This window comes from Paenarthrobacter sp. 2TAF44 (genome assembly GCF_052114885.1).
In the GTDB taxonomy this organism is placed as follows: domain Bacteria; phylum Actinomycetota; class Actinomycetes; order Actinomycetales; family Micrococcaceae; genus Arthrobacter.
This window is the reverse complement of record NZ_JBFRFP010000025.1, coordinates 1-57,671: the sequence shown is the minus strand read 5'-3', so window position 1 is coordinate 57,671 and position 57,671 is coordinate 1. Positions and strand designations below refer to the sequence as shown.

At 62.0% G+C, this 57,671-nt stretch carries 50 protein-coding genes, 1 tRNA gene and 1 pseudogene (1 of these 52 running past the window's edge); 24 read left to right on the top strand and 28 right to left on the bottom strand.

Translation table 11 applies throughout. The features are described 5' to 3' along the window. From topA to AB4Z15_RS20410, 3 genes are all read right to left on the bottom strand, one after another. Positions 1–1,021 carry the 5' end (the start) of a type I DNA topoisomerase gene (topA, locus tag AB4Z15_RS20420; RefSeq protein ID WP_442018717.1) on the bottom strand. Its footprint begins 1,703 nt before the window's first position, so the window shows 1,021 of its 2,724 coding nt (coding positions 1–1,021); the start codon lies at positions 1,019–1,021; its stop codon lies off the left edge, out of view. A 113-nt stretch (positions 1,022–1,134) separates the two neighbouring features. Next, on the bottom strand, positions 1,135–1,845 hold the full coding sequence (locus AB4Z15_RS20415; protein ID WP_442003448.1) for an ArsR/SmtB family transcription factor: 711 nt from the start codon (positions 1,843–1,845) through the stop codon (positions 1,135–1,137). Next, positions 1,842–3,491, bottom strand: coding sequence for a DUF7059 domain-containing protein (locus AB4Z15_RS20410; RefSeq protein WP_442018716.1), 1,650 nt, complete (start codon positions 3,489–3,491; stop codon positions 1,842–1,844). Before AB4Z15_RS20410 ends, AB4Z15_RS20415 begins: the two co-directional genes overlap by 4 nt. 92 nt (positions 3,492–3,583) lie before the next feature. Between AB4Z15_RS20410 and AB4Z15_RS20405 the strand changes: the two genes are divergently transcribed. Beyond that, the gene (locus AB4Z15_RS20405) at positions 3,584–4,027 is read left to right on the top strand and encodes a hypothetical protein (protein WP_442003446.1); all 444 of its coding nucleotides are present in this window, start codon (positions 3,584–3,586) and stop codon (positions 4,025–4,027) included. A 78-nt stretch (positions 4,028–4,105) separates the two neighbouring features. Further along, complete coding sequence (locus tag AB4Z15_RS20400) at positions 4,106–4,612, top strand: DUF6023 family protein (protein ID WP_442018715.1); 507 nt, start codon at positions 4,106–4,108, stop codon at positions 4,610–4,612. 12 nt (positions 4,613–4,624) lie between these two features. Here AB4Z15_RS20400 and trhO read toward each other — a convergent pair whose 3' ends face one another. Beyond that, on the bottom strand, positions 4,625–5,521 hold the full coding sequence (trhO, locus tag AB4Z15_RS20395; RefSeq protein ID WP_442003444.1) for an oxygen-dependent tRNA uridine(34) hydroxylase TrhO: 897 nt from the start codon (positions 5,519–5,521) through the stop codon (positions 4,625–4,627). A 171-nt stretch (positions 5,522–5,692) separates the two neighbouring features. Between trhO and AB4Z15_RS20390 the strand changes: the two genes are divergently transcribed. Then, a complete protein-coding gene (locus AB4Z15_RS20390; protein WP_442003443.1) occupies positions 5,693–6,388 on the top strand; it encodes a GNAT family N-acetyltransferase in 696 nt (231 codons plus the stop codon). A gap of 93 nt (positions 6,389–6,481) precedes the next feature. Next, positions 6,482–8,824: a DEAD/DEAH box helicase gene (locus AB4Z15_RS20385; RefSeq protein WP_442018714.1), complete on the top strand. Its 2,343-nt coding sequence runs from the start codon at positions 6,482–6,484 to the stop codon at positions 8,822–8,824. A gap of 44 nt (positions 8,825–8,868) precedes the next feature. Here AB4Z15_RS20385 and AB4Z15_RS20380 read toward each other — a convergent pair whose 3' ends face one another. The 7 genes and pseudogenes from AB4Z15_RS20380 to ssd all read right to left on the bottom strand — a co-directional run bounded on the left by AB4Z15_RS20380 (position 8,869) and on the right by ssd (position 14,544). Further along, a complete protein-coding gene (locus AB4Z15_RS20380) occupies positions 8,869–9,273 on the bottom strand; it encodes an Rv3654c family TadE-like protein (RefSeq protein ID WP_442003441.1) in 405 nt (134 codons plus the stop codon). Continuing rightward, positions 9,258–9,743: a TadE family type IV pilus minor pilin gene (locus AB4Z15_RS20375; RefSeq protein ID WP_442018713.1), complete on the bottom strand. Its 486-nt coding sequence runs from the start codon at positions 9,741–9,743 to the stop codon at positions 9,258–9,260. The genes AB4Z15_RS20380 and AB4Z15_RS20375 overlap by 16 nt, the downstream gene beginning before the upstream one ends. A gap of 89 nt (positions 9,744–9,832) precedes the next feature. Further along, positions 9,833–9,997 (bottom strand): annotated as a pseudogene (locus AB4Z15_RS20370) (DUF4244 domain-containing protein); the annotation flags it as partial. 701 nt (positions 9,998–10,698) lie between these two features. Further along, complete coding sequence (locus AB4Z15_RS20365; RefSeq protein WP_442018726.1) at positions 10,699–11,316, bottom strand: type II secretion system F family protein; 618 nt, start codon at positions 11,314–11,316, stop codon at positions 10,699–10,701. Continuing rightward, positions 11,316–12,131, bottom strand: coding sequence for a type II secretion system F family protein (locus AB4Z15_RS20360; protein ID WP_442018712.1), 816 nt, complete (start codon positions 12,129–12,131; stop codon positions 11,316–11,318). Before AB4Z15_RS20360 ends, AB4Z15_RS20365 begins: the two co-directional genes overlap by 1 nt. Then, positions 12,128–13,429 carry a TadA family conjugal transfer-associated ATPase gene (locus tag AB4Z15_RS20355; protein ID WP_442018711.1) on the bottom strand — a complete coding sequence of 434 codons (1,302 nt, stop codon included), beginning with the start codon at positions 13,427–13,429 and terminating at the stop codon, positions 12,128–12,130. The genes AB4Z15_RS20360 and AB4Z15_RS20355 overlap by 4 nt, the downstream gene beginning before the upstream one ends. Then, positions 13,426–14,544, bottom strand: a complete 1,119-nt coding sequence (gene ssd, locus AB4Z15_RS20350; RefSeq protein WP_442003437.1) for a septum site-determining protein Ssd — start codon at positions 14,542–14,544, stop codon at positions 13,426–13,428. The genes AB4Z15_RS20355 and ssd overlap by 4 nt, the downstream gene beginning before the upstream one ends. A 123-nt stretch (positions 14,545–14,667) precedes the next feature. Here ssd and AB4Z15_RS20345 point away from each other — a divergent pair, with 123 nt between their 5' ends. The 3 genes from AB4Z15_RS20345 (at position 14,668) to AB4Z15_RS20335 (ending at position 17,753) form a co-directional block, all read left to right on the top strand. Beyond that, positions 14,668–16,359, top strand: a complete 1,692-nt coding sequence (locus tag AB4Z15_RS20345) for a bifunctional 3'-5' exonuclease/DNA polymerase (protein WP_442018710.1) — start codon at positions 14,668–14,670, stop codon at positions 16,357–16,359. A gap of 43 nt (positions 16,360–16,402) precedes the next feature. Beyond that, a complete protein-coding gene (locus AB4Z15_RS20340; RefSeq protein WP_442018709.1) occupies positions 16,403–17,302 on the top strand; it encodes a CHAD domain-containing protein in 900 nt (299 codons plus the stop codon). A 250-nt stretch (positions 17,303–17,552) separates the two neighbouring features. Beyond that, entirely contained in the window at positions 17,553–17,753 is a 201-nt protein-coding gene (locus tag AB4Z15_RS20335; protein ID WP_442003434.1) for a YegP family protein, read from the top strand. Positions 17,754–17,774: 21 nt separating this feature from the next. On the opposite strand, the gene AB4Z15_RS20330 is transcribed toward AB4Z15_RS20335, so the two are convergent. From AB4Z15_RS20330 to AB4Z15_RS20320, 3 genes are read right to left on the bottom strand one after another with little or no spacing between them, the layout of a single operon-like run. Beyond that, the gene (locus tag AB4Z15_RS20330; RefSeq protein WP_442018708.1) at positions 17,775–18,452 is read right to left on the bottom strand and encodes an NUDIX hydrolase; all 678 of its coding nucleotides are present in this window, start codon (positions 18,450–18,452) and stop codon (positions 17,775–17,777) included. Further along, positions 18,449–19,243: an endonuclease III gene (gene nth / locus AB4Z15_RS20325; RefSeq protein WP_442018707.1), complete on the bottom strand. Its 795-nt coding sequence runs from the start codon at positions 19,241–19,243 to the stop codon at positions 18,449–18,451. Before nth ends, AB4Z15_RS20330 begins: the two co-directional genes overlap by 4 nt. A gap of 10 nt (positions 19,244–19,253) precedes the next feature. Next, positions 19,254–20,687, bottom strand: coding sequence for a hypothetical protein (locus AB4Z15_RS20320; RefSeq protein ID WP_442018706.1), 1,434 nt, complete (start codon positions 20,685–20,687; stop codon positions 19,254–19,256). Positions 20,688–21,124: 437 nt separating this feature from the next. Between AB4Z15_RS20320 and acs the strand changes: the two genes are divergently transcribed. The 4 genes from acs (at position 21,125) to AB4Z15_RS20300 (ending at position 26,414) form a co-directional block, all read left to right on the top strand. Then, positions 21,125–23,170, top strand: coding sequence for an acetate--CoA ligase (gene acs / locus AB4Z15_RS20315; protein WP_442018725.1), 2,046 nt, complete (start codon positions 21,125–21,127; stop codon positions 23,168–23,170). Positions 23,171–23,335: 165 nt separating this feature from the next. Further along, complete coding sequence (locus AB4Z15_RS20310) at positions 23,336–24,133, top strand: DeoR/GlpR family DNA-binding transcription regulator (protein WP_216927051.1); 798 nt, start codon at positions 23,336–23,338, stop codon at positions 24,131–24,133. Between the two features lie 87 nt (positions 24,134–24,220). After that, positions 24,221–25,042 (top strand): ABC transporter ATP-binding protein, encoded by an 822-nt coding sequence (locus tag AB4Z15_RS20305; protein ID WP_442018705.1) that lies wholly within the window; start codon positions 24,221–24,223, stop codon positions 25,040–25,042. Beyond that, entirely contained in the window at positions 25,035–26,414 is a 1,380-nt protein-coding gene (locus AB4Z15_RS20300; protein WP_442018704.1) for an FtsX-like permease family protein, read from the top strand. Before AB4Z15_RS20305 ends, AB4Z15_RS20300 begins: the two co-directional genes overlap by 8 nt. A 148-nt stretch (positions 26,415–26,562) precedes the next feature. Here the strand turns inward: AB4Z15_RS20300 and AB4Z15_RS20295 are convergent, their stop codons facing one another. Next, positions 26,563–27,582 (bottom strand): LacI family DNA-binding transcriptional regulator, encoded by a 1,020-nt coding sequence (locus AB4Z15_RS20295; RefSeq protein ID WP_442018703.1) that lies wholly within the window; start codon positions 27,580–27,582, stop codon positions 26,563–26,565. Between the two features lie 14 nt (positions 27,583–27,596). After that, positions 27,597–28,796 (bottom strand): Gfo/Idh/MocA family protein, encoded by a 1,200-nt coding sequence (locus AB4Z15_RS20290; protein WP_442018702.1) that lies wholly within the window; start codon positions 28,794–28,796, stop codon positions 27,597–27,599. Positions 28,797–28,998: 202 nt separating this feature from the next. Here AB4Z15_RS20290 and AB4Z15_RS20285 point away from each other — a divergent pair, with 202 nt between their 5' ends. The 4 genes from AB4Z15_RS20285 to AB4Z15_RS20270 all read left to right on the top strand — a co-directional run bounded on the left by AB4Z15_RS20285 (position 28,999) and on the right by AB4Z15_RS20270 (position 34,609). Then, positions 28,999–29,973 (top strand): carbohydrate ABC transporter permease, encoded by a 975-nt coding sequence (locus tag AB4Z15_RS20285; protein ID WP_442003426.1) that lies wholly within the window; start codon positions 28,999–29,001, stop codon positions 29,971–29,973. 27 nt (positions 29,974–30,000) lie between these two features. Then, a complete protein-coding gene (locus AB4Z15_RS20280) occupies positions 30,001–30,948 on the top strand; it encodes a carbohydrate ABC transporter permease (protein WP_442003425.1) in 948 nt (315 codons plus the stop codon). Between the two features lie 27 nt (positions 30,949–30,975). Then, positions 30,976–32,316: an ABC transporter substrate-binding protein gene (locus AB4Z15_RS20275; RefSeq protein WP_442018701.1), complete on the top strand. Its 1,341-nt coding sequence runs from the start codon at positions 30,976–30,978 to the stop codon at positions 32,314–32,316. 94 nt (positions 32,317–32,410) lie between these two features. Continuing rightward, positions 32,411–34,609, top strand: coding sequence for an alpha-galactosidase (locus AB4Z15_RS20270; RefSeq protein ID WP_442018700.1), 2,199 nt, complete (start codon positions 32,411–32,413; stop codon positions 34,607–34,609). A gap of 267 nt (positions 34,610–34,876) precedes the next feature. Here AB4Z15_RS20270 and aroQ read toward each other — a convergent pair whose 3' ends face one another. Further along, a complete protein-coding gene (aroQ, locus tag AB4Z15_RS20265) occupies positions 34,877–35,341 on the bottom strand; it encodes a type II 3-dehydroquinate dehydratase (protein WP_442018699.1) in 465 nt (154 codons plus the stop codon). A gap of 51 nt (positions 35,342–35,392) precedes the next feature. Further along, on the bottom strand, positions 35,393–36,577 hold the full coding sequence (locus AB4Z15_RS20260) for a MarP family serine protease (RefSeq protein WP_442018698.1): 1,185 nt from the start codon (positions 36,575–36,577) through the stop codon (positions 35,393–35,395). A gap of 235 nt (positions 36,578–36,812) precedes the next feature. Here AB4Z15_RS20260 and AB4Z15_RS20255 point away from each other — a divergent pair, with 235 nt between their 5' ends. After that, the gene (locus AB4Z15_RS20255; RefSeq protein ID WP_011775987.1) at positions 36,813–37,490 is read left to right on the top strand and encodes a Crp/Fnr family transcriptional regulator; all 678 of its coding nucleotides are present in this window, start codon (positions 36,813–36,815) and stop codon (positions 37,488–37,490) included. Between the two features lie 140 nt (positions 37,491–37,630). Here the strand turns inward: AB4Z15_RS20255 and AB4Z15_RS20250 are convergent, their stop codons facing one another. From AB4Z15_RS20250 to AB4Z15_RS20240, 3 genes are read right to left on the bottom strand one after another with little or no spacing between them, the layout of a single operon-like run. After that, a complete protein-coding gene (locus AB4Z15_RS20250; protein ID WP_442018697.1) occupies positions 37,631–38,542 on the bottom strand; it encodes an NUDIX hydrolase in 912 nt (303 codons plus the stop codon). A 17-nt stretch (positions 38,543–38,559) separates the two neighbouring features. Beyond that, positions 38,560–39,096 carry a RidA family protein gene (locus AB4Z15_RS20245; protein ID WP_442018696.1) on the bottom strand — a complete coding sequence of 179 codons (537 nt, stop codon included), beginning with the start codon at positions 39,094–39,096 and terminating at the stop codon, positions 38,560–38,562. A gap of 2 nt (positions 39,097–39,098) precedes the next feature. Next, positions 39,099–39,254, bottom strand: a complete 156-nt coding sequence (locus AB4Z15_RS20240) for a DUF4177 domain-containing protein (RefSeq protein ID WP_011775990.1) — start codon at positions 39,252–39,254, stop codon at positions 39,099–39,101. Here AB4Z15_RS20240 and AB4Z15_RS20235 point away from each other — a divergent pair. The 5 genes from AB4Z15_RS20235 to AB4Z15_RS20215 all read left to right on the top strand — a co-directional run bounded on the left by AB4Z15_RS20235 (position 39,253) and on the right by AB4Z15_RS20215 (position 46,504). Further along, on the top strand, positions 39,253–41,586 hold the full coding sequence (locus tag AB4Z15_RS20235; protein WP_442018695.1) for a transglycosylase domain-containing protein: 2,334 nt from the start codon (positions 39,253–39,255) through the stop codon (positions 41,584–41,586). The genes AB4Z15_RS20240 and AB4Z15_RS20235 overlap by 2 nt on opposite strands. Positions 41,587–41,589: 3 nt before the next feature. Next, complete coding sequence (locus tag AB4Z15_RS20230) at positions 41,590–42,537, top strand: metallophosphoesterase (protein WP_442018694.1); 948 nt, start codon at positions 41,590–41,592, stop codon at positions 42,535–42,537. A 186-nt stretch (positions 42,538–42,723) separates the two neighbouring features. Then, on the top strand, positions 42,724–44,523 hold the full coding sequence (locus tag AB4Z15_RS20225) for an ABC transporter ATP-binding protein (protein ID WP_442018693.1): 1,800 nt from the start codon (positions 42,724–42,726) through the stop codon (positions 44,521–44,523). Continuing rightward, entirely contained in the window at positions 44,520–46,352 is a 1,833-nt protein-coding gene (locus AB4Z15_RS20220) for an ABC transporter ATP-binding protein (protein WP_442018692.1), read from the top strand. Before AB4Z15_RS20225 ends, AB4Z15_RS20220 begins: the two co-directional genes overlap by 4 nt. Positions 46,353–46,427: 75 nt before the next feature. Further along, a tRNA-Pro gene (locus AB4Z15_RS20215) sits at positions 46,428–46,504 on the top strand. A 145-nt stretch (positions 46,505–46,649) separates the two neighbouring features. Here the strand turns inward: AB4Z15_RS20215 and AB4Z15_RS20210 are convergent. Beyond that, on the bottom strand, positions 46,650–46,871 hold the full coding sequence (locus AB4Z15_RS20210) for a hypothetical protein (RefSeq protein WP_224165320.1): 222 nt from the start codon (positions 46,869–46,871) through the stop codon (positions 46,650–46,652). 124 nt (positions 46,872–46,995) lie between these two features. On the opposite strand from AB4Z15_RS20210, the gene AB4Z15_RS20205 reads away from it, so the two are divergent. Then, a complete protein-coding gene (locus tag AB4Z15_RS20205) occupies positions 46,996–48,324 on the top strand; it encodes a helix-turn-helix domain-containing protein (RefSeq protein ID WP_442018691.1) in 1,329 nt (442 codons plus the stop codon). Positions 48,325–48,397: 73 nt separating this feature from the next. Here AB4Z15_RS20205 and AB4Z15_RS20200 read toward each other — a convergent pair whose 3' ends face one another. Together AB4Z15_RS20200 and purD are read right to left on the bottom strand one after the other, a co-directional pair. Then, positions 48,398–49,336 carry a phosphoribosylaminoimidazolesuccinocarboxamide synthase gene (locus AB4Z15_RS20200; protein ID WP_442018690.1) on the bottom strand — a complete coding sequence of 313 codons (939 nt, stop codon included), beginning with the start codon at positions 49,334–49,336 and terminating at the stop codon, positions 48,398–48,400. Positions 49,337–49,338: 2 nt separating this feature from the next. Further along, positions 49,339–50,649: a phosphoribosylamine--glycine ligase gene (gene purD, locus AB4Z15_RS20195; protein ID WP_442018724.1), complete on the bottom strand. Its 1,311-nt coding sequence runs from the start codon at positions 50,647–50,649 to the stop codon at positions 49,339–49,341. Between the two features lie 125 nt (positions 50,650–50,774). On the opposite strand from purD, the gene AB4Z15_RS20190 reads away from it, so the two are divergent. Together AB4Z15_RS20190 and AB4Z15_RS20185 are read left to right on the top strand one after the other, a co-directional pair. After that, complete coding sequence (locus AB4Z15_RS20190) at positions 50,775–51,791, top strand: asparaginase (protein WP_224088869.1); 1,017 nt, start codon at positions 50,775–50,777, stop codon at positions 51,789–51,791. Between the two features lie 44 nt (positions 51,792–51,835). Continuing rightward, positions 51,836–52,237, top strand: a complete 402-nt coding sequence (locus tag AB4Z15_RS20185; RefSeq protein ID WP_442018689.1) for a sterol carrier family protein — start codon at positions 51,836–51,838, stop codon at positions 52,235–52,237. Positions 52,238–52,297: 60 nt separating this feature from the next. Here AB4Z15_RS20185 and AB4Z15_RS20180 read toward each other — a convergent pair whose 3' ends face one another. The 4 genes from AB4Z15_RS20180 to AB4Z15_RS20165 form a co-directional block, all read right to left on the bottom strand. Then, positions 52,298–53,785 carry a cation:dicarboxylate symporter family transporter gene (locus AB4Z15_RS20180; RefSeq protein WP_442003412.1) on the bottom strand — a complete coding sequence of 496 codons (1,488 nt, stop codon included), beginning with the start codon at positions 53,783–53,785 and terminating at the stop codon, positions 52,298–52,300. Between the two features lie 266 nt (positions 53,786–54,051). Beyond that, positions 54,052–54,819: an SDR family oxidoreductase gene (locus AB4Z15_RS20175; protein WP_442003411.1), complete on the bottom strand. Its 768-nt coding sequence runs from the start codon at positions 54,817–54,819 to the stop codon at positions 54,052–54,054. 46 nt (positions 54,820–54,865) lie between these two features. After that, on the bottom strand, positions 54,866–55,642 hold the full coding sequence (locus AB4Z15_RS20170) for an aspartate/glutamate racemase family protein (RefSeq protein WP_442018688.1): 777 nt from the start codon (positions 55,640–55,642) through the stop codon (positions 54,866–54,868). A gap of 32 nt (positions 55,643–55,674) precedes the next feature. After that, entirely contained in the window at positions 55,675–57,240 is a 1,566-nt protein-coding gene (locus AB4Z15_RS20165; RefSeq protein WP_442018687.1) for an NCS1 family nucleobase:cation symporter-1, read from the bottom strand. Positions 57,241–57,671 lie beyond the last annotated feature (431 nt).

Below are 57,671 nucleotides of genomic sequence, written 5' to 3'. Positions count from 1 at the left end.
GGGCTGCTGTGACAGCTTCATCGCTCAAGGCAGAGGAGTCCGTTCGCATATAAGTGATGTAGCCGTTTTCGTACAGGCGCTGGGCGACCTGCATGGTGCTCTTCGAGGAGAAGCGGAGCTTTCGGCCGGCTTCCTGCTGCAGCGTGGAGGTGGTGAACGGTGCGGCAGGGCGCCGGGTGTACGGCTTGGTGTCTACCGAACGAACGCGGAAATCGGCGTTCTGCAGACCTGCGGCCAATGACGTTGCGAGTTCCTCGTTGAGGTGAACCACGTTGGAGGATGTGAGCTGGCCGTTGTCGTTAAAGTCACGACCACTGGCCACCTTGGAACCGTCCACTGCGGCAAGCTTCGCCTTGAACGATCCCGAGTCGGCTCCGAACTGGCCCGTCAGGTCCCAGTAGGAGGCGGCCCGGAAGGCCATACGTTCGCGTTCACGGTCAACCACCATGCGGGTAACCACGGACTGCACGCGTCCCGCGGAGAGTCCCCTGGCAACCTTGCGCCACAGAACCGGTGAGATTTCGTAGCCGTAGAGCCGGTCAAGGATACGCCGGGTTTCCTGGGCATCAACCAGTGCGGTGTCGACGTCGCGCAGGTTATCCATGGCACGGTGAATCGCTTCCTTGGTGATTTCACCAAAGGTCATGCGATACACGGGAACTTTGGGTTTAAGGACCTCAAGGAGGTGCCACGCGATGGCTTCGCCCTCGCGGTCCCCATCGGTTGCGAGATAGAGCGCGTCAGCGTCTTTCAGCTGGGCCTTGAGTTCGGCGACCTTCTTCTTCTTATCCGGGGATACGACGTAGTACGGCTTGAAGTCGTTTTCGATGTCGACGGCGAACTTGCCCAGCGAGGTCTTCTTCAGTTCTGCAGGGAGGTCCGATGGCTGCGGGAGATCCCGGATATGGCCGATGGAAGCCTCGACGATGAAGCCCTCGCCAAGATACTTGGCGATGGTCTTGCTCTTGGCCGGAGACTCCACGATCACGAGTTTCTTGCCGGTTTTTGCCTTGCTGGGCACGGTGCTCCTACAGAAAAAATGTGTAATTGGGCTGGTGCCCATATTGGCCTAGTTCACCATAGATTGCAGAATCCTGCGTTTTGGCGTGGAAATCCGGGGGGCTGGCCTGACCCCTAGTGCCCAGGTGCCATGCGGTCATCCGGGATCATTGACCACAGAGTAGCAACACGCTCGGCACCTTGCGGAATCCGGGTTGGGTCTTCGAGTTCGTACTCCCGCAGGACCTCCCGGATCCGCTCAGAAAGCTCCTTGCGCTGTTGGTTGGTTAAGTACAGCAAATTGCTCGCCAGCACCACGGACGCCGGTTCTTCCGCCGCTTCGCCACGCTGCCGGCGCTCCCCGCGGGCCTTGGCAAAAGCTGATGCCCTGCGTCGGAAGGCGTCCAGCTCAAGATCGACCACTGCGATCTCCGGGCTGGCCGCGCTGCCACCTGAAATCCGGAAATCAGTTCCAGCAGCCTTCCACCGGCGTTCCCTTGCATCGCCGGCATTTTCGGCCGGGGCTACGATCCCCCATTTTTGCAGTGCGCGAAGGTGGTAGCTCATGGCACTTGGGGTCAGGCCGGTACGGGCCGCGAGCTCAGTAGCCGTGTGGCTTACCTGCGTGGCGTAGAGCTCGGAGATGACTTCGAGACGGGCAGCGTGCGCCAAGGCGCGGATGGCCTTGGGATCGGTTATCTCAACCGTTTTCTCGGCCCTCTTGCGCCGGGGGGTATCGCCTGACGCCTGGGATGTCTCGTTGTTCGCAATCACTTCCTCAGTGTAATCACGGTCACTTGCCGCGGGCTTGGTGCGGAGTGGCCGCGGCGGCCGTGCACTGTTCATGCGGACGCCTCCGGCACGTCGGGAAGGAGGAAGCCATCCAGGACGAGATTCCGCACTTCGGCAAGAAGCCCTTCGCGAAAGGATCCTGAATCGAAGTCGTCTGTGCCTCCCAGAAGTGCTTCCAAGGCGCCGACAATCTGCCGTACGGATAATTCGCCATCACAAGCAGAAACAAAGCCCGCCAGCTCAGTGCTGAGCAGGTTTGTCCGACGAAGGCCAGCCCCCTGCCGAAGGAGGATCACGCCTGGATGCACAGCCCCAGGACGCTGATGGCGCTCTTCGGTGACGTCCTCGGCCACTACAAGGTGTACTTCCGGCAAACTGCTGGCTGCAAGCCAGTCGGCGCGCTCCACGGCCGCGCCGAGGTGGGGTCCGATGGGTTGCTCAATGGGGTAGGTAATTTCCTCAAACCGGCTGAAGCGTACTTCGTCTGAACTTTGTGGGCGGCGTAGCCAAATCATGCCAAAGCCGATTCCTTCGACATCCCTCGATCCGAAGTCCTCGAGGTACGCGGCGTACGACTCCTGGTAGTGGCTGCGGTCCCGGTTCTCCGAGGCGTCCTGCAGCCAGGTCTCAGCGTACTGCTCCGGGTTCAACTGCTCACGTTGAATGAACCAAACATCCAAACCCGAATCTTGGAGCCATGCGGAAGGCCGGTCATGCCACTGGGTCCCTTCGTGGATCTCCCAGTTGCCAAGCATCTGGGCTGTGCCGCCGGGTTCAAGGACTTCGGCCAACGTTCGCACCAACGATGCGACGATCTCGTCACCGGGCAGGCCGCCGTCCCGGTACGTAAATTGGTCAGCCGAGGACTCTCCTGTGCTACGCGGAGTAATGACAAACGGCGGATTGGAGACGACGAGGCCGAAGCGCTCCCCTGCCACGGGTTCCAGGAGCGAGCCCAGGCGCAGGCTCACGCGCGCTTCCAGGTTGTTCGGATCCAGGTCCAGTTCCGCAGCGTTGAGGAGCAGATTGAAACGGGTGAAGGCGAGCGCCCTCTCGGAAATGTCGGTTGCCGTGACGTGTTCGCAGTGATGCAACAAGTGGAACGTCTGGATGCCGCAGCCTGTCCCGAGGTCCAGCGCACGATGCGTGTGCCGCCTGATGGTTGTTTGGACAAGGGTTGTTGATGCCCGCCCTATCCCCAGCACATGATCGTGCCTCAGGACCCCTGCTTGCTGATGGGCAGCGAGATCGCTGGCCACCCAAAGCTCCGCTCCCCCGCTGCCGTCTGCATTGGCCTCCCAGCCGTAGGGGCGTAGATCCACCTTGGCCGTGGCAACGCCGGCCTCCAGGGTCACGAGTCCGAGCCGGGCGAGGCCTTGGGCGCCGATGGTGGGGAGCGCAAAGTCAACATCGGGCTGGGTCTGTGGGACAGCAAGCAACCACAGCCGCACTATGACGGACAGCGCACGTGTGGTTTCCACGCCGCTCTTGGACAAGCGTTCGCTCACCAACAACGCTGGAATGATCTGGTCCCTGTTCAGTGCGGCATAGGCGGATTCCCCCAGAAGCTCCGCCACGCCGTCGACCGTGTATGAGATGGCGCGAAGGTCAGAGGCGAGCGACACCAGGAGCTCCGGGTGGTCGCTGCGTGGGGCGTCGTCAGTATTGCCAACGGTAAATATTTCGGGGGTTTGAGTCACATTGCAAGTCTATGGGGGCTGCTTCATGGCAGGCGTTCGTGGTTTGGGCTATGTGGACAAAACCTTGCTGTGGGACCCGGTAGCGTGGAAGCATGCTCAACCTCTCCTCCACAAGGCGCCGCGCAGGCCTTGTTGTCATTGCTGCGGGGACGCTGCTGGCGGCCACAGCCTGCCAGGGTCCGGTCAGCGTCGAACATGCCGATGTACCGGCATGGAAAGACAAGATTCTTCCCACAGCCAGCACCGTGACGTTGGAGGATTCCGGCAAGATCCTGAACCGGGACCCCTTGGTTAAGGACTCACCCAGCGTTCCTGCGGGGAATTACACACTCATGATGGCTTGTGATGGAGGAGGGAAGGTGTTCTTCGCCGTCTCTTCCGGAGGAAAGCAAATTGCCGACGCGGGAGCTGCCTGCAACGGCAGCCTTGAAATGGTGAAGATAAAGGTCCCCGCCACCGCCGCTCTTAGTATCTCCACGAGCAGTGTGGATGCCCCGCTGATCTTTGCGTACCAGCTGGTACCCAGCGCTAATTAAACCCCTTCCGCAGCCCTATGGCGGGCCTCCGGGCAAGCGTAAAGTCACCATATGGGCAGCAAGGTGGCTGGCTCGGTTATGTCTAGACGGCTGGCAAGTGCCGCCGTCGGACTCTTGCTCGTGCTGTGTAGCGCGCTGACGGCGTGCGAGTACACCTATGACGACGGCGGGCGTGCCGATTCCAGCCCCACAGACACTACCGGCAGCAATGTCGTGCTTCCTCCCGACCCAGCCTTGGAGCAAACCGTTACGGGTGAGGCCCTGAAAGAGTGGGCCAAGGCGGCCTTGCCGGAATCGCAGGGGCAATCGTTCTATTCCAGCAGCGGATTCCTGAACTCCGGCGAGTCCAGAACTGAACAGACCGTGCAGTTGCCCGGCGGAACGTATGCCGTGACACTGGCGTGCCGAGGCACTCGACGCGTTTCATTCGCAGTCAGCGTGGGCGAGACGGCTTTGGTTGACCTGACCTTGGGATGCGCCAATGCCCGGGTGAGCGTGGTGCAGTTGGAAAAGGACGCCATCCTGGCCATCACTGTGGGTGCCAGATCCGACGCGAATTTCGCTTACCGGGTCAGCAGGCTCTGATTGAGTTGCGCCTCAGGCGGCTTCACAGCCTCCGGGGCAGCGAAGGGTTTCAGGACTTGAGGCACATTCTGCACAGTAGAGGGTCAGGGTCCGGCAGCTCAGGTTGGAACAATTCTCGAACTTGTTGGTGGGCGCGGCGCAGCGGACGCACTCTCCAATGGTCTTTGCTTCGTCGCTGAACTCTACGTGCATGCGTTTGTCGAAAACATAGAGCGAGCCCTCCCAGAGGCCCTTGTCCTTGAAGGTTTCGCCGTAGCGAACGATCCCGCCGTCGAGCTGGTAAACCTCTTTGAAACCACGGTTGACCATCAGGCTGGAGAGCACCTCGCAGCGGATGCCGCCCGTGCAGTAAGTGACAATGGGCTTGTCCTTGAGGGCGTCATACTTGCCGGATTCCAGTTCCGTGATGAAGTCATGTGTAGTGGCGACGTCCGGAACGATGGCGTCCTTGAACTTGCCGATCTGCGCCTCGAAGGCATTGCGGCCATCGAAGAACACCACCTCTTCCCCGTCCGCTTTCTTTGCGTCCACCAGGGAATGAAGTTCTTCAGGCTGGAGATGCTTGCCTCCGCCCACCACGCCCTTTTCGTCGACCTTCAGTTCCCCGGGAGCCCCGAAGGAAACTATCTCGTCGCGGACCTTAACGCTGAGGCGGGGGAAATCGGCGGCCCCGCCCTCGGACCACTTGAAGTCGATGTCGTGGAAGCCCTTGTATTCGCGGGTGGTTTTCACGTATTGCTTCATGTTGTTGAGCTCGCCGCCAACTGTGGCGTTAATACCGTCCTTGGAGATCAGGATCCGGCCGGTGAGGCCCAATTTCTCGCAGAGGGCACGCTGCCACAGACGCACGGCGTCGGGGTCGGCGATCGGGGTAAAGCCATAGAAAAGTACGATCCGGTTTAAAGCCACTATTAAAGGGTACTGGGTGGAGTAAAATCCTCTGCGCCTCACTGACAGGCCCACTGAAAACCTAGAGAGCATGGGTTCAGTTCCACGCGTCGAAGTCACAATTTCATAAGCACGGATTCTTCCCCTGACCTGACTCTGTTGCTTCCCCGGGCGCTGACATAGTCTCTCTACATGAGTCCAGACGCCTTGGTTGAAGACATCGCGCACCTCTTGGAAGTTTGGGTGGCCGGCTGGTCCGGCTGCCGGGGCTATGAGTCGCGTCAAGAGGGACGCTTCCCCGCCGCGCTGCGGGCCGACAAGACGGGTGACTGGGAGTATTTCGCCCACGATCCCTCCGATGAAGAGTTCGCCGCGCTGGCGGCTAAGACTGCCGAAGCCGAGACACGGATCCTGACCGTGCTGACCAACGACGTCCAACGTTATAAGTACTTGGCCGAGCAGCATGGGCTGAATGTCACTTCTGCCTCACAGACCATGATGATCGTGGACATGGAAACCCAGGATTCCGAGGACCCATGGCTGCCTGACGATGACCTCGAACTCGCTACCTCGGAAACCAACGGCGTCCATCATGCGGTGGTCCACTCGGGCGAGAACGTGGCCGCGAGCGGCCGGGTATACGTGGTCAACGGCACCGCGGTTTTCGACAAGATCGTTACTGAGCCTCAATTCCAGCGCCGCGGCCTTGGAAGTTTCATCATGAAGGCCCTTGCCGCCCAAGCGTTCGAGCACGACGTCCAGAACGGGCTTCTCCTGGCATCCTTGGACGGCCAAAAGCTTTACTCCCACCTTGGGTGGGATGTGGTGTGCCACGTTCTGATGATGTCCGTCAGCAGCAGTGAAGGTTCGGACCTCTCGGTAGCGTGAGGATGCTTGTTTAGCGGACCTTCGACGGCGGCCTCATCGGGTGCCGCGGTGGGCGTCGCCGTCCGCGCCGCAACAGAGTGACAGAATGATTTGGTGGCTGCACCGAATTCGCTGATCTCTTTGCTGGGCCGGAACCCGGACCCGGAGCAGTTGCGCCATGTCCACACCATCCCTGCCCGCAAGGCCGTCAACGAGCCGTGGCCCGAATGGGTGCATCCGGACATCGTCCAGGCCTACGGCTCGCTGGGCATCCACGAGCCGTACCGACACCAGGTCCAAGCCGCCAACCTCGCCCAGGCAGGCCAGCATGTGGTGATCGCCACGGGCACCGCCTCAGGGAAATCGCTCGCCTACCAACTACCCGCACTGGATGCGATCCACCGCTCGGAGCTGAGGGTATTGTCCGAGCCCGGAAAGATCCACGACGACGGTGCCGTGACACTTTACTTGTCTCCCACGAAGGCACTGGCGGCAGACCAGTTGGCTGCAATCCGTTCACTGAAGCTCCCTACCGTTCGAGCAGAAACATACGACGGCGACACCGACGTCGCGTCGCGCCGTTGGATCCGCGACCATGCCAATTTCATCCTGGCAAACCCGGACATGCTGCACTTCGGCATTCTGCCCAACCACACGTGGTGGGCGCGGTTCTTCCGCAGGCTGCGCTATGTGATCGTGGATGAGGCTCACAGTTACCGAGGCGTCTTCGGCTCGCACGTAGCCAACCTCATGAGGCGTCTTCGCCGGATCTGCGCCTACTACGGCGCCGGGACCTCCTTTCCTGAACCCGTATTCATCGCCGCTTCTGCCACGGCGTCGGAGCCCGCTGTCTCCTTCGGACGCCTCATCGGTGCTCCGGTCCGGGAAGTGTCCGAAGACTGTTCTCCGCATGGCTCTACGACCGTGGCGTTCTGGGAGCCTGCTTTGACGGACGTCAAGGGTGAAAACGGAGCCAAACAACGCCGGACTGCCGTGGCAGAAACAGCGGACATCCTGGCGAACCTTGTTTCCTCCCGGGTTCGGACCATTGCCTTTATCAAGTCCCGGCGCGGCGCCGAGTCGATTTCGTCGATCACCAAGCGACTGCTGGATGAGGTGGATCCCAGCTTGCCCAGCCGCGTGGCCGCCTACCGTTCCGGCTACCTTCCCGAAGAGCGGCGTGCCTTGGAAAAAGCGTTGCGGTCCGGACAGCTGCTGGGGGTTTCCAGTACCTCTGCCTTGGAACTCGGCATCGATATCTCCGGGCTTGACGCGGTTTTGGTTGCCGGTTGGCCAGGGACCAGGGCCTCGCTCTTCCAGCAGATTGGACGCGCAGGAAGGGCTGGTCAGGACGCCATAGCGGCGTTCGTGGCAAGCGACGACCCCTTGGATACATACCTTGTGAACCATCCGGAAGCTATCTTCGATGTGTCGGTCGAAGCCACAGTATTTGATCCGGGAAACCCGTACGTCCTGGGACCTCACCTGTGCGCGGCAGCAGCGGAGTTGCCAGTGGGCCCGGCTGAACTCGAACTCTTCGGGCCCACAGCGGAAGGCCTCCTCGACCGGCTGGTCTTGCAGGGATATCTCCGCAAACGCCCTGCGGGGTGGTTCTGGACCCATCCGGAGAGCGCAGCCGGCATGGTGAACCTGCGTGCTGACGGAGGTGGCCCTGTGAGCATCGTTGACGCCGAGACAGGTTCGCTTCTGGGGACGATGGACTCGCCGCAGACCCACTATCAGGCACACACCGGGGCGATCTACGTCCACCAGGGGGACAGCTACCTGGTGGAGGAACTCAACGAGGCGGACCACTGCGTCATGGTGAGGCGCGTGAACCCCGATTTTTACACCACCGCACGGGATGTAACGCAGATCGAAGTCCTGGAAACCTCGCGCTCGGTCCAATGGGGCGAGATCACTGCGCACTTTGGGGACGTAAAGGTCACAACCCAAGTTGTTTCCTTCCAGCGCAAGGCATTGATATCGAACGAGATCCTGGGCGAGGAGCCGCTCGATCTCGGGGCCAGGGATTTGTTTACCAAGGCCGTATGGTTTGTTGTGGACAACAGGTCACTGCATGGTGCTGGCTTGGTGGAAGCGCAGTTCCCCGGCGCTTTGCACGCTGCGGAACACGCGGCGATCGGTCTCCTTCCGCTGGTGGCGTCCAGTGACCGTTGGGACATCGGGGGTGTCTCCACTGCACTGCATGCCGACACTGGGGTACCGACGATCTTCGTCTACGACGGTCACCCTGGCGGCGCCGGATTTGCCGAGCGCGGCTTTGAAAAGGCCAAAATCTGGCTGACAGCCACCCGGGAGGCCATCAAAGCATGCGAATGCGAAGCCGGCTGCCCGTCCTGTGTACAGTCGCCCAAATGCGGCAACAAGAACAACCCACTGGACAAGGCAGCCGCCATCACACTTCTGGATGTCCTCTTGAAAGACGCCATCTAGCTGCAACGGCTCCAAGCAACCCTGCGGCCCAGTCCGTTACTTGGCTAAGGAGGCGGCCCAGCGCGTGCCCTGCCTGTAGCCGTGCCGAAGAGGAACGGTTGTTCCAACTCGGTGGCGAGCTCCACGACGTCGCCCCCGACGACGTCGCAGGCAGTCAGTGTGGCACCCTGCTGTCCTGCAACGCTGGCCGCCACAGCACAGGGCTCACCCGAGGCTATTCCACGCGCTGCATCCGCCGCCGCGAGAGCTGCCAGATCTGCTGCCGACGCAGCCCGCGACGCCATGACCCCCGCTTGCGCAAGAAGCAGCAGCCCGCCAAGCAATGCCAGGACTGCGAACCCCAGTGACAGCGCCAGGACTGTGCCGGATCCTAGCTCAGGGTGTGACGCTACAGGAAGACCCTTCAGCGTTCGCCGCCATAGGCACCGCACCCTCACAAGGGAATCCATGGGTTCGCCGCAACCCGTAATGCGGTATCCCCCGGTGGCATGTTCCACGGTGATGCCGCTTGCGTTGCCCCGCCCACCAAGGTTCCCGGCATGTCACTCACGTCGCTCCAACCAAATGCCCCGGGTGTTTCACCGCGGACCGACGCCGAAGCTGTGAGAGTCCATGGGATCAGTGAACCCAACGAGCCTGCTACCGCCGCGGAGGCTGTCACAGTCACCCAATCGCCGTCGCTTGCCACCCCCGCAGTTGCCCCCTCGCCCGCCATGCGCCTGACGATGCCCTGCACTTCGCCAGTACTCTCGCCCCGAGCAAGACCTCGAGCACCCGCCCTGGCCGCCTCCTCCAAACGAAGCTGAGTTATCCCTGCTGCACCGGCCGCCAGCAAGAAGGCGAACAGCAAAATCACCGCTGGCAGGGCAACTGCGAACTCAGCTGTTACGGCACCACGTTCGTTCTGTCTTGTGGACATTTTGATGGGCAGAGGCACCGCCTCGATTGGGAGAGGTACCGGCTTGATTGGGAGAGGTACCGGCTTGATTAGGAGAGGTACTGGCGAGGTCATGGCAAGGACAACGCGGTGCGAACCAGATTGAGCAGGAATCCTCGAACTTCCTCGCTCCGCAGGATAACCACCAGCAGACCCGCCAGGCCCACGGCCGCGAGCGTTGCTATTGCGTATTCCGCTGTTGCCATGCCGCCTTCGGAGCCCATGAGCGGGGTTCGCCTGAGGCTCGTCTGCCTGAGGGTGGTTTGGCTGAGGGTGGTTTGGATGGGGGTGGTTTGGCTGAAAGTGCCCTGCCTGGGAGGGGTCTGCTTGATGCTGCCCGGCTTCGCGCTGGCCTGCCGGCGAATCCTGCCGGGTGTACGACTGCGCAAGTAGTTGCTCCACTTGCTGGTCCAAGCTGTCCCAACCCGTTGATTGTCCAACTGCTGGATTGCGGCCGGGGCGTGAGGTTCTGCTCGGTTAAACAGCTCGATCTCCAGCTGCTCCATCCCATGCTCTTCAATCCCGAACTGCACACCCGCGCGGTTGCCACTCTTGTGTTGTGGGGCCTCATCGTGGCCGCTGCCATGCTCGACGGATTCAAGACCGGCAGTATTTGCTGCGAGCGCACGCGATGTGTTCCGTCGGTCAGACCGCCGGGCGTGGAGGGTGCTGGAGGGAGTTTCCATAGTATGTTTCCTTTCAGAAAAGTCGGCAGATCTGCCGGTTGAAATCGACTCTTCCGTGACTCCGGCCGACCCTGAAGCCCCTGGTTCATCCAAGTGGATAAAACCCCCGCGGGGACTGATTGTGGAGGAAAAGAGCGGCCTGTGTGGAGGAAAAGAGTGGCATGTGTGGAGGAAGAGAGTGGCCAGCCTGGAAGAATAGACTTGCCGGTTTGGAAGAAGAGTCGGCTGCCGTGCATGTGCTGGTGCCCTACTTATCCAGCCGGAAGCATGGCAATGAGCACCGGCACGATTCCCAGACAAATGAAGGCCGGCAAGGAACAAAGGCCGAGAGGAACCACAAGCTTCACTCCCAAGGCGGCGGCTCGCTTCTCGGCGGCACGGAATTGCTCGCGGCGCTCCCTGGCCGCTTGGGCATAAAGAATCGAAGCCGAGGGCGCACCAGTCAATGCGGCGAAAGCCAGAGCGTCCTTCAAACGCGCTACTTCGGGCTGATGCTGGGTGGGGTTTCGCCAGGCAGCGTCCCAGTCCGCCCCCATGGCCAGCGCAGCGACGACGGGACGGAGATCCTGGCTGATTTTCGGTGTGGCGCTGTGGGAAATCAGTTCCAATGCCCGCCCTATCCCGGCACCTGCATCCAGCATGGAAGCTACGAGTTCGAGCATCATGGCCGTGTCCCGAAGCCCGTCCCCGGCAGTGGCAGTATCTGGCTGAAGGCTGAGATCATCCTTGGAGTTAGGGTCGTCCTTGGAGTTATGGGCCTCGGCCAAACTTGCGTGCAGCCGGTCTCGAAACCCTGCCGGTCTGGCGAATCCGACAAAGGCTGCCAGAGCCAGTACTCCCACCAGAGCCAACAATTGAATTCCCAACATCATGTGGCCCCTACCGCCGAAGCGACGAGCCGGGAGGACCACACACGCCCTGCCACGGTCAGCAGGAGGCCAAGGATCAGGGTGGCCACACCGAGGAAGTTACCCAGCAGGATTCCCAAGGGGTCCACCCCCAGGGCCATCCCCAGTACCAAGCCAAGTACCGGTAGCCAGGACAACAGCCTGACCGTGGCTTTGGGTCCAGCGAGGGCAGTTTGACGTGCCGCTTCAGAATCTTCCTCCGCTTCGAGTTGCGCTGCGAACCGGGTGAGGAGCTCTGCGAGTGGACAGCCGCTGGTTTCGGCTACATCCAGGCATGCAGCCAATTCCATCCAGATGCGGCGTTCTGTGCTTCCTCGGCCGGGATAGACCTTTGCGGAGGTGTTGCGAATTGCTTGTGCTGGTGAATTTCCAACGGCCGAGGCTGCCCGCGCCGAGGCCAGCACCCTGACCGATTCCACTGAGATTTTTGGAGCGGGTTGGTGGCCTCTGCTCCTGGACTTGGCGCCCAGGCCAGGCCTGGAGCTATGGACGAGCCATAACTCTTCCCAAAGCTGCAATTGTCCACGTCCTCCTCGCAAGAGGGCAGCGAGCTGCTGCACCAACACCACGAGGGACAAGGGCTCTATCTTTGCCCGCCACACCCGGCCCCACGGCCCTTTGTCCGCTCCTGATGTTGCATGCTCTTTCCCAACACCGATCCCACTCAGGGATGAGGGTTTGGCGAGTCTTGCCCGCATTCGCCGGCTGCCGGCTTGGGGCGGCTTGAGCTGGAGCCATACCGCCAGCGCCAGGGCTACAACCAGGGTGGGGATCACGAGTCCAAGCCCATCACAGTGAGTACCTCCGAGCCGACGGATAAGCCCTGCAAAGATCCGCCCGCCTCGCCGGATGATCCGGGAGAAAGCCGTAAATTCAGCTCAGCCCAAGCAGGTCCATGCACCAGACCTTCGGGGCTCCATCGCAGTGCGGTCACCACTCGTTGGCCATCCAAGGAGTCAGTCAGCACACCGATTGAGCCTACTTTCCGCCCCAAAGGCGTCCGTTCCACGTGAATCACAACGTCCAATGCACTTGAGACCTGCAACCGCACGGCCTCGGCGTTCAACCCTGCAAGCGCGCCGAGGGCTGTCAGCCGTGCCGGAACTGCTTCCGCCGTGTTGGCGTGGATTGTTCCTCCACCGCCTGTATGACCGGTATTGAGCGCGGTGAGCAGCTCGCGGACCTCGGCACCCCGGCACTCCCCCACAATGAGCCGGTCCGGACGCATGCGCAGGGCTTGACGGACCAACTCGCCAAGATCCAGCGCTCCACCTCCCTCAAGGTTTCCATGGCGCGATTCAAGCGTGACCACATGAGGGTGGATCGGGTTGAGTTCAGCGGCATCTTCGATCAATACCAAGCGTTCGGACGGGCGGCACAGCCCGAGCATGGTGGACAGGAGCGTTGTTTTCCCTGATCCGGTGGCACCACTGACAAGGAAGCTCAGGCGCCGCTCCACAATCGCGCGGAGAAGAGTCTCGATGTGCTGATCGAACATGCCAGCTTCGCGCAATTCAGCCATTGTGAAGGTTTCTTCGCGTCGAATTCGAATCGATAACAGAGTCCCCGCAGTTGATATCGGCGCCAGAACTGCGTGCACGCGATAGCCGCCTTTGAGCCTGACGTCCACGCAGGGAGAGCCGTCGTCCAACCGGCGACCACCCGCCGAAACCAGCCTGGCCGCCAGCGCCCTGACCTGCTGTTCAGAATCGAAATGCACCGGGGATCGTTCCAGGCCCCGTCCCCGGTCGAGCCAGACTGATTCGGGGCCATTGACAAAGATATCTGTGACCGAGGGATCGTGCGCAAGCTGTTGAAGGGGCCCTAGACCATTCAATTCCGCATTGATGGATTCCGCGGCTTCCAGTGCTCCCGAAGTACCCAACAGTTTGCCGCTGGCCTGCACGGCGGCGGCCACAGTCGAGGGTGTTACCGGCCCATTCCCGGCGAGGACGGACTCCCGGACCGTTTCGAGAAGCACGGAGTCCAACCGACGGCTCTGGCTGCGGCGCCCTCCCGTGAATGGTGTCCCTGTCCGTGACCATCCCGCGATACTTTTCTCCGACCGGCTCATTCACCAGCGCCGTTCAAGTCCAGCACGCCCCGGGCGAAGCGATTCACGGACTTGCGACGGCCCAGCTCAAGGAGCCGGCCGAGCTCGGTCCCTGCGGCCGCTCCTCGAATCTCCGGAAGAATCCCCAAGAGTGGCAGTCCCAACGACTCGGCAATGAGTTGAGCATCAACCGCCGAAGGGCCACCACCCCGGACCACCAACCCCGTGTCCAACGGTGGCAGCTCGTTGAGGATACGTGCCGCGGCAACAGCCGGTTTCAGGTGGGCTGTGGTCATCAACAGCATCTTCTCGCAGTCCCACGCAAAGGTTCGAAGGCATTCCTCACTGCGCCCAATGTCCACCACGACGAGTTCGAAACTTCGCCGCGCGGCATCCAGGACAGCGGCCACAGAACCGGCATCCGGCATGGTGAACGCTTCACGTGTACCCGGCCAAGACAGGAACGCGAAGCCACCGGCCACCGGCAGGGAGTCCCTGAATTGGACGGGATCGATGCTCCCCCGCGTTTCGGCGAAGTCCGGCCAGCGCAAGCCGGCCAGCTCTTGAACGGTGATTGCCAGTTCCAGGCCCCCACCCCAGGGATCCCCGTCCACCAGCATGGTGCTGATGCCGTGGCCCGCCGCTGCCTGGGCAAGCCAAATTGCTGTGGTGGAAGCTCCAGCCCCACCGCAGCCTCCAACAATCCCGATAACGAACCCGCCAGGTTCCGGCGAACCGGACACACTCAAGTACTCGGCCAACCAGTTTGCGGCCTCGGGAAGGACGGCTACGCGCTCTGCGCCCAGGGCAGCAGCAAGCCGCCACAAGCCGTCCCCCTCAACAGACCTGCCCAGTAAGACAGTGGGCGCCTGCCTTCGTGGCGGCAGCTCACGGATGTCGCTTCCCACCAGGACGACGTCGGCACCGTCCCAGCCGTGGATTGCCTCTCCGACGTCGGCGGCCAACTGGAGGCTGCCACCTGCCGCAGCAACAATCCTTCGCGCCTCCTCCTGAAGGTAGGCGTCGCCGGTGACGAGGAGGATATCGGCAGCTTCACGCGGCATCCACGAGTTGTCCGTGGTCTGCCCCAAAGGTTCGCTGCTGGACCGTCTGTGCCGAAGCTGTCGCTTGCTCATGAAGCCACTTTCCCGGCGTCGAAGCCTTGGACGTAAGCTCTCAAACGCCCCATGTGGAGAACCCAGCCCAACCAAGGAGTGTGGAGGAACAGTTGCTGTACTGCGACAGGGCAGAATGGACACATGTATTTGCTGCTCGCCGCCCATCCGGACGGCGCAGCCATACAAAGAGTTTCTCCGTCCGGGAAGGCCACCACCGACGCGCGCGTCGTCACACGAGGTGAGTTGCCCGGCGTCGTCCGTGAACTGGAAAGCCAACGGCCCCGCTGGGTGTGGCATCGCGCGCAGGACTTCTACCCGGACCTCCTGGCGAACGGCGTGAAGCTGGAGCGCTGTCATGACCTCGCTCTCTGCGGAGCTATCCTGGCGCACTCCTCTTTCACGGCGCATACAGACTTCGCAAAGAACGCTGAAAAGCTCACGCAGGACGACGATTCAACGCCGCCGCGGGCACTGCAGCCTCTTCCACCACCCGCCGATCAGGGCGCACTCTTCGAGGACTTCACCCCGACGTCCAAGAGTCCGGGTCTCGCTGAACTGCGGGATGAGTTTGCTGCACAGCAGCATGCGATCGCCCAGGTCCCTGCAGATGACCAACGGAAACAACGGCTGCAGTTGCTGCTCGCGGCCGAGTCCGCCTGTGCAATCGTTGCGGTGGAAATGCAACACGCCGGCGTTCCCTGGCGGGAAGAGGTGCACGAGCAGATCCTTGCCGAGGTACTCGGTCCCCGTCCGCTCCTTGGCCACAGGCCCAGGGCACTTGAGATGCTGTGCAACGAGCTCCGGGAGATCCTCAAATCACCAAGCCTGAACCCGGACTCGCCACAGGACCTGATGCGCGCCCTTCATCGGAACGGCATCGAAGTCAAAAGCACCCGGCAATGGGAGCTCCAGGAGTCCAAACACCCCGCGATCCAGCCACTGCTTGCGTACAAGAAGCTCTCCCGCCTGCACACCGCGAATGGTTGGGCCTGGCTGGATGCCTGGGTTCAGGACGGCAGGTTCCATCCTGAGTACGTGGTGGGAGGCGTGGTCTCCGGCAGGTGGGCCTCACGTGGCGGCGGTGCCCTGCAGATTCCCCGGAATATCCGCGCGGCAGTACAAGCGGACCCTGGCCACAAGCTCATCGTCGCCGATGCCTCCCAACTGGAACCTCGCGTCCTGGTAGCACTCGCTCAGGACACAAAAATGGCGGAGGCCGCACGCGACAAAGATCTTTACGCCGGTATAGCAGCACAAGGCTTTGGCGGGGATCGATCCAAAGCGAAGGTTGCGCTGCTCGGGGCCATTTACGGCGCCACCACCGGCGAATCGGGCAGGCTCATGCCGCAGTTGGCCCGCACGTATCCGCGAGCGGTGGGCTTCGTGGAGCAGGCAGCCAGGGAAGGCGAGGCCGGGCGGACCGTCACCACCCGTTTGGGACGAAGCAGCCCACCACCATCCCACGGCTGGTTGCGAAGCCAACAGTCCACCACCGCCGAGGAACAGCGGCGAGCCGACAACCTGGCACGCTCCCGTGGCCGCTTCACGCGAAACTTCGTGGTCCAGGGTTCGGCCGCGGAATGGGCTTCCTGTTGGCTGGCGGAATTACGACGGCGGCTGCGGGCCTTGCATGCCGAAGGCTTACCCTCAGGGGAACTCGTCTTCTTCCTCCACGACGAAGTGATGGTCCATGCCCGGGATGAAGCCGTAGACGCCTGCATCCAGGCGATCGAGGAGTCCGCAAACGCAGCGAAAGAGCTTATGTTCGGCCGGATTCCAGTCGAATTCCCGGTGAGTGTCGCCGTCGTCGATTCTTACGACAAAGCGAAATAGGCACCTGCTTGTCCGCCCCGGCTGTCCGGAGGAAACTGGCCACGTGGGCTCGGACGTGCGTGATTCCGTGGATTCGTACATCGCTTTCCAACTAGCAGAGCTGGAGGGCTGCTTGCCGCTGGTCGGCGCGGCTGACCAGGAGGCCGTCCACGGCGCACGGCTGGCGCTTCGGCGGCTCCGTTCTGTCCTTTCATGCTACGAATCCGTTCTCCCTGACGTCCCGGAGGCCACGGGCCGGGATGTCCGGTGGCTGGCGCGTTCCCTCGGCGAAGCCCGCGACGCCTATGTTCTGTCCCAACGTTTGACGCTATGGCTGGACGCGTCAGAGGCCTGGTTGTCGCCGAACACACTCCATGACGCCGTGAACGAGCTCCTGGCCAGCAGTAACGCAATGGCTATCCGGGTCGGGACCGGACGGAGATGGCAAGGAATCGTCAAGGCAACCCGGCAAGCCCTTCTTCCTGCAACTGCCGCTTTGGCGCCACGGGAAATTGACAACCATCCCAGCCTCCTCGAGGTCGCAGAACTCCTGCAGCCGCGTTGGGAGACGGTGCAGAAGAGTTTGGAAGCGGCGCAACGAAGCCTGGAAACGGACACCACACAGGCTGATGAAGCAGAGCGCAACGACGTGCTCCATGACGCGCGAAAGGACATCAAAGTGTTGCGGTACTCGGTGGAGGCGGTGGCCCAAGTCCTGGGTGCACGCGCCACGGCAATCATCCAACCATCGATGGTCCTGCAGCGCCTCCTGGGGGAACAACACGACAGCGTGACTGGCCAAACATGGATAAAGAGCCTTGCGGAGATGCCCGGTGTGGAGTCCGTGGACGTCGAGGCCCTTCAAAGCATGGAACAGCGTCGGCTCGTCGAGACCGAAGCCGACCTCCGGGCAGCACTGTTCAGCTCCCCTATCCCCGAGCCTCGCCGGATGCTGCTGGGTTGATCATTCACGCCGTTCGTCCCGGACGGGCATTCGCGGACGGGCAGCAGGCCGGAGTAGCCGGCGCCCCAGATTAGCTGCCGCTTTCAGAACAAGCCAGTCACATCCCGCAGTGTGATGGTGCATGACAATTCCATGACCGGTACCCCAAAGTAACTTTCTTTCCCGGCGGCTTCTGGATACGTTCTCTAGGTGGGACCGGCACACCGGCCCACGACTGTTGCAAGGAAGCATCAAGGGGGACAGCACAAAAATGGCTGGCAGATTCGAAATTCTCAAAGACACCGACGGCTCGTACCGGTTTCGCCTTACCGCGGCGGACGGAACAGTTGTAGCGGAGTCACCAACGTTCAAACATCTCAAGGGCGTGGTGGACGGCATAAATGCAGTGCGTGAAAACGCCGCAACGGGGCTGATCGTGGACCGTTCGACGGCGAACCGCAGGGCCGCCTGAAAGGCACCTGCGGCGGAGCTGCTAGAGCTCGATCTCGTACAGCTTGTCCTGGTCCCAAGGGACCGTCCAGCCCAGTTCGTCGAACAACCCGCTGAGAACCATCCCGGTGAAGCCCCAGACCACCAGTCCATTAACGGTGAAACCCGGACTGGAGAAAGTGCGGCCGAAGCGGGAAATAGTGGCGGTTACCCGGTTGACGGGGTCCAGGAGATCGCGAACCGGCACCCGGAACACCTGGGCCGATTCGGCGTAGTCCACTACACGAACGGGCGACGGCGAGTCCCACCAGGCTAGTACGGGTGTCACTCGGAAATTGCTGCGGATCAGCCCCAGCTCCGGGATGACGCCCAGCACCTTGACACCGCTGACATCCAGCCCGGTCTCTTCCACTGCCTCACGCAAGGCGGCAGAAACCACGGAGTCATCCTCCGGATCCACGCTTCCGCCCGGAAATGCTACTTGGCCGGGGTGATCGTCCAGGGTGTGGGCACGTTCAAGCAGGAGAACGTCGAGATTCGCTGGCGCAAAGGGCCGTCCGGATTCGGCCGGGACGTTGTCCAGCACGCCAAAGAGCATGAGCACGGCTGCGGCGCGATTGGTTTCAGGCGTGACGGGCAACTTCGCCCAGTGGGAAGAATGCTGCTGCTCGCCGGCCTCAAAACGGGCTACTAATTTGGCGAGGTCCTCGAACGCGGTCACCCGGGTCTCCTCTGCGATTCCATCCGGATCTCCGCCGCCCTGTGCGTCTCGGCCAGCAACTTCTCCAACAGTGCCTCATTGCCCGGCGCGAGCTCATACTTCAACAACTTCCCCGCCTTAACGGGGTCGGTCTCGCCGTCGCCGTAGCTGGGACATAGGCTGGCAACCGGGCATGCTCCGCAGGCGGGTTTCTTAGCGTGGCATATCCTGCGGCCGTGGAAAACCACGCGGTGCGAAAGCATGGTCCAGTCCCGTGGTTCAAAGAGTTCAGCGACGTCGAATTCGATCTTCACCGGATCATCGGATGCCGTCCATCCGAACCGGCGGGCCAGCCTCCCGAAGTGCGTATCCACGGTAATTCCGGGGATACCAAAAGCGTTCCCAAGGACCACGTTGGCTGTTTTCCGCCCAACGCCAGGCAGCGTTACAAGATCCTCGAGGCGACCTGGAACCTCGCCGTCGTACTCGTCCACCAAGCGGGTGCTAAGAGCCAGGACGTTCCTGGCCTTTGCCCTGAAGAAACCAGTGGGCTGCAGGATCGATTCCAGCTCAGCAGGATCCGCTTCCGCCAGGGCACGGGCGTCCGGGTAGCGTGCAAACAGGATCTTGGTGACCTGGTTGACCAGTACATCGGTGGTCTGGGCTGAGAGGACCGTGGCCACCACAAGCTCAAACGGGTTCCGGAAATCCAGCTCGGCGTGAGCATAGGGGTATTTCTCAGCGAGGATCCTGTTGATCTTGCGTGCCCGGCGTTTCAAGGCCAGCACGGATCCAGCTTCAGCGATGGTCACAGCGTCCTTCTCAGCCGCGTTCGATGTTGCTGAGCTCCCGCAGGACCCCAACCTTGCCGTCGGTGTCCTGAACGAGGAATTCGTCGCCACGATCCTCGAGGGCCAGAACCCAACCGCCAGGCTCAATGGTGAAGGCCGGAGCGCCTGTCCGTTCGTCATAGGCAGTTCGGGGCTGGGCTACGGCAAACCAGAAGGCCTCATAGGCAGGAGAATCTTCCGAACGGCTGGACGGATCCACAGTGGCACCAATGGAGTCGCTCACAGAACGGGTATCGGCGGACACGATGGGCGTGGCCATGGTGGCAGCCCATGCGCGCTCATTAGGTGGCGTCTGGGCGGCGGGCTGGGGCGCTGCGGGCGTCTGGGCGACGGGCTGGGGCGCTGCGGCTTGTGCAGGGGCGGGCTGCTGGGCGTGCTGGGTGGTGGCCGGAGCTTGCGTCGGCGACTGCGGTTCTGCCGGGTTGCCCACTACAACGTCGGGCTCGGCTGGTGACGGCTCTGCTGGCGAAGCCTGAGCTGGCGACCCGGATGCGGTTGGGGCGGAGGCCGGGCCCGCTGCGGTTGGGGCGGAGGCCGGACCGGCGGCCGGAGCGGCAGCTTGGGGTTCCGCAGGAGGCGTGGAATCAGCCGAATGCACGACGGCGGGCCCACCAGTTGGGGCCGGAGCAGTTGGGGTCGGAGCAACGGGTCCGGATGTGGCTGGCGGAACGTAGGGGCTTGCGCCGGCTGGTGGAGCATAGGGATGGGCGCCAGCGGAACCCGCACCCTGCGGCTGATACCCGAAGGTCTGGAATCCCGGAGTCGAGGCGCCGCTGGCTGGCTTCGGTGCTTTGGGTTCCTTGGGAGGCTTCGGGGCAGCGGGTTTACGGGTGGGAATCGCGGCCTGGCGAGCAACGACGTGGGCCGGCGTTTCAGCGCGGCCCTTGAAATCAGCCGACAGGAAGGGCAGATGAGGGGCCAGAACGGTGGCCGCCAGCAAGCCAATGGAACCTACCAGGCCCAGCAGGACACTGCCGTTGAAGGAATCGGCGATCGTCAGGAAGAACAGCGGAACCGCGAAGGCAGCCGTCACGGAAGCGAACTGGTCAATCGACAGCGAGCCGACGCGGACAATGGTGCCGGGCTGCAGTCGGCGGGCAACGAAAAGCGCCACAACCACCACAGGCAGGATGATTCCCAGGAGAAGGAAGAAAAGGCTGCCCACGTTCCAAAGGTTGTAAAGGCCACGGAACATGGGCAGCAGCGACGCGATGAACATCAGGAGTACAGAACCGAAAACCGTGAGGTCCCGAATGGTGAAAGGGCCGGCAACGGCCTCGTACTTGGTGGGAGCGCCTGAGGCGGACTTCGCAGCAGTGTTGGTACCGGCGTCGTTCGCCTTTCCAGCCGCGGTGTCCGGTCCCGTCGGGTGTGAGTCGTGCGGGCCTGGGCTCAGCTGGTTCATCTATTTCTCCTTCGTACGGCGGCGCCTTGGACAGTCCGGACCGGTATTTTCCGCAGGTTTCCGCGGAAAACCGGACACACCTGACGATGCGTCCCAAGACTTATTCAGCCTATGCCACCCCACTGACACTCTTCTAGCTGAAATCGGCTACGGTACCCCGTCCACAGGAAACTCCAAGGTTACTTACAGTCAAGCAGTGGCAGTTGTCGTCATGTAAACGGTTCCTGACAACCAAAGCAGCCATTCGTCGCCGAATCCGTACCGCTCGCTGAGCCATTTGTGACCACGCACACGTAGGACCTCCCAAAGCGATAATGTTGAAGGCGGACAATACTCTGCGGACCCTCCGCGGGACGCACTACGACGGCTCACGCCTGGAGTGCGGACTCAGTCGGCGGCGTCCGCGCAGCAAAGATCGATGAATGATGAGGTTCACCATGTCCCAGGACACCACCGGATCCACGACCACCGCTGCAGCGTCGACGCCGCAGAACGGTCGGGCACCACACGTCGAGGCTCTCGAGAATTTGCTCCACGAGAACCGTAAGTTCCCGCCATCACCTGAGTTTGCCGCGAATGCCGTGGCTACCGCCGATGAATATACAGAGGCCGAAGCGGACCGCCCCGCGTTTTGGGCGAAGCAAGCCCACGAGCTGCTCAGCTGGGACAAAGACTTCACGCAAGCCCTGGATTGGTCGGATCCGCCGTTCGCCAAGTGGTTCGTCGGCGGCGAAGTCAACGCTGCGTACAACGCTCTGGACCGGCACGTGGAGAACGGTTTGGGCGACCGCGTTGCCATCTATTTCGAGGGCGAGCCGGGCGATACCCGCACGTACACGTATGCGGAGCTGACCGAGGAGGTCAAGAAGGCTGCGAACGCGTTCGAAGCCCTTGGCGTGGCAAAGGGAGACCGCGTGGCGGTGTACCTGCCGATGATTCCCGAGGCCGTCATCACGCTCCTCGCCTGCGCCAGAATCGGTGCTGTGCACTCGGTCGTGTTCGGTGGCTTCTCGGCCGACGCGCTCCGTTCCCGCATCGAGGACGCCGAGGCCAAGCTCGTGGTCACCGCCGACGGCACCTACCGCCGGGGCAAGCCCAGCCCCCTCAAGCCGGCCGTGGACGAAGCCCTCGCCAAAGAAGGACACACCGTCGAAAAGGTGGTTGTTGTCAGGCGCAACGGCGAGGACGTCAACTGGGTTGAGGGTCGCGACCTCTGGTGGAGCGAGACGGTAGACAAGGCCTCAACTCAGCACACCGCCGTCGGGCATGACTCCGAGCATCCGCTGTTCATCCTTTACACCTCCGGGACCACGGGCAAGCCCAAGGGCATCCTGCACACCACCGGCGGGTACCTCACCCAGACCGCGTACACGCACAAAGTGGTCTTTGACCTGCACCCGGAAACGGACGTGTACTGGTGCACGGCCGACGTCGGATGGGTCACCGGCCACTCCTACGTCGCCTACGCCCCGCTGATCAACGGCGCCAGCCAGGTCATGTACGAAGGCACCCCGGATTCCCCGCACCAAGGCCGTTGGTGGGAAATCGTGGAGAAGTACAAGGTCTCCATCCTCTACACCGCGCCCACCGCGATCCGCACCTTCATGAAATGGGGACGGGAAATCCCGGCCAAATATGATCTGTCCTCCATCCGCGTCCTGGGCTCCGTGGGTGAACCCATCAACCCCGAAGCGTGGATGTGGTACCGCGACGTCATCGGCGGCAACGCCGGCAAGAACGGCGAACGCAAGGAACACCCCGCACCGATCGTGGACACCTGGTGGCAGACCGAAACCGGGGCGCAGATGATCGCACCCCTGCCCGGCGTCACCGCCACCAAACCAGGCTCGGCGCAGGTACCGCTGCCCGGCATCGCCGTGGATGTCGTGGACGAGAACGGCCAGTCCGTGGCCAACGGTGAAGGCGGCTACCTCGTGGTCCGCGAACCCTGGCCCTCCATGCTGCGCGGTATCTGGGGCGACCCCGAACGGTTCAAGGACACCTACTGGTCCCGGTTCGAGTCCATGTACTTCGCCGGGGACGGTGCCAAAAAAGACGAAGACGGTGATGTCTGGCTCCTGGGCCGCGTGGACGACGTCATGAACATCTCCGGCCACCGCCTCTCCACCACCGAAATCGAATCTGCCCTCGTCTCCCACCCCTCAGTGGCCGAAGCAGCCGTCGTCGGCGCCACCGACGAAACCACCGGACAAGCCATCGTCGCGTTCGTCATCCTCCGCGGTGACGCCGCAAACAACGGTGAAGAAACAATCCTTGAACTGCGGAACCACGTCGGCAAGGAAATCGGCCCCATCGCCAAACCGAAACAACTGCTCATCGTTCCGGAACTACCCAAAACACGCTCCGGCAAAATCGTCCGCCGCCTCCTCAAAGACATCGCAGAAGGCCGCGACACCGGCGACGCCACCACCCTCGCCGACCCCGGCATCATGAAACAAATCGCCGAATCCCTCAGGAAATAGCAATCACGACGGCGCCGCTCCCCTCCCAAGGTGAGCGGCGCCGTCGTGTGTTCAAAAGGATCGTGACGGCGCCGGGACTGCATTTGCCACCCGGCAGCAGCACCGCGTCCTAGACTGGAGCCAGAATCAGCCTCATGTTTGATGAGGCTCTCCAGAAAGGCCTTGATGCTTCAGGCAGCACGCCACTCCGCCATCATCGATGCCGTCCAGCGCGAGCGCGTTGTACGGGTATCGGACCTCGCCCAGTTGCTGGGCGTCTCCCCCATGACCGTCCGGCGGGATATCGAAGCCCTGGAAGAAACCGGCCGGGTAGAGCGTATCCACGGCGGGGCCAAGCTTCCCGGCGATGCCAGCACCCACGAGCCCGGCTTTGAGCTCAAGTCCACGCAGCTGACCGCGGAAAAGCATGCCATTGCGGTCGAGGCTGCCTCGCTCGTCCATGAAGGCATGGCGATCGGGCTCAGTGCAGGAACCACCACGTGGGCGCTGGCGCAGGAGCTCGTCCATGGTCCCCGAATCACCGTTGTCACCAACTCCGTGCGGATTGCCGACCTCTTCCATCACGGGTCTTCGTCGGGGCCGGCCCGGTTCGGCTCCACCGTGATCCTGATTGGTGGCGAGCGCACGCCGTCGGACGCTTTGGTGGGGCCGATTGCGACGTCCTCGCTCAAGCAGCTTCATCTGGACGTCCTGTTCCTGGGTGTTCATGGCATGGACGCACAGGCGGGTTTCACCACCCCCAATCTGCTCGAGGCCGAAACGGACCGGGCGTTCATGGCATCAGCCCGCAGCACTGTGGTGCTGGCCGACTACAGCAAATGGGGTGTGGTGGGCATAGCATCCATTGCCCAGCTGGAGGAAGCCGACGAGCTCATCACGGACTCGAACCTGGGCGAGGATGCTCGCCGCGTACTCGCCGAGAATGTTGCGAAGCTGAGAATCGCGGACGTCCAGGCCAAGTAGGCTCTCATACCGCGGGTGGAGGCCGGTCCGCAGAGTTCAGCCGCCGGACTGACGCCTTGGCATAGGCCCGGCAGCCAAGCTGGATCCATGAACGCCATCCTCCATGCCCAGCAACTCACTAAGCACTACCCCGGCAGCGTCGCGCTGGATCACGTGGACTTCGCCGCAAATCCGGGCGAATCCATTGCCATCATCGGGCCGTCGGGTTCTGGTAAGACCACCCTTCTGCACTGCCTCGCCGGGATTTTGAGGCCCGACGCCGGCACAGTCACCTTGAGCTCGGCGGCAGGTCCGATCCGCTTGGATTCCCTCGGAGATGGGGCGCTTTCCCGTCTCCGCCGGGAGGAATTCGGTTTCGTTTTCCAGCAGGGCATGCTGCTGCCGGAACTGACTGCCGTTGAGAACGTGGCCGTGGCGCTGATGCTGAACGGCACCGATCGGACCACCTCCGAGGCCCGTGCCGCCGAGTGGCTGGCGGCCCTTGGCCTGGCCGGCATGGAACAGCGCAGGCTCGGCGAATTGTCTGGCGGGCAGGTCCAGCGGGTGGCCATCGCCAGGGCCCAGGTCACCGGGGCACGCATCGTCTTTGCGGACGAACCCACAGGCGCTCTTGACTCTGCTACCTCCAATGAAGTCCTTGACGTGTTGCTTCACTCCGTCGCAGCTAATGGTCGAACACTGCTGGTGGTCACGCACGATCCCAACGTGGCAGCACGCTGCCAACGCGTCGTGGAGCTGCGTGACGGCCGAATCGTGGCGGACACCGGCAGTGCTGTTTCCTCTTCAAGCCAGCCATCCTCTTCAAGCCAGCCATCCTCTTCAAGCCAGCCATCCTCTTCAAGCCAGCCTTCCTCTCCCAGCCAGCCGGCTCCGGCCACTACCAATTTCAAGGGTGCGTTCAATGTCTAGCCTTGCCCTGGCCCTACGCCTCACCCCCTACCTCTCCCGAAGCAGCAGCCTTCGTCAAACCGGGCTGCACCCAACCAAACTGCGCGACGCCGGGTTGCCGATTCTCGCGTTCGGCACGGTCACGGCACTCCTGCTGACGGTGGCTGGCGGTTCCCAAGTCTTTTGGTCCTGGTCTGATGACATCGCAGGCACCTACCAGGCGCTGGCCGTCGTCGCGATGGTTTTGCTCGTCATACCGCTGCTGACGCTCGGTGCCTCCGCAGCGCGACTCGCCGCCCGCCGTCGTGATGACCGCCTGGCGTCGCTTCGTCTCCTGGGGGCCAGTAGCACCACGGTCGTGTGGATGACGGTCATAGAGTCAACGGTCCTGGCGACAATCGGCGCGCTGGCCGGTGCCGGGCTGTATGCCTGCACGGCACCGTTTTTAGGGTTGATCCAGTTCCGGGGACAGGCGATCGGCGCTCACGCGTGGCTTTCCGTGCCATCAATTCTCGGATGCATCCTCGCGGTCTGCATACTCGCCGCTGCGAGTGCTGCGCTTGGCCTCCGCAAGGTTGTGCTGACGCCGCTGGGAGTGCGGACCAGGCAAACGGCCGACGGCGCCCACTGGGTTCGCGGCCTCATTGCGGCCGTGGTGGTGGTCTTCGGAGTAATGGCCATGGGCATGCTGAGCAGCTTTGGCGCGTTTATCGTGATTATCGCCGTGATGGGCGGCTGCTTCGGACTGGCGCTGCTGGCACTGAACCTGATGGGGCCGTGGGTCCTGCGGCTTCAGGCGTCATCGCAACTTAAGACGGCAAAGAGGCCCGAGCAACTGCTCGCTGCACGGACAGTCCTGGAAAGTCCCAAGGAATCGTGGCGACAAGTTGGGGGCGTCGCGATGACCAGTTTTGTGGGAGTGTTCGTGGGCGTCGGCATGGCGGTAGCGGACACGATGGGCGGCAGCGCGTCGGATGAAACCACGCTGCTCGTGAGCGATATCAACACCGGCGTAATGATCACCCTGCTGGGCTCGTTCCTGATGGTGGCTTGTTCCGCCGGCGTAAACCAAGCCGCCGCCGTGCTCGACCATGCTTCGACCCTCGTGGCCTTGGACCGGGTAGGGATGCCGCAGAAACTCATGGTGGCTGCGCGGGTCAAGGCGGTGATGTCGCCGTTGCTCCTGGTGGCAGGTATCTCTGCGGCGGCAGCAGCAGCGTTGGTTCTGCCACTGGCGGGTCCAGCCTTGTTGACCCGGCCCGTCGTGTTCCTGACCGTCGGGGGAGTTTTTGCGGCCGGTTTCCTGTTGGTCCGGCTCGCCCTGGCCGCGGGCACGGCCCAGATCAGCCAGGTGCTCGCCCGGCCCGAGCGCTACGCCAGCATGGACTCGTAACCCCGGATGCTCTCTCACATCGGGGCCCTTTTTGACCGACGTTCTCTCACATAAATGGAGGATGTGAGAGAACATCGGCAGGTGAGCAGCAGGATGTGAGAGAGCATCGGCAGTCAAACCGGGAGGATGTGAGAGAACGTTGGAAGGCTCACTTGCAGCCGCACGACTGGCGCACGATCAGCTCGGTGGGCAGGATCCTGTGCTGCAGTGCCTCGCCCCGGCCCTCCCCCACGAGTGCCCGAACAGCCGCTTCAGCCATCTCCTCCACAGGTTGCGCCACGGTGGTCAACGCCGGCCAACTGTATTCGGAATCGAGGGATCCGTCGAAGGACACCACGGCCATGTCGTCGGGAACGTTCAGGCCCGCCTCATGAAGGGCGCGGAGGATTCCGATGGCCTGCATGTCGTTGCTGGCGAAGATTGCCGTGGGGCGGTTTGCCATGGCGAGGAAACGCTTGCCTACCTCGTAACCTCCCGGCCTGCTGAACTCCCCATGAAGCATGGGGCCATCCGGCAGTCCTGCCTCGCGCAAAGTTCTAAGCCAGCCCACTTCACGACCGTCGAGCTGGTTGCCTGTGTTGGTTCCGATGGCCAGGCCAATGTTTGTGTGGCCGTGACCTATGAGGTGCTCGACGGCGGCCCGGGCGCCTGCTTCGAGGTCCACACCTACACTGGTGAACCCTGGGGGCGATCCGGCATTGTTCAGCAACACCGACGGGATTTCCGAGGCTTCAAGGTCGGTCAGATCGGGATCGAACACGCAGCTCGCCAGGAACACTCCGTCCACCTGCCGTGCGGCAAGGTTGCGGATGTTTTGCCGCTCTTTGGCCAGGCTGCCGCCCGAGTTGGTGAGGACCATGCCGTAGCCAAGTTCTGCCGCAGCATCTTCAACGGCGTGGGCGAGCTGCGAGAAAAAGGGGTTGGTATTGTCCGGAACAATCACGCCCACGGTTTCGCTTGAGCCGAGCTTCAGAGCCCGGGCCGCAGCGTTGGGACGGTAGCCGAGGATGCGGATGGCGTCGCGCACTTTGGCTTCCGTCGCCGGGGCCACGTTCTTGGGCCCTCCGTTCACAACGTAACTCACGACGGCGGTACTCACCCCGGCGTACCGGGCCACGTCCTTGCGTGTAACCGGTCCGCGCGGGGTTTGTACTGCCGAAGTTGTCATGACGTAAATGCTAGCTACAAGGAGGGAGCGTCGCCGAAGTCCCGGATGGGAAGGCGTTCGCCGCCACGGAGGGCAGATTCATGGGCTACGATTCCGGGCAAGGTGAAGCGGGCCGCGACCCATGCGTTGACCGGCGGAAGCGTTCGGTTGTTGACCGCCGTGACAAAGTCATCCACGAGGAACTGGTGGCTGCCTTCGTGTCCGTTGGGCGCTCCGAGGAATTCCTCGGGAAGCCGTGATTGATCGTGGACCGGCGCCAGCCCGGAAATGAAGGCATCCCGGAGCTCCGGGGCCACGTCAGCCAACGATGGATCATCGGCTGACATCGTGGGCTTCGTCTCGACTTGTTCCGAGACGTCTTCCACCTTCGTTTTGTCCTGCCACACGGTGGTGGTTGCCAGCTGCTCGAAACTGGCTTCGGTGCCAAAGAAGCGGAAGCGGGATTCGCGGAGATGGGATGGATAGCCCACCCGGCGCATCTCATTGGTGCGCATCGCACCGCCGTCGTTCATTTCGAACAAGGCCGTGGCATTGGAGAAATCGTTGGCGAACATGCTGACGTCTTTATCGAAGACGCCATCTCCGCGATCGTCCTTGACCCCAATGCAGCTGACGCTGACAGCATGCGCCGGTACTGCGCCGAGGACCCCGCCGATAGCGTGCGTGGGATACAGCATGGGCGGATAGCTCGCCGTTTCCTTCCACCGTTCGCCGCCGCTGTACTGGTAGGCCTCGTAGAAACCCAGGTCCATGTCGTGGACGTAATCGCCTTCGGTGTAGAAGATCCGGCCAAACTTCCCGGCCGCGTGCTGTTGCCTGGCGAAGACTGTTGCGGGGTTGTAGTAGCTGGTCTCCCCCATGGCGTAAACAAGCTTAGTTTCACGCACGGCCTGGATGATCCGTTCGATTTCGGCTTCGGAGATCGCCATCGGGACGGCTGAATACACATGCTTGCCCGCGCGCAGCGCCCGCTCAACGAGAGGCCCGTGAGTCCACCGTTGCGTGAAGATGGCGACAGCATCGACGTCGGACTCCAGGAGTTCCTCAAAACTTCCCAACACTCCATCAAGGCCCCAGCGTTCCTGGGCCGCTGCGGCCCGCTCGGGTAGTTCATCCACCACGTAAACGGCATTGACGCCGGGGTGGAGTTTGAAGAGGTGCGCGAACTGGCTGCCGAACTGCCCGACACCTAGAACACCGATCGAAAACGTCATCGTTTGCCTTCCCTGAAGCTGACTTGGCAGCAGTTGTAGTGGCCCCTCACTGGGCTCGTTTGAGTCTTTCACTGCGATCTACACGAGTCAACAAATTGGACATAAACGAACAAATATTCCCAAAAAGCTTGCATCGTTCTGATCTACTCGTGTAGATTCTATCCCAGTTGTTACCCACATCACAGTCAGGAAAGGGTCGACGATGACCACGCTAACCAAGCAACCGGGCAACGCCTCACGGCGGTCAGCCAGGAATCTCCTGGGCCGGCAACCCCGCAAGCTGCAACCTGCCAAACGCAGCATGACAAGCCGCCTCGGTGACCTGAAGATCGCACTCTTCTTCATCTTCCCCGCCGTGATCGGCTTCGTGGCGTTCTTTCTGATCCCCACAATTCGCGGCATCTACCTCAGCTTCACTGAGTACAGCATCCTCGGCGAACCCACCTGGATTGGACTGGGGAACTACACGGCAATCTTCGGCGATGAACTGTTCTGGAACGCCATGGGAGTGACAATCCAGTACGTTGTCCTGAACATCGGCTTCCAGACGGTGATCGCGCTGGGACTCGCACTCCTGATGCACCGGGTGGCCAAATCCACGTTCATCCGGGGCGCACTCCTGCTGCCCTTCCTGGTGGCCAACGTCATCGTCGCCCTGCTGTGGTTCTGGATGCTGGACTACCAGCTGGGCATCGTCAACGAGGTCATGAGCTGGGTGGGCCTCCCCCGCGTCGCCTTCTTCGGCAGTGAGCAATGGGCGATTCCCACCATCGCTTTCGTGAACGTGTGGCGCCACATGGGCTACACGGCCCTGCTGATCTTCGCCGGCCTCCAGTCCATTCCCAACCACCTCTATGAGGTAGCAAACCTCGACGGCGCGTCCCCGGCCCGGACGTTCTGGAGCGTCACCATGCCGCTGCTCCGCCCCGTGTTGGTACTCGTGCTTGTGGTCACCGTGATCGGTTCCTTCCAGGTCTTTGACACTGTTGCGGTCACAACCAACGGTGGACCCGTCAACGCCTCGCGCGTCATCCAGATGTACATCTACCAAAAAGCTTTCGGCGAATCCGATTTCGGCTACGCCTCCGCATTGTCCGTGATCCTGTTCGTCATTCTCGCCCTGGTGGCCTTCGTGCAAATGAAGTTCCTCAAGGGCAACGAATCGGACCTGGACTAAGCCGGATTTGGAATAAGGAGAGCCGCCATGACTACTTCAACCGCACCTCGTAAGAATGTCTCCAGCCAGAACCCACCACGCACCACTTCGTCCCCAAAAAAGCCCATTAATTGGCGCCGGGTTGGCGCCTGGGTGCTGGTCGGCGTCGCCGTCGCCGTAACCATTGCCCCGTTCCTTTGGATGCTGCGGACGGCGCTATCCAGCAACAGCGCGTTGGCTTCCAACGCCGGAAACCTCCTGCCGGCCGACTTCAGCTGGGGCGCCTTCAAGCGCGTCCTCGGGCTGCAAACCACCGAAGAGGCGATCGCCGATGGCGGCTCCGGTGCCGCCATCAACTTCTGGCTGTACCTGCAAAACTCCATCATTTTCGCTACCGTCACGACAGCCGGCCAGGTGTTCTTCAGCGCCATGGCCGCATACGCCTTCGCCCGATTGCGCTGGCCTGGCAGGAACAAAGTGTTCGCCGTGTTCCTGACCACCATGATGGTTCCGCCGATCTTCACGGCGCTGCCCAACTTCCTCATGATCAAGAACCTCGGGCTGCTCAACACCATGGCCGGGATGTCCCTGCCATTCCTGTTCATGACCCCCTTCGCCATCTTCTTCCTGCGCCAGTTCTTCCTCAGCATGTCCCGCGAGGTTGAGGAAGCGGCAATGCTCGACGGCGCCAAGCACCTGCGCATCTTCTTCCAGATTGTGCTTCCCAACGCCGCCGCCCCCATCGCCACCCTGGCGCTGCTGACCTTCATCGGGCAGTGGAACGAATACTTCTGGCCGCTGCTCGTGGGCCAGGACGAGAGCGTCCGGGTGCTCACCGTAGGCCTCAGCGTCTTCAAATCGCAGTCCCCGCAGGGCGCCCTCGACTGGTCCGGACTCATGGCCGGAACTCTCGTCGCCGCGCTGCCCATCTTCCTTCTCTTCATCGCCTTCGGCAAGAAGGTCGTCAACTCCATCGGATTCTCCGGAATCAAGTAACCCGCACTCCCCAACGAAAGGTTCGTCATGAAGAAAACCCTCGGCGTCGCCGCTGCTGCCGCCGCCATCGCCCTGACAATGTCCGCCTGTGGCGGTTCCGCCCCTGCTTCCTCCGAGGCCAAGGGAGAAATCAACTACTGGCTCTGGGACGCCAACCAGCTCCCCGCGTACCAACAGTGCGCCAATGATTTCACCAAGGCCAACCCGGATATCAAGGTCAAGATCACCCAGCGCGGCTGGGACGACTACTGGACCACATTGACCAACGGTTTCGTCGCAGGAACAGCGCCGGACGTTTTCACGGACCACCTGTCCAAGTACCCGGAGTACGCCGCGAAGAAGCAGCTTCTGCCCCTCGATGACGCTGTGGCAAAAGACGGAATCAAGCTTGATGCCTACACCAAGGGCCTCCCGGAGCTCTGGGTGGGCCAGGACGGCAAGCGCTATGGCCTGCCGAAGGACTGGGACACCGTAGGCCTGTTCTACAACAAGGCAATGACTGACGCGGCAGGGATCACCGCGGAGCAGATGGCCAACCTTGATTGGAACCCCAAGGACGGCGGCAGCTACGAAAAGACGATCGCGCACTTGACCGTGGACAAGAACGGCAAGCGCGGAGATGAAGCCGGTTTCGACAAGAACAACGTAGCCACCTACGGATTGGGCTTGACCGGCAGCGGCTCGGGCCAAGGCCAGACGGAGTGGAGCTTCCTCACGGCAACCACCGGCTGGACCGCCACCGACAAGAACCCGTGGGGCAGCAAGTTCAACTACGACGACCCCCGCTTCCAGGAAACCATCGCCTGGTGGGCCGGCCTGGTGGACAAGGGCTACATGCCCAAGCTTGAGACCACTGTTGGAGCCAGCATGCCGGACAGCTTCGGTGCTGGAAAGGCTGCGATCAACAGCAACGGAGACTGGTTGATCGGCCAGTACAAGACCTACAAGGGCATCGATACCGCCGTTGCGCCGACGCCCAAGGGCCCCAACGGTCAGCGTGCCAGCATGTTCAATGGCTTGGCTGACTCCATTTGGGCCGGCACCAAGAACCCTGCCGCCAGCGTGAAGTGGGTGGAGTACCTCGGCTCGGCTGCTTGCCAGGACGTCGTAGCCAGCAAGGCCGTGGTCTTCCCGGCCATCACCAGCTCTTCCGAGATTGCCGCCAAGGCGTTCGCCGACAAGGGCACTGACGTTTCCGCCTTCACCACACACGTGAAGGAAGGCACCACGTTCCTGTTCCCGATCGCGGACAAGGCCGCAAAGGTGGACGGCATCATGAAGCCGGCCATGGATGCCGTGCTCTCCGGCAAGAAGCCTGCGTCTTCATTGACTGAAGCCAACAACCAGGTCAACGCCCTCTTCAAGTAAAACTTCCCGTTGTGAGGCCTGCTCTGCGCGCCTTCGTGCCCATTTGCACCGCAGAGTGGGCCTCACACAATCTTTTTGAAAGCGACTCACACCCATGCACCCGCTCCATCTCCGTTCCGCCGGTACCAGCCTGGTGATAAGTTCTCACCGAGGAGAGGCCGAAATCTCCCACTGGGGAGCAGACCTGGGCGACGCCCTTCCGGACCTTTCCATCCTCAATGAGCCCATCCCGCCTTCCTCGATCGATGCCAACGTACCGGCCGGGCTCCTCCCCCAGGCCTCCTCCTCATGGCAGGGCCGAACAGGGTTGCGGGGACACCGGTTTACCGATGGCGTCCCCGGCTACGACTTCTCTGTACGCCTGCGGGTGGTGAACGCGACGGCGGACGGGTCGTCAGCGTCGATCGTTCAGTCAGATCCCGACGCCGGGATCACCGTCACGAGCAACCTCACCTTGCACCCAGGTGGTCTTTTGGAACTGCGGCACACAGTCACCAACGACGGCACATCGCCCTTCCAGGTGGATGAATTGGCGACGATGCTCCCGGTAGCGCCGGACGCCGTCGAACTTTTGGACCTCACTGGCCGTTGGTGCCGCGAACGGCACCCACAACGCAGGGCCATCCAGCAAGGAACCTGGGTCCGCACTGGGCGGCACGGCCGTACGGGCCACGATTCCTCGCTACTGCTTGCGGCCGGAACCGCAGGCTTCGGCAACCGGCACGGCAAAGTTTGGGCCACGCATTTGGCGTGGAGCGGAAACCACGAGCAATTTGCTGACAACGTGGCCGATGGCCGCACAATGATCGGCGGTTCCGAACTCCTGGGCCCCTCCGAAGTAGTGCTGCAATCCGGCGACAGTTACACCACGCCGGCCTTGTTTGCCGCCTACTCCGACCGCGGCTTGGACGGCATCAGTGAAGCCTTCTACAGCTGGTTCCGGTCCCGCCCGCACCACGTGGATGTCGCTGGGAAGCCAAGGCCAGTAGTCCTCAACACCTGGGAAGCAGTGTACTTCGATCACAACCTGGAGACCTTGATCGAGCTGGCTGAGTCCGCCGCGGACCTGGGCGTTGAGCGGTTCGTGCTCGACGACGGGTGGTTCCGCGGACGCCGGGACGACCACGCAGGCCTCGGTGACTGGTACGTCGATGAGACCATCTGGCCTTCAGGCCTGACGCCCCTGATTGATGCGGTGACTTCCCACGGAATGGAGTTTGGCCTCTGGGTTGAGCCGGAGATGGTGAACATTGATTCGGACATCGCCCGCGCCCACCCTGAGTGGATCGTTGGACCATCCGCCCTGTCCTTCAAGGACGGTGGCCGGCTGCCGCTTGAATGGCGACACCAGCACATCATCGACCTCGTCAACCCCGAGGCGTGGCAGTACATTTTCGACCGGATTGATGGCCTGCTGCGGGAAAACAACATCAGCTACCTCAAATGGGACCAAAACAGGGACCTCGCGGAGCACGGCCATGCAGGTCGTTCGTCCGTGCATGAACAAACCCTTGCCGCCTACCGGCTCTTCGATGCCCTCCGTGCGGCGCACCCGGGTGTCGAGATCGAGAGCTGCTCCTCCGGCGGCGCCCGCGTGGACCTCGGGATCCTGGACCGCACTGACAGGATCTGGGCCTCGGACTGCAATGACGCCTTGGAGCGGCAAACCATCCAGCGCTGGACCGGAATGGTGGTCCCGCCGGAGCTGGTGGGCGGGCACATTGGGCCCACGACGTCCCACACCACGGCGCGGACGCATGACTTGTCGTTCCGTGCCATCACCGCACTGTTCGGGCATTTCGGCATGGAGTGGGACATCCGCGAAGTCCAGGGGGCTGAGCGCGAGGAACTCAAGCGCTTCATCAGCCTGTACAAGGAGCACCGCGGGTTGATCCACACCGGACGGATGGTGCGCGCAGATGTGCCCGACGAGTCCATGATGCTGCACGGGGTTGTCGCTGACTCTGTTGTTGCGGATGCCACGCACGACGGCGGTCCTGCAGTGGGTGCCACCGCCGCCCTCTTCGCCGTGGTCAAGACGCGGACTGGCTTCGCTGAGCAGCCCGGACGCGTAGCCATCCCGGGGCTGGAATCCTCCCGTTCCTATCGTGTGGAAGCGATCTTCCCCACCCTGGCGGATGTCGACTACGGGCACACGTTCATCGAGGCTCAACCAGTCGCTTGGCTGGCCGATGGCGCTGTCGCAACGGGACGCTTCCTTGGCGAGGCGGGCCTTCCCATGCCCGTGCTGAACCCCGAGCACGCACTTCTGCTGCGGTTCACTGCCCTGTAGCCCTCTCTCACATCCACAGGGCTTCCCGGGAACCCTCTCTCACGTCCCGGGGATCCTTCTCTCACGTCCTGAGGGCTTCCCGGGATCCTTCTCTCACGTCCTGACAGCTCCCGGGGATCCCTCTCTCACATCCGCCGGGCTTCCCGGGAACCGTCTCTCACGTCCTGACAGCTCCCGGGGATCCCTCTCTCACGTCCAGACGGCTTCCCGGGAACCCTCTCTCACGTCCTGACGGCTTCCCGGGAACCCTCTCTCACGTCCGCCGGACTACACCGTTTCAGCCAAGTAGTCGATGGCCAGCTTGTACCCAAGCACGCCCGCGCCGACGATGATCGCGTTGCACACGCCAGACAGGAAGGAGTGGTGCCGGAACTCTTCGCGCTGATGAACGTTGGTGATGTGCACTTCGACGGCGGGCAGCTGCACTGCGGCGAGGGCGTCACGAAGTGCCACTGACGTGTGTGTGAAGGCCCCGGCATTGATGACGATGCCCGCCGCGGTTCCGCGCGCTGCGTGGATAGCGTCGAGGAGATCACCTTCGTGGTTGGACTGAACGCAGTCCACCGTGAAGCCATGGGCAGCCGCGGCTGACATGGCCAACTGCTCGACGTCCGCGAGCGTGGAAGTGCCGTACTTCTCGGGCTCCCTGGTGCCCAAAAGGTTAAGGTTCGGTCCGTTGATCACAAGAATGGTGCCGCGACCAGATTCGGTGGCGGGGGTGGCTTCAGTCATGGCTCCCAATCTATTAGGCGACGGGAGAATGTCCGGGAATTGCCGTCAAAGTTACTTGCGTGTGCACTGCCCGGGCGAAACAGGATTGCTAAGGCCCGGAGCTTGGGCAGCCACCGGCTGGATGTCCTCCATGGTGAGTGCAAACCCAAGTGCCGCATCAGTGGTGGTCTTGGCAAAGATCAAGCCGGCTACCTGCCCTTGCATGGTGAGCAGCGGCCCTCCCGAGTTACCGGGTTGGACGTCACCCGCAAGCTTGTAGACAGACTCGGGAGAAGGATTGCTGCCATAAATGTCAGGAACCAGGATGGTCGAAATCCCTTGGACAGTTGCTGGTTTGGACTGGAAAGGACCGCCGTGCGGGTAGCCCGCAAAAGCTGCGGGGCTGCCTGCTGCCAGGTCTGGACTCAGCTGCAGTGGATCCGATGAAAGTCCGTCTACGGCCAAAACCGCGATGTCCCGCTGGGAGTCGAAGTAGACCACCCGACCCGGCAACGCGCCGCCGTCGGGAATTTCCACGACCGGCTGCGACACGCCCGCCACAACGTGTGCATTGGTCACGACGCGCCCGGGCGACACGACAAATCCGGATCCGGTTTGGTTCTGGCCGCATTCAAAGGCCGTGCCGGCAATCTTCAGGACGGACTCGGCAGCGCGGTTCAGGGCGGGAGTGTCGGTGGACTCGTTGGGAATCGTAACCGGTGTGGAGGGGCCGAAGCCCTCAATCAGCTTGGGAATACCGTCGCCGATCACCGTAGATCGCAATTGGGCCATTGTGGTTTTGACCGGCGTCGGCGTCAACGAATCGATGTATCGAATGACCCGCGACTCAGCCAACTGCTGCGAGACAAACGGCACGCCCAGTGAACTGATACTGAACGCCAACATGGACATCACCAGCGCCGCGACCACCACGCTGACCACGCCGCCAATCAACCGGTCGGCTGCGTGCAACGGCTTAATCCGCACCGCATGGCGGACTTTTCGCCCGATCATGGTACCCAGCCCGTGGCCAAGCGCAATAAGCACGACGGCGGCACCCACCGTGGCGGTCAGCCTCCAACCGCTATCGCTCACCCAGCCGCTCACAAGTGGAACAGCCATAAATGCAGCAATCGCGCCAACCACAAAACCGGCAATTCCGCCGAGTGTCACCAGGAAGCCACTGCGCAGGCCATAGATCAGGTAGGACAGCAGCATCAAGATCAATGCCAAATCCAAAATCGTCAAGCCAAACACCAATGCTCCTTGTGACCGGGTAGCGCCAATTGTAGTTGGGCACCCTGACAAGAAACCGTTAGTCCCATCACGATACGGGTGCGCTCCGAGCGTCTAAAGGCACCGCAAACAAGGCCCGATGGGGGCAAAAACCGCGCCGTTTCAGCGTTTCTCCTGCCAAGTACGTCACAGAAGCTTAAAAATTCTGAAACAATGGCTGGAGCGCCACGACCGAAACTTATATTCAGGAGATTTCATGGACATCGAGGTATTGCGCCGCGCACCCCTCTTCGCCACCCTTGACGACGACGCATTCCGCTTGCTGACGGACGAACTCACCGAGGTGGACCTCTCACGCGGGGCATCGGTATTCCGCGAAGGCGACCAGGGTGACCAGCTGTACTTCATCGTTTCCGGCAAGGTAAAGCTCGGCCGAACCTCCCCCGATGGTCGCGAGTCCCTGTTGGCCATCCTCGGCCCGGGAGAACTCTTCGGCGAAATGGCGTTGTTCGATCCCAGCCCCCGCACCGCCACGGCCACCGCCGTCTCCGAAACGCGCCTGGCCGGACTGAAGAACGAAAGCCTCAACGCGCTGCTCCGCACGCGTCCCGAGGTTTCCGCGCAGCTGTTGCAGGCCCTCGCCCGCCGGCTCCGCCGCACCAACGATTCACTGTCCGACCTCGTCTTCTCGGACGTCCCGGGCCGCGTCGCGAAGGCGCTCCTGGATCTGGCCGACCGCTTCGGCCGTCCGGCCACCGACGGCGTCCTGGTTGCCCATGAACTCACGCAGGAAGAACTGGCCCAGCTGGTGGGCGCTTCCCGCGAAACCGTCAACAAGGCACTGGCCGAGTTCGTCCAGCGCGGTTGGCTGCGCCTGGAAGCGCGCGCCGTCGTTATTCTGGACATGCAGCGGCTCCGCCAGCGTTCGCGCTAATTTCTACTTGCAAAAAAGCCGCCCCGGTGATGAACCGGGGCGGCTTTTTTCGTCGGGACGTGAGAGAGGATCCGTCAAAACCCGTCGGGACGTGAGAGAGGATCCGTCAAAACCCGTCGGGCTGTGAGAGAGGATCCGATTTAGCGCTCCCGCTGGGGCTCTCCGGCTACGGTCCTGGCGGCTTCGACCTCGAGCATCAGCACTCCACCCTCGTCCACGAGTTTGGGTTGGTACACGTGGGCCTTGCGCTTGTAGCTCAGGTAGGCGATACAGCCGTTGGCGTGGGCCATTTTTTCAAGCATGATTTCGGACCCGGGGACCAGGAGCTGGCCGAGGGTGAGGCCAACGGTGTTTTCCTGGGCTATTTCGTCGCCGAGGGCTGTGGTGTCGCGGATGGCGATGGCTTCGGCCGCACAAACCCAGCGGCCCCATACGCCCTTACTGCCCAGAATGCTCGGCTGCTGGTTCACGGGGACTGTAGCCGCGAAATAGCGCGTGTTGAAGCGGGTGTGCGCGAAGTCGGGGCTGAGCCAGTTGACCAGGGGCTTCAGCAGGTCCGTGCGGAGTGAAAGGCCACGCTTGGCGAGCACTTCGCTGAAGGATTTCTCCTGGCTGGACACAGCTTCCCGGGCTTTCATCCATTCCACGGTCGAGTTGGCCTCCACCGTAGAGGAAGCATCGGGGCCGGCAAGGAGGACGCCGGTTTCCTCGAAGAGTTCGCGGATGGCGCCCACCACGTGGCGGCGGGCGAGTCCGACGTCGTCCGTTCCCATGTGCTCAGCCCAATACTGCGGTGAGGGACCCAACCAACCGACGGGGTCGTCGTCGGACGGGTCCAGGGATCCACCAGGGAACGCGACCACACCTAGCGGTGAGGAGCCTGGCCTGTAACCAAGCCAGGTCTCCAGACCGGTGGGTGAGTCCCGCAAGAGGACGACGGATGATGCGTAGCGGGCGGCCCTGGGGGTCCGCTCGCCGAGCTCAAGCCAGTTTCGTGCCGCCCCTTCGAGTGCCGGAGGGAGTGCGAACAGGCGGCGGGCAAGCTGCGGCAATTGGGTGAACCGGTTCCTTAGCTGAATTCAGCGATGAGCTCGACTTCGACCGGAGAGTCGAGCGGCAGGACGGAAACGCCGACGGCGGAGCGTGCGTGCTTGCCGGCGTCGCCCAGTACCTGGCCGAGAAGTTCGGAGGCGCCGTTGATGACGCCGGGCTGGCCCGTAAAGGTGGGCTCGGATGCAACGAAGCCGACTACCTTGACGATGCGGGTGATGCGGTCGAGGTCGCCGATGACACTCTTCACGGCAGCGAGGGCGTTGATGGCACAGACAGCGGCGTAACGCTTGGCATCCTCGGGATCGACGGTGGGCTCGTCAGAGGCGCCCAACTCGCCGAGGGAGACCTTGCCCGTAGCTTCGAGTTTGCCCTTAATAAAGGGCAGCTGGCCGGACGTGTAAACGTAGTTGCCGGAGACGATCGCCGGCACGTAGGCGGCCACAGGTGCGGCGACCTCGGGAAGGGTCAAGCCGAGTTCGGCGAGACGCTGCTCAACGGCCGACGTCGGAGCGCCGGATTCCGCGGCAGACGTGGTTTCTGCGGGGGTTGTCATGGTTACTGCTTCTCCCTCTTCAGGTATGCAACAAGGCCTTTGCCATCGGGTCCACCGACGACCTGCACAAGCTCCCAACCGTCCTCGCCCCACTGGTCCAGGATCTGCTTCGTGGCGTGGATAATGAGCGGAATCGTGGCGTACTCCCATTTGGTCATGACAGAAAGCCTAGCCCTTGCCGGTAAAGTGGAAAACATGGTGACTCGCAAGAACCCCATATTCGACACTGCCACCACCCTCGGAAAGATTTTAGGTTTCCTTGGCGTGAGCGCGATTTGTGGCGTCCTGGTGGCGGGCCTTTTGGTCCCCGCAGCAGCCGTTTCGGGCAGTGCCGCAAGTGGTTCAATCCAGTTCTTTGACACTCTGCCGGCAGAGCTGCAGGTGGACCCGCCGAGCCAGAACACAACGATTCTGGCGAAGGACGGCACCCCGATTGCCTCGATCTACGCTGAGAACCGGACCAAGGTTCCGCTGGATCAAATGAGCCCGTTCATCAAGGACGCTGTCATCTCTATCGAGGACAGCCGTTTTTATGAGCACGGCGGCATCGACACCACCGGCATCATGCGAGCCATCGTGAGCACCGCCCGCGGCAACAAGCAGGGCGCGTCCACCATTACGCAGCAATACGTTAACAACGTCATCAATGAATCGCTGGTGGCATCGGGCAAGGACGAAGACGTCAAGCTGAACGGCCTGAACAAGGGCGTCGGCGATAAGCTCCGCGAGATGAAGCTGGCTATTGCCCTGGAGAAGAAGTTCTCCAAGGAGCAGATCCTTGAGGGCTACCTCAACATCGTCTTCTTCAACCGTGATGCCTATGGCATTGAAGCTGCCTCCAAGTTCTTCTTCAGCACTACTGCGAAGGATCTGACTCTTCCGCAGGCAGCTTTGCTGGCTGGTTTGGTGAACAGCCCGTCCGCCTTCGATCCCATCACCAACCCCGATAACTCGAAGAAGCGCCGCGACCTTGTGCTGGCTGCCATGGTGAACCAGGGCAAGATCAGCCAGGCAGAGTACGACGAAGCAGTGGCCACTCCTGTCACCACCAAGGTCACTCCCGCGCGACAGGGTTGCGCATATGCCACCATGGCTCCGTATTTCTGCGACTACGTATTGCACCTGCTCTTGAACAACCCTGCATACGGCGAGACCTCGGACGAGCGCGAGAAGCGCATCATGCGTGGCGGCCTTACCATCCGGACCACCCTGGACCCCACCGCGCAGACCGTTGCCCAGCAGCAGGTCGATGGGACGGCGGGTGCCAACCCGGATAAGTGGGGCGCCTCGATCGTCTCGGTCCAGCCGGGTACCGGCCAGATCGTGAGCATGGCCCAGAACACCGTTTGGCTCCCCCAAGACGGCAAGTTCGATCAGACCCAAAACTTCAACGTGGACGTCCTCGATGCCGACGGCAACGACCTCAACGGCATTGGCGGCTTCCAGCCGGGTTCCACCATGAAGCCGTTTACGTTCGCCGAATGGCTGAACGAGGGCAAGTCGATGAATACGACGATTAATGCTTCGGTCCGCAGGTACCCCCAGAACTTCCGGTGGAGAAACACCTGCCCTGCGCCCACTGTCGGCTGGTATGACGCCACGAACGGCACTTTCGACCTGCAGAACTCTGACGAGGGTTACTACAGAAACATGACGGTCCTGTACGGCCTCATGAACTCGATTAACACGGCCACCTTTGCTTCAGCTTCCCAGTTGGACTTGTGCGGCATCCAAGGCATTGTTGATGCGACGGGTGTCCATGGGGGTCTGCCTGCCCGCGATGACACCGGCAAGATCACGGATCCCAATCCCAAGGTGCCCATGACCACTCTGGGTAACCTCATTGGTTCCACGCAGACTGCGCCTCTCACGATGGCCAGCGCCTTCGCCACGTTCGCTGCGGATGGCAAGTACTGCCAGCCAATTGCGATTACCTCGGTGAAGGACCAGTCCGGTGCCGATCTCCCGGCCCAATCCTCCAACTGCAAGGATGCCATCAAACCTGAGGTTGCCCGAGGGGTGGCGTATGCCATGGGTAAGGTTCTGGACGAAGGCTCGGGATCCCTGATCCGGCCGGCCCTCAACTCCAGGAACTTCCCGGTAGCCGCCAAGACCGGTACCAACGACACCAACGGTTCCACCTGGGTGGTCGGCTACACCACCGGGTTGGCAACGGCCTCCTGGTTCGGTGATCCCTTGGGTGACCAGAAGCGCCCCGGACGAAACCTGACCGTGAACGGCAAGTTCTACCAGTCCATCGATGGTTACATGATTGCTGGTCCGCAGTTCACCAACTACATGCTGTCCATTGCCCCTGCGTATGGAACCAACCCGTTCCAGGCGCCGCCGTCCAACCTCCTCGGAGGCCCTGCTCCACAGCGCAATACGGCGCCAGCACCCGCGCAGAACAATCCCGCCCCGCCGACAACTCCTACCAACAACGGCGGCAACAACGGCAATGGCAACGGCAACGGCCCTGGCAAGGACTAACCCGTGCCCTTCTCTGATTCTCTGGCAAACCGCGTCCGCACGATCGGGCGCGGTTTCGCCGTCACTACTGCCCTCGGTGCCGCTGCGGGCGCGGCAGCTGCTGCTTACGGTTGGTGGGAAAAGGACCAGTTCGAAGTCCGCCAGGAGACCCTCCCGATCCTCCCCGAAGGTTCGGATTCGTTCCGGGTACTGCACCTGAGTGATATCCACTTCGTTCCGGGACAGGACAAGAAAACCCAATGGCTGCAGTCTTTGTCGGATCTGAAGCCCGATCTTGTAGTCAACACCGGCGACAACCTCAGCCACGAACAGGCGGTCGATCCGCTGATCAGCGCTCTCCGGCCTCTCATGGAATTTCCCGGCGTCTTCGTCCCGGGCTCCAACGACTACTACGCACCCAGGATCAAGAACCCTGCGGGCTACTTCCGCGGACCGTCCAAGCTCAGGACCGATCCCATCAAGCTTGACTGGCCGAGGTTGCGGTCTGCGTTCGGCATGGGAGGCTGGATCGACCTCACCAACCGAGCCCAGTCGGTGGTTTTGAACGGACTGCGTTTCGATTTCTCGGGTGTGGATGATCCCCACTTGAAGCGCGAGCGTTATGCGGGCTGGCCCCGCGGCACCGTGAACCAGGATACCCGTCCCCACCTGAGGGTGGCAGTCATCCACGCTCCGTACCAGCGCGTGCTGGATCATTTCACCGAGGCCGCGGCAGATCTGATCCTCGCCGGACACACCCACGGCGGCCAGATCTGCATCCCGGGTTACGGCGCCCTCGTCTCCAACTGCGACCTTCCGACATGGCGGGCCAAAGGCCTCCACGATTGGGAAAGCGATGGATTCACGACGCCGGTGAACGTCTCGGGCGGCATTGGCACCTCGCGCTACGCCCCGGTCCGGATCGCCTGCCGCCCCGAAGCAGTCCTGCTGACCCTCACTGCCCGCAGCTGACGCTCACCGTTCTCAGCTAAACGGGACGGCCAGCTAAGCGCACGAACCATTACGAATCTCAATAACTGGGGAACTTTCCACATAGCAAAGTGTGGTCCTGTGAAACGAATCACGGCATGGCATAGGGTAGTTGCTACGGGAAACTACCTCCGCACCATCTGAAGATCCAGCTGTTGAGAAGCGGGCATGTCCAAACAAACGTCATTCTTCACATCCGTCGGCCGCCTGTACCCTCATGTGCGGCCCATCCTCCCCCGGCTTTTCATGGGCCTCCTCTGCGCCCTGCTCGCCAGCATCGTCGCGCTGACCATTCCTCAGGTGTTGCGTGTATTGGTCAACACCTCGCTTCAACCGGGCGGTGACGCAGGCGCTGTCTGGATTGCCGCCGTCGTGATTCTTGCGCTTGGTGTGGCTGAAGCGGGACTGGTGGCCCTGCGCCGGCAGTTCGTGATCAACCCGGCCACGACGGTTGAGACCAGGATGCGGGTATCGCTGTATGGTCACCTCCAGCAACTCACAGTGTCTTTCCATGACCGTTGGGGTTCGGGGCAATTGCTGTCCCGAGCCATGACGGACCTGAGTTTTCTGCGCCGCTGGATGGCGTTCGGCGCGATCATGCTGGTGGTCACCACGTTGACAGTGATCATCGGCGTCGGAGTCATGTTCTCCATGAGTTGGCAGTTGGCCTTGATCTTCCTCGGCGCGGCGGTCCCGATCATGGTCAATTCCTTTCGCTTCCGACGCCGCTTCAGCAGGGTTACGCGCCTCAGCCAGGACCAGGCGGGCGATCTTGCTACCACCGTGGAAGAGTCCGTCCACGGCATCCGCGTCCTGAAGGCTTTCGGCCGCAGCCGCGAAGCGCTGGAAAATTTCAACGGCCAGGCAGAAGAGCTGCGGCAGACTGAGATTGCCAAAGCGAAGCAGCAAGCCGGCTTCACGCTGGTGGTCACGTTGCTGCCTGAGCTGGCGCTGGGCGTCGGCCTGGTTGTTGGGATCATGCTCGCGGCAAGCGGCCAGCTGAGTATCGGCTCACTGGTTGCATTCTTCGCGACGGCCGCCGTAGTGGCCACTCCCGTGGAGTTTTCCGGCATGCTCCTGGCCATGGCGCTGACTGCCAAGACTGCACTTGACCGCCACTTTGAAGTTATGGACACCGAGAACACCATCACCTCGCCGGATGAGGCTGAACTGCCGGCAACGGTGAAGGGCGCCCTGCGGTTTGAGCATGCGGGCTTCGGATTCGACGACGGCGGGACGCTCCTGCACGACATCAGCCTGGACATTCGTCCTGGCGAAACCATGGCACTGGTGGGTATCACCGGCAGCGGCAAGAGCGCCCTGCTCCAGCTTGTCCCCCGTCTTTACGATGTCACAGAAGGCTCCGTGACGATTGATGGCGTGGACGTCCGTGACTACGAGATCGAGGAACTTCGGCGCATCGTTGCGGTGGCTTTCGAAGACACCACCCTGTTCTCCAGCTCGGTACGGGACAACGTCCTGCTCGGCTCCCCGGAGCCCAGCGACGCAGCCCTGGATGAAGCCTTGGACGTCGCCCAGGCTCACTTCGCGTACTCGCTGCCAGAGGGTGTGGACACCCTGATTGGCGAGGAAGGGTTGAGCCTTTCGGGTGGCCAGCGGCAGCGCATAGCCCTTGCCCGTGCCATCGCAGCGAAGCCGAAAGTCTTGGTCCTGGACGATCCTCTCTCGGCTTTGGACGTCAACACCGAAGAACGCGTGGAAGCCCGGCTCCGCGAGGTACTGCACGAGACAACCACCCTCATCGTCGCGCACCGCCCTTCGACCGTGGCATTGGCGGACCGCGTGGCGTTGCTCGAGAACGGAACCATCACCGCCGTCGGAACCCACACGGAACTGCTGGCTGAAAACGCTCACTACCGCTACGTCATCGCAAGCCTGGATACCGGTCCCAGGGACCTGGACAGCGAATTGGACGAGCTCGAAGACGCCGAGGAGGCCCGACGGTGAGCGCCACAACTTTTGGAACCGCCAACGAAGACAACACGCTCCTGAGCAAAGCGGACAGCAAAGCAGTACGACGCCGGTCGCTCGCCTTGCTGGGCTCGCTGATCCGCCCGGTGCGGTTGCGTTTCTGGATGACGATCGTGATGGTGGTGGTTTCGCAGCTCACCCGGGTGGCGGGGCCAGCCCTGATCGCCTTTGGCATCGACACCGCTCTGCCCGCATTGCAGGCCGCCAACAATGGACCGTTGGTGCTCGCTGGTGCGTTGTACCTGGCAGCGGCAATCGCCACTGCTGCAATGACTGCCCTCTACGTAACGTCCACAGCCCAATTGAGCCAGGCCATGCTGCTGGACCTCCGGGTACGCGTGTTCAGGCACACCCAGCGGTTGAGCCTTGAATTCCACGAGAAGTACACATCCGGCCGCATCATTGCCCGTCAAACCTCGGACCTCGAGGCGCTGCGGGAATTGCTTGACTCCGGCGTGAGCTCCCTGGCTTCGGGCATGCTGTTTATGCTCTTCACAGCATTCACCGTGTTTGCCTTGGACTGGCGCAGTGGATTGATCATGCTTGCGGCGGGTGTGCCCATGTTCTTACTCGCACGCTGGTACCAAAAGCATTCACAGATCGCGTTCCGGGAATCCCGGGTGGTTTCGGCCCGGCTGATCGTGCACTTCGTGGAAACCATGACGGGCATCCGTGCGGTGAAGGCCTTCCGCAAGGAGCGCGAGAACGCCGACCGCTACGGTGCCTTGGCTGAGGACTACCGCAAGAACACCGTCCGCTCCATCAACCTGAACGGCATCTTCCAGCCAGGACTGGTGCTGATCGGCAATGTGTGTGTGGCAGCGGTCCTGTTGTTCGGCGGGTTCAGGGTGCTCAGCGGTGACCTCGCTGTGGGCGTCCTCCTGGCACTCATCCTGTCCACGAAGCGCTTCTTCCAGCCGGTGGACCAGATGGCCATGTTCTATAACTCCTTCCAGAGCGCACAGGCAGCGCTGGAGAAAGTATCCGGGCTCTTGGAAGAAGTGCCCACGGTCCGGCCTCCAAAGAACCCCGTACCGCTGAAGAGTTCACGCGGCGAGATCGACTTCAAGGGCGTGCAGTTCGGATACAGCGATGGCAAGGTGGTTGTGCCAAAGCTGGACCTGCACATTCCCGCTGGCCAGACCGTTGCCTTGGTTGGGCAGACGGGCGCCGGCAAATCCACTCTGGCCAAACTCGTTGCGCGCTTCTACGACGTCACGTCAGGCGCCATCACGTTGGACGGCATTGACCTTCGCGATCTGGCTACCACCGACCTTCGCCGCGCAGTGGTCATGGTGACGCAGGAAGCCTTCCTGTTCAGCGGCTCCGTGGCGGAGAACATCGCGTTGGGCCGGCCCGAAGCTTCCCGCGCTGAAGTGGAGGCCGCGGCCAAAGCAGTGGGCGCCCATGAATTCATCATGAGTTTGCCCGAGGGATATGACACGGATGTCAATAAGCGCGGTGGCCGCGTCTCGTCGGGCCAGCGACAACTTATTGGATTCGCCAGGGCCTTCCTCGCCGCGCCTGCCGTTCTGATCCTGGACGAAGCCACGTCTTCGCTGGATATTCCTTCCGAGCGGATGGTGCAGGCAGGACTCGCCCACCTTCTGGAGGGTGTTGCAGGCCAGAACGCTGCCCGCACAGCCATCATCATTGCCCATCGTCTCTCCACCGTGGAGACAGCAGACAGGGTGTTGGTGGTCCACGACGGCCGGATTGTTGAGGACGGAACACCTGCCGAGTTGATCACTGGTGGCGGCCAGTTTGCCCGGCTCCACGGAGCATGGCGGGACTCGCTCGTGTGAGGAGCGACACCCTCTCCTCGATTTCGCATCCCGCAGCGATTCAGCTATCCTTGAACAGTTGCTTTCGCAGCGGATCGGGATGTAGCGCAGCTTGGTAGCGCGCTTCGTTCGGGACGAAGAGGTCGCAGGTTCAAATCCTGTCATCCCGACCAAACACGAAAATGGCGTCGAGAAATCGGCGCCATTTTTGTTTGTCCGGATCTACTCAAGTGTGAGGGTCACCGCCTGTACCCGGGCAAAAGAAAACCCCGGAGCATCGCTCGTCACGCTCCGGGGTCTTCTTCAGTACTTACTGATTTACATAGGATCCGGCCAGTTGCCGATGGACGACGTCGTGTACGTCGTGTCACCTGACTTGGTAGGTACCGTGGTGGTGGACCTCATAGGATCGGGCCAGTTACCAATAGCACTTACCGAGCCGGAATCTGCCGCTGCAGCAGCAGAGACGACTGCGGGAGCCGCAACCGTAAAAGCGAGAGCGCCTGCCAAGGCCACCGAAGCGGCCATTTTCTTGAACATAATGTTCCCCAATGCGAGTCGGATTCGTTACGGAAATTGCACGGTCCCTGTTGACATACATTGTAAAATGTTTTCCACAGAGACTGTCAAGGTTTTGGTGAAAAGACACCTGTAGGAGGGCCCCGTGGGAAACGGATTCGGCGAGAAGCTACGTGCCGAACGGCTCGAACGCGGGTTAACGCAGGCAGAACTGGGCAAAAACCTGTATTCCCCGAGCTACATTTCGCTGCTTGAGACAGGTCGACGCGAGCCTACTGCCGAGGTCATCGAAGAGCTGGCGCGCAGGCTGGAATTGGCGCCCAAGGCTTTGGAAGCCTGGAGCCAACCCGTTTCGGTAAGCGATGCCGAGTACGTGCTGGCCGGCCTGTATGCCCGGCAAGCGTGGGACCTGCGCGACTACCAACTCGCGGCCAGCCATGCAGCAACTGCGGCGCAGATCGCGCTCGAGGCGAAGAACAACAGCGCCTGGTGGAATATGACCTATATGCAGGCCGAATGTGTGATGAAGCAAGGCCAGCTCAGGGAATGCCAGCAAATTGTCGAACATTTACTGGAACACCCGATGGCCACGGAATCCGCAGGCCTTGGCGTGCGTGCCTGGCAGATGCTTGCCGCGGTCTGTCACGGACAGGGTCAGCTGGCCACCGCCGTCGAGCATGCAAAGAAGGCCGTGCAACTGTCCGAACAGCTGCCCAAGGGATCCACGCTGATCATCGGCGCGCACCGCGCGCTGATCGGCGCCCTCGCGGAGAGCGGCAAGCTGGACGAAGCGTGGCAGTACTGCCTGACGATGATCGAGCACATGGACGAGCACTCCATGTCCCAGCTGGCTGGTGAGGTCGCGTGGGTGGTGGGCAACGTTGCTTTCATGCGGCACGACTACGTAGAGGGCATCAAGCACCACGAGCGCGCGGCAAAGCTGCTCTCCCCCGCCAACGACATCGAACTGTGGGCCCGTTTCAACAAGGCATCGGCAGCCGTCAGGTTGTCGTCCGGCATTGTTGAGCCTGAAACCCTGTCCGCCATTGAACGTGCCGAGCTCGCACTGTCCATCGTCGGCGGAAACAAGACGGACCAGCTTGAAGTAGCCTTCATCCGCGCCCGCTGGCTATACCTGACGGGCGATATTCCGGCCGCGGTGGACAAGCTTCGCGAGATCTACAAGGACCGCAAGGTATTGGCCCGCCACACGGCTGGCGAAGTTTCGCTGTTGCTGGGGAAGTCCTTGAAGGCAGCCGGTGAAACCACGGAGGCCCTGCACTACCTGGAAGAGGCCCAGCACGACTTCAGTGCAGCCGGGGCCTCGGACCGGGTCCAGCAAGCCATGGATGCTGTCCTGGAGATCCGCCTGGCAGAACGGCGCGCTGCTGCATCACACCCGGAAGCACATCCCGAAGCCCATTCCGCAGCCCATTCCGAAACGCATCCAGAAGCCCATTCCGAAGCCAGCTAAACCCAAGTAAGTCGCAGTTAAGCGCGCTTTGAGGGGGGTCAAAACGCGCTTAACTGCGACTCAGTTGGATTACCTAGGCGAACGTGCGCCCTGTGAGTTTCTCGTAGGCTTCCACGTAGCGGGCACGGGTGCGCTCCACGACTTCAGCGGGCAAGGCTGGCGGAGGCGTATCCGAGGACTTGTCCCAGCCGGACTCGGCCGAGGTCAGCCAGTCGCGGACGTACTGCTTGTCATACGAGGGCTGCGACTTGCCGGGCGCATAAGTGGATGCGTCCCAGAAACGGGAGGAGTCCGGGGTGAGGACCTCATCGCCCAGCGTGATGATGCCCGTGTACGTGTCCAGGCCGAACTCCACCTTGGTGTCGGCAAGGATAATGCCCCGCTCGCGGGCAATCTCCTCAGCACGGGTGTAGATCTTCAGCGTGAGTTCGCTGAGGCGTGCGGCGATGTCGTCACCGACGATGGCCACGACGTCGTCATAGGTGATGTTAACGTCGTGCTCGCCGACCTCGGCCTTGGCAGATGGCGTAAACAGTGCTTTCTCCAAGCGGGAACCGTCAACAAGCCCCTCGGGAAGCGGGATGCTGCAGACGGTGCGGGAGTGCTTGTACTCCTCCAGCCCGGAACCGGTGAGGTAACCACGGGCGATGCACTCCACCGGGAACATCTCCAGCTTCTTGCAGATCATGGCACGGCCCTCGACGGCGGCCGGAACGCCACCCTCAACCGTGGAGGCCAGCACGTGGTGCTCAACCTCCAACTGGTCGAACCACCACAGGCTGAGCTGCGTCAGGATGCGGCCCTTGTTAGGGATTTCGCTGCTCAGGACATGGTCATAGGCACTGATGCGGTCGCTGGCAACCACCAGTACGCATTCCTGGCCGACCTTTTCCGTGATGGATTCATCGGTTGGGACGTAGAGGTCACGAACCTTGCCGGAATAGATATGCGTCCAACCCGGAAGTTCCAGGGTCTCGGTTTTGAAACCGCCTGTGGGGAGGGAATCAGTCATGCTCAGGCCTGTACTTTCGGGATGGTTCCGGTGGCTGCGTAGGGCACTCGGATTTCGCCGCGGGCGGCCTTGCCTCCGATATCCGTACGGAACTGTGAGCCTTCAAGCTGAACCAGCTCAACGCCGTCGTACGCTTTCTCGCGGGCCTCCACCAGATCGGAACCGAGCGCGACCACAGCGAGGACGCGGCCGCCGGCCGAAACCACTTTGCCTTCCTCGTCCAGCTTGGTGCCGGCGTGGACAACGTGGACGCCCTCGAGCTCGTCCACCTTCTTCAGGCCGCGGATGCGATCCCCCGTGCGGGGAGCGTCCGGATAGTTTTCGGCGGCCACGACGACGGCGACTGCCGTGTCCTTGGACCAGCGCAGCTCCTCTGCGGTGTCCAGTTCGCCCTTGGCAGCTGCCAGAAGCAACGCACCGAGTGGGGTCTTGAGCCGCGCGAGGACTGCCTGGGTCTCGGGGTCTCCGAAGCGCACGTTGAACTCGATGACGCGCGTGCCGCGCGAGGTGAGTGCCAGGCCGCAGTACAGCACACCGATAAAGGGTGTGCCCCGGCGGGCCATCTCATCCACAGTGGGCTGGGCGACGCGGTCGATGACTTCCTGAACCAGGCCTTCGGGAGCCCACTCAAGCGGGGTGTAGGCACCCATGCCACCGGTGTTGGGGCCTTCGTCGTTATCGAAGATGCGCTTGAAGTCCTGCGCCGGAGAAAGGGGAACGGTAGTGCGTCCGTCGCAGAGGACGAACAGGGAAACTTCGGGGCCGTCGAGGAACTCTTCGATGACAACTGTTCCACCGGCGTCGAAGCATGCCTGCGCGTGCGCGAGGGCTTCCTCGCGGTCGTTGGTGACTACAACACCCTTGCCTGCGGCAAGGCCGTCGTCCTTAACAACGTGCGGGGCGCCGAATGTAGCCAGGGCATCGGCGGCTTCCTCTGCGTTGGTGGCAACGCGGGCCATGGCCGTGGGAACGCCGGCTTCCGCCATGATCTGCTTGGCGAAGGCCTTGGATGCTTCGAGCTGGGCTGCTTCCTTGCTGGGGCCGAAGACCGGGATCCCGGCGGCACGGACGGCGTCGGACACACCGGCGGCCAGGGGAGCCTCCGGACCGACGACAACCAGGTCCACGCCCAGCTTGGTGGCGAGCGCGGACACGGCTTCCGGGTTGTTCCCGTCAATTGCGTGCGTGGGAACGAGTTTGCTGATGCCTGCGTTGCCCGGAGCCGCATGGACCTCGGAAACGTTCGGATCTTCAAGCAGAGAGCGGACAATGGCGTGTTCGCGGCCGCCTGGGCCAATGACGAGTACCTTCACAGTCTTCAAGGGTACTTTGTGTAAGGCGCGGGGCCTAAGCTGTGTCCTTCCCCGGCAACGGATGACTGGATCCGGGACCGCGCATGTGACCAGTGAACACAGCCGTCGCGCCCTAGACTGGCCTCATGCCCATGAGTTCGCATGAAACGTTCAACGTTGAGTCCGCCGTCGAACTGGCAGTCATCGAACGCAGTGGCTTTATCGAGTCCCGGCACATCGGTGCTGCCGTCGTCCTTGCCGGTGACGGAAGCGTGGTCACCCGGCTCGGTGACATCGATGCTCCCATTCTGGCCCGCTCCACCCTGAAACCATTCCAGGCCCTCGCTGCCATGCAGTCCGGCGTCCCGCTTCGGGGCGCCCAGGTGGCTGTCGCCTGCGGAAGCCACACCGGTTCCCTGGATCACATGGACGTAGTGGAGGGAATGCTCAAAGCGGCAGGTGTCCGCGAGGATCAGCTTCAGTGCCCCACAGCTTGGCCGCAGGACGAAACCGCCCGCAATTGGCTTGTCCGCTCCGAGCGCGGCCAGACCAGGCTCGCCTTCAATTGTTCCGGAAAGCACGCGGCTTTCCTCTGGGCCTGCACGGAAAACGGTTGGGACCTTCGCAGTTACCTTGAGCCGAATCATCCGTTGCAGCAACGTGTGCGGTCCGTGATTGAGGAATACAGCGGCGAAACGATCTCGCATTTGGGCATTGATGGCTGCGGAGCACCCGTTGCGGCGATCTCGCTGACCGGACTGGCCCGGGCGTATTCGCGGTTGGCGAAGTCGCCGGGCGATTCTTCCTCAAACGCACGCGCAGCCACCATCGCCACCTCCATGCTGGACTACCCGTGGGCGGTCCAAGGCAAGGGCGAGTCAAACACGATCGTCATGGAAGAGCTGGACATCCTGGCCAAGATTGGCGCCGAGGGCATCCTGGTCCTTGCCACGTCCACCGGTGCCACCGTCGCGGTCAAGATGCTCGATGGGAACCTTCGCGCTACGTCCTTGGTGGGGTTGACCCTTCTTGCCGTCAGTGGCGCGGTGGACATTCCCGCGGTTTCCAACGTCCTGGAACGCGTCGTGGAACCTGTGCTGGGCGGCGGGCGGCCCGTGGGCAAGATCCGCCTGGGCCACGCCGTATCCGCGATGCTCGACTGAGCCGGCCCGTTACTGAGTCACCTAGTTATATAAGGAAAGAAACCATGGCAGTTGCACGACGCCGCATTGACGTCGAGGAGGGCCGCGCTGCGCTGGCAGCCTGGCAATTCGCCGTCGGAGGCTCGGCTGAAGGTGCCTCCGGCGAAACCGGTGCCGCTCCGCCGTCGCGCTCTTTGATCGCGACGGCGGTCCGCTACTCGCTCGAGGAAGTCACCGCCCGCGCGCCCGGCAATTCGGTGGAGGTCCGCGTGCCCCCGTTCGGCGTCACGCAGTGCGTGGAGGGGCCCCGCCACACCCGCGGCACTCCCCCGAATGTCATAGAGTGCGACGCGGCCACCTGGCTTGAGCTGGTAACCGGCCGGATCTCCTGGGGAGACGCAGTGTCGGCTGGCCGTGTTGCCGCGTCCGGACTGCGCGCGGACCTCTCGGAACTGCTTCCCCTCTGACACAGCTGATGCCCTCAAGACCTGAGTCTCAAGGGCATCAGTTGCACTCAAACTATGGAGTTAGTCGGGGCAGATCGGGGTGGTTGGTTGCCCTGGCTTGCTCATCTCGAATTGCGGGATTTCGTCTGCCGTTGGACCTCCACGGAATTTCGGTGAGGGGTGGTGGCCCTCGCTGAGGCGTTCGAGTTCCTGTTCCTCGAACACTTCCTCCTGGCCGAGCATGATGGCCGAATCCTCGTTGGTAATCTCGCCGTTGAAGGCCCGGACCATGACGCTGCGGTCGAACTGGCCTTCCCACTTGGCAACTATGAACGTGGCAACGCAGTTGCCCAGCAGGTTGACGACGACGCGCATGGAGTCCATGAGGCGATCGGCTCCGAGGAGGAGTGCTACGCCGGCAACCGGGAAGATGCCGAGGGCGGCAGCCGTGGCCGAGAGTGCCAGGAACGATGAGCCCGGGACGCCGGCCATGCCTTTGGAGGTCAGGAGCAGCACACCCAGCGCGGCCAACTGCTGGCCGAGGTCAAGGTGGTGGCCGAATGCCTGGGCCAGGAACAAGAGCGAGATCGAGAGGTAGATCGCTGCACCGTCAAGGTTGAAGGAATAGCCGGTGGGAACCACCAGACCGGTGGTTGCCCGGGAGCAGCCGGCGTTGGTCAGCTTGGTCATGATGCGCGGCATCACCGCTTCAGTGGAAGCCGTGCCAAGCGCAAGCAGGAATTCCTCGCGGGTGTACTTCAGGAAGTGCCAGAGCGGAACGCGGGCGAAGCCCCAGGCCACCAGGAACAGCAGGCCGATAAAGACGACGGCGGCTCCGTAGCAGGATGCGATGAGAAGCGCATACGTACCGAGTGTGCCAAGCCCGTACTGGCCGATGATGAAGGCCATGGCGCCGAAAGCACCGATGGGAGCAACTTTCATGATCCAGGACATGATCTTGAAGATCAGCTCCAGAACGGTCTCCATGAGGCTGATCACGGGCAGGCAGCGCTGGCGACCGATGACCACGATCGCGGCACCGAAGAAGACGGAGAAGAAGAGTACCTGGAGCAGGCTGTTGTTGGCGAAGGCGCCGATCACGCTGGTGGGAATGACATCCAGCAGGAAGGCCGCTGCATCCTTGGGAACTGCGTGGCCGGTCTTTGCGTCCACGGCTTCCTGGGAAAGCGTGGAGGGATCGATGTTCAGACCGGCACCGGGCTGAACGATGTTGCCCACGATGAGTCCGAAGACCAGGGCGAAAAGGGTGGCGCAGGTGAAGTAGAGGAGTGCTTTGACCCCGACCCTTCCGACCGCCTTGACGTCGCCGACTGCCGAGATGCCCGTGACGATCACGAGGAAAATCAGCGGGGCGATGATCATCTTGATGAGTTGAATGAATCCATCACCCAGCGGCCGGAGGGTGGACCCGAGGTTCGGCCAAAAATGACCGATGAGCACACCTGCGACGACGGCGATCAGGATTTGAAAAAAGAGCGACTTATACAGTGGCTTCTTCTTCAGCGGGGCCGAACTCGCCTTCAGCGCCGCAGAGTCTGGGATCTTCATTGATCTGAACCAATCAGTTGGGAACCGCCCCACATTTGGGGGTTGTTTTCAAATGTAATCCTGCTCACATCATTCCGCAAGGGGAAATTGAATTTCCATATTGTGGAAAGTCACATTTAGTTTGGAGCTTGGATGTTGGTGCGTCCACCACCTTCTTTGACGCAGAAATGCCCGTGACACACCCTCCTGCAGGCGTGTCACGGGCATTCGAAAAGCAAAGTGGGTGGTGGCGGCACGGGCCCACGGTTTGGGGCGGTGCTTTGATGCTAGCCGCGGCCTACAAAGGGCATGCCCGCGGCTGTGACTACCAAGGAACCAACATTGGCCGACGCCGGCATGTTGGCCATCATGAGCACCGCACGCGCAGCGTCCTCCACAGGGAACATCGGCTCCACGCGACGGCTGCCATCGGCCTGCAACGCACCTGAGCCGACTCCGATGGTGTCCATGATCTCCGTACGGGTATTTCCGATATCGATCTGCCCGCACGTGATGCCAAAGTCTCGGCCATCCAGCTCAATGCTCTTGGTCAGGCCGGTCATCGCATGCTTGGTCACCGTGTAAGCGACGGACCTGGGCCTGGGCGAATGTGCAGAGATGGAGCCGTTATTGATGATGCGGCCACCCTGCGGCTCCTGGGCCTTCATGGTCCTCACAGCCTCAGCGGCGCACAGCATGGAGCCCGTGACATTGACGCGCAGCGTGGCCTCCCACTCGTCGACGTCGATCTCACCAACGTCGCCGGCTGGTCCGAAGATGCCTGCATTATTGAACAGCACATCAACCCGGCCCCAGCGCTGGCGAACGGCAGCGAAAAGGCGGGCGACGTCGTCGGGCTCTGTCACATCGCAGGGCACCGCCAAGGCATCCGGATGGTCGCCCGCGGTCTCCAGCAACTGCGCTTCGCGACGCCCCGCCAACGCCACACGATAACCATCGGCGAGCATGAGCCGGGCTACTGCCCTCCCAATTCCGGAGCCGGCACCGGTCACGACGGCGACCCTTGGGTCTGCGGACGGGCGTGGGTCAGTCACGTGGTGGCCTTTCGGGGAATCGCCTTCAACTAGTCAGCGGCCTGCATCAGCGCGCGGCCTCTGCGGGCTGCCCTTCAGTGGGCTGGGCTGAAGTCGGTTGGGCTGCTGTTATCGGCCAGCCTATGACAGTCTTCGGACGCGGCGTTGCATAGGTGCGTACCTTGGACGTCGTGAGGCCGAGCCGGACCAAGGATTCAGCAATGGTGACAGCCGCAGCCACACCATCAACAACGGGAACACCGGTGCGCTGCCGAACCTGCTCGTCCAGGCCAGCCATGCCGCCGCAGCCCAGCACGATCACTTCGGCCTTGTCTTGCAAGACAGCCTGCTCGGCCTGGCTCACGATCGCCTCGACGGCGCGGTCCGGATGTTCCTCAAGTTCCAGCACGGCCATACCGCTGGCGCGGACCGAGGCGCAGCGCGCCTCCAGCCCGGCAAGCTTGAGGCGATCCTCAATCAAGGGGACGGCGCGGTCCAACGTAGTAACCACGGAATATTTATGGCCAAGGAACATGGCTGTGCTGGCAGCGGCCTCGGTGATATCGACCACCGGGACATCGAGGAGTTCCTGCAACCCCTCGCGACCGTGCTCGCCGTAGCCTGCCTGGATGACGGCGTCGAAGGGTTCGGGATAATTGACCACTGCGTCCATGACGGCGATCGCGGCAAGGTAGCTCTCGAAGTTGCCCTCACAGGAGTCGGCGCCAAAGCGCGGAGTGATGCCAATGATCTCGGTCCCCGGGGCGGCAGCAGCCCTGGCCTGGGCAGCGATGGAATCGGTCATGGACTGCGTAGTGTTCACGTTTGCGACAAGGATGCGCATGGTTTCCTCTATATCAGTGGGTGCTGGCGACATCAGTGGGTGCTGGCGACCGCAATCGGTTCGCCCGAGACGTCCTCGTGGGCCTGCTTCTTGTCAGCCACAACGAAGTACGTGAGTGCGGCCACGCCGGCGCCGATGAACCAAGCGAATGGTGCCGCGGGAGCCAAGCCTGGAATGAAGGCGATGGCAATGGCCAAGGCGGCTGCGGGGAGCATGGCAACGATGGCCTTGGGGTTCACGCCCCGCTTGTAGAAGTACGCGCCCTTGGGATCATCGGTGTAGAGCTCGGGCACGTTGACCTTGCCACGGCGGACCAGCCAGTAATCGGCCATGACCACTCCGAACAGCGGACCGAGCAGGGCGCCCAGGCCACCGAGGAAGTACACGATGACGATCGGGTTGTTGTAGAGGTTCCACGGCAGGATGATGAGGCCGATGGTGCCGCTGACCCACGCCGCCTTACGGAAGTTCAGATGCCGCGGGAAGAGGTTGGTGAGTGCATAGACGGGTGCTACGAAGTTGGCCATCAGGTTCACGGCGATGGTCAGGATCAGCAGGGCGAGGCAAGCCAGGACAAGCAACAGAGTATTAGGGATGCTCTGGACGATGCCCGACGGGCTCTCGATGACTGTGCCGTTGATCTTGTACTGTCCGCCGGCCATGACCACTACGATTGCGCCGAATACCAGCATGTTGATGGGGATGCCCCAGAAGTTGCCCTTGACGATGGACTTCTTGGAGACAGAGGACCTCGTGAAATCGCAGAAGTTCAGAACGAACGTCCCGTAGATGGAAACCCACAATGCCCCACCGGCAAAGATGGTGAGCCACATGTCGCCACCTTCGAGCCCCTTGATGCCGCTCCACTGGATGGCTCCGCCGGCCTCGATGAAGACCCACACAGCGATCGCAGCCATGGTCACCAGGATGATGGGCCCAGCGAAGGCCTCATATTTACGGATCATTTCCATGCCGAAGCTGACGATGACGAGCTGAACTATCCAGAGCGCCACGAAGGAAAGCCAGCCCAGCGTTGATAGGCCCAGGATCGAGTTGCTATCCAGATGCTTCAGGCCCGGAGCCATCGCGACGAGCATGACGCGTAGCACCACGGATGCCAGGTATGTCTGGATACCGAACCAGGCGACAGCGACAGCGCCACGGACGAGGCTGGCGATCTGCGCACCACGGATGCCGAAGCTGATACGACTCATGACAGGGAAAGGAACACCGGTCTTCTGGCCCATGAATCCGGAGAAGTTCAAGAGGGCGAAGAGTAGGGTGGCCCCAATTCCCAGTGCCACCAGGATCTGCCAGCCGCCTAGACCGAGCGAGAACAGACCAATGGCAAAGGCATAGTTACCCAGGCTGTGGACGTCATTGGCCCAGAGGGTAAAGATGCTGTAGCTGGTCCACTTACGGCCTGCGGCCTTGGTGGGCGCGAGGTCGATGTTGTAAAGACTGGGGCTGATGGTACGGCCTGCGGCTTCGGAAGCAATAGCGCAAAGGTCCGTGTTACCCACGGCCGGGTGGTTGGGCCCACCTGCTGTTGTGTCTCCCGGAGTCTCAGTGACGCCGACTGATGAAGTCGTCTGCATCGTGGATCTCCACTTCGTACTGTTTCCACAGAGCGGAAACAAGTTATTGAATAGTGAAAGTACTCTATGACTCAGGTCACGTCACGTCAAGGCGTCACAAGTGTATGGAGGGTCACATTCGGTTGCTTGGCCGAGCGTTTCCCAGTTGACTGTTGCGGTTACGTAATCCGTGTTGACGCTGCCCATCGGCAGACGTAATCTCGAATTGCAGAATTTTATTCTCACAATACGAAATTCCTTGAGCGCCCCCACAGAGCAAGCGCCCAGACATTCAATGAAGAGAGGTTGGACGTGGCTGCAGGAGAAGAGACCTCACACATCCTCAGCGGGTTGACTGCCCAGCTGCCTGATCGTGATCCGGAAGAGACCGCGGAGTGGATTGAGTCCCTTGATGCGTTGATCGCGGAGCAGGGCACGGAGCGTGCCCAGTA

Bases quoted from the DNA above. Each gene is read 5' to 3' on its own strand.
- AB4Z15_RS20415 (WP_442003448.1), bottom strand. From the start codon at position 1,845: ATGAACAGTGCACGGCCGCCGCGGCCACTCCGCACCAAGCCCGCGGCA.
- AB4Z15_RS20405 (WP_442003446.1), top strand. From the start codon at position 3,584: ATGCTCAACCTCTCCTCCACAAGGCGCCGCGCAGGCCTTGTTGTCATT.
- AB4Z15_RS20400 (WP_442018715.1), top strand. From the start codon at position 4,106: ATGTCTAGACGGCTGGCAAGTGCCGCCGTCGGACTCTTGCTCGTGCTG.
- AB4Z15_RS20390 (WP_442003443.1), top strand. From the start codon at position 5,693: ATGAGTCCAGACGCCTTGGTTGAAGACATCGCGCACCTCTTGGAAGTT.
- AB4Z15_RS20380 (WP_442003441.1), bottom strand. From the start codon at position 9,273: ATGGATTCCCTTGTGAGGGTGCGGTGCCTATGGCGGCGAACGCTGAAG.
- AB4Z15_RS20375 (WP_442018713.1), bottom strand. From the start codon at position 9,743: ATGTCCACAAGACAGAACGAACGTGGTGCCGTAACAGCTGAGTTCGCA.
- AB4Z15_RS20365 (WP_442018726.1), bottom strand. From the start codon at position 11,316: ATGTTGGGAATTCAATTGTTGGCTCTGGTGGGAGTACTGGCTCTGGCA.
- AB4Z15_RS20355 (WP_442018711.1), bottom strand. From the start codon at position 13,429: ATGAGCCGGTCGGAGAAAAGTATCGCGGGATGGTCACGGACAGGGACA.
- ssd (WP_442003437.1), bottom strand. From the start codon at position 14,544: ATGAGCAAGCGACAGCTTCGGCACAGACGGTCCAGCAGCGAACCTTTG.
- AB4Z15_RS20345 (WP_442018710.1), top strand. From the start codon at position 14,668: ATGTATTTGCTGCTCGCCGCCCATCCGGACGGCGCAGCCATACAAAGA.
- AB4Z15_RS20335 (WP_442003434.1), top strand. From the start codon at position 17,553: ATGGCTGGCAGATTCGAAATTCTCAAAGACACCGACGGCTCGTACCGG.
- AB4Z15_RS20320 (WP_442018706.1), bottom strand. From the start codon at position 20,687: ATGAACCAGCTGAGCCCAGGCCCGCACGACTCACACCCGACGGGACCG.
- acs (WP_442018725.1), top strand. From the start codon at position 21,125: ATGTCCCAGGACACCACCGGATCCACGACCACCGCTGCAGCGTCGACG.
- AB4Z15_RS20310 (WP_216927051.1), top strand. From the start codon at position 23,336: ATGCTTCAGGCAGCACGCCACTCCGCCATCATCGATGCCGTCCAGCGC.
- AB4Z15_RS20305 (WP_442018705.1), top strand. From the start codon at position 24,221: ATGAACGCCATCCTCCATGCCCAGCAACTCACTAAGCACTACCCCGGC.
- AB4Z15_RS20300 (WP_442018704.1), top strand. From the start codon at position 25,035: ATGTCTAGCCTTGCCCTGGCCCTACGCCTCACCCCCTACCTCTCCCGA.
- AB4Z15_RS20295 (WP_442018703.1), bottom strand. From the start codon at position 27,582: ATGACAACTTCGGCAGTACAAACCCCGCGCGGACCGGTTACACGCAAG.
- AB4Z15_RS20290 (WP_442018702.1), bottom strand. From the start codon at position 28,796: ATGACGTTTTCGATCGGTGTTCTAGGTGTCGGGCAGTTCGGCAGCCAG.
- AB4Z15_RS20285 (WP_442003426.1), top strand. From the start codon at position 28,999: ATGACCACGCTAACCAAGCAACCGGGCAACGCCTCACGGCGGTCAGCC.
- AB4Z15_RS20280 (WP_442003425.1), top strand. From the start codon at position 30,001: ATGACTACTTCAACCGCACCTCGTAAGAATGTCTCCAGCCAGAACCCA.
- AB4Z15_RS20275 (WP_442018701.1), top strand. From the start codon at position 30,976: ATGAAGAAAACCCTCGGCGTCGCCGCTGCTGCCGCCGCCATCGCCCTG.
- AB4Z15_RS20270 (WP_442018700.1), top strand. From the start codon at position 32,411: ATGCACCCGCTCCATCTCCGTTCCGCCGGTACCAGCCTGGTGATAAGT.
- aroQ (WP_442018699.1), bottom strand. From the start codon at position 35,341: ATGACTGAAGCCACCCCCGCCACCGAATCTGGTCGCGGCACCATTCTT.
- AB4Z15_RS20255 (WP_011775987.1), top strand. From the start codon at position 36,813: ATGGACATCGAGGTATTGCGCCGCGCACCCCTCTTCGCCACCCTTGAC.
- AB4Z15_RS20245 (WP_442018696.1), bottom strand. From the start codon at position 39,096: ATGACAACCCCCGCAGAAACCACGTCTGCCGCGGAATCCGGCGCTCCG.
- AB4Z15_RS20235 (WP_442018695.1), top strand. From the start codon at position 39,253: ATGACAGAAAGCCTAGCCCTTGCCGGTAAAGTGGAAAACATGGTGACT.
- AB4Z15_RS20240 (WP_011775990.1), bottom strand. From the start codon at position 39,254: ATGACCAAATGGGAGTACGCCACGATTCCGCTCATTATCCACGCCACG.
- AB4Z15_RS20225 (WP_442018693.1), top strand. From the start codon at position 42,724: ATGTCCAAACAAACGTCATTCTTCACATCCGTCGGCCGCCTGTACCCT.
- AB4Z15_RS20210 (WP_224165320.1), bottom strand. From the start codon at position 46,871: ATGTTCAAGAAAATGGCCGCTTCGGTGGCCTTGGCAGGCGCTCTCGCT.
- AB4Z15_RS20200 (WP_442018690.1), bottom strand. From the start codon at position 49,336: ATGACTGATTCCCTCCCCACAGGCGGTTTCAAAACCGAGACCCTGGAA.
- AB4Z15_RS20190 (WP_224088869.1), top strand. From the start codon at position 50,775: ATGCCCATGAGTTCGCATGAAACGTTCAACGTTGAGTCCGCCGTCGAA.
- AB4Z15_RS20185 (WP_442018689.1), top strand. From the start codon at position 51,836: ATGGCAGTTGCACGACGCCGCATTGACGTCGAGGAGGGCCGCGCTGCG.
- AB4Z15_RS20180 (WP_442003412.1), bottom strand. From the start codon at position 53,785: ATGAAGATCCCAGACTCTGCGGCGCTGAAGGCGAGTTCGGCCCCGCTG.
- AB4Z15_RS20170 (WP_442018688.1), bottom strand. From the start codon at position 55,642: ATGCGCATCCTTGTCGCAAACGTGAACACTACGCAGTCCATGACCGAT.
- AB4Z15_RS20165 (WP_442018687.1), bottom strand. From the start codon at position 57,240: ATGCAGACGACTTCATCAGTCGGCGTCACTGAGACTCCGGGAGACACA.